At 67.9% G+C, this 57,671-nt stretch carries 37 protein-coding genes (2 of these 37 only partly in view); 20 read left to right on the top strand and 17 right to left on the bottom strand.

The genetic code is table 11. From position 1 onward, the window contains the following. Nucleotides 1-772, top strand: the 3' portion of a protein-coding gene (locus AC07YH_RS05565) for a GlxA family transcriptional regulator (protein ID WP_494746017.1). Its footprint begins 197 nt before the window's first position; only the last 772 of its 969 coding nucleotides appear in the window; its start codon lies beyond the left edge, outside the window; its stop codon occupies nt 770-772. 39 nt (nt 773-811) lie between these two features. Here AC07YH_RS05565 and AC07YH_RS05560 read toward each other — a convergent pair whose 3' ends face one another. Further along, the gene (locus AC07YH_RS05560; RefSeq protein ID WP_494746016.1) at nt 812-3,433 is read right to left on the bottom strand and encodes a M14 family zinc carboxypeptidase; all 2,622 of its coding nucleotides are present in this window, start codon (nt 3,431-3,433) and stop codon (nt 812-814) included. Nucleotides 3,434-3,459: 26 nt separating this feature from the next. After that, entirely contained in the window at nt 3,460-6,090 is a 2,631-nt protein-coding gene (locus AC07YH_RS05555; RefSeq protein ID WP_494746015.1) for a TonB-dependent receptor plug domain-containing protein, read from the bottom strand. A 522-nt stretch (nt 6,091-6,612) separates the two neighbouring features. Here AC07YH_RS05555 and AC07YH_RS05550 point away from each other — a divergent pair. Together AC07YH_RS05550 and AC07YH_RS05545 are read left to right on the top strand one after the other, a co-directional pair. After that, complete coding sequence (locus tag AC07YH_RS05550) at nt 6,613-7,518, top strand: ATP-grasp domain-containing protein (RefSeq protein ID WP_494746014.1); 906 nt, start codon at nt 6,613-6,615, stop codon at nt 7,516-7,518. Continuing rightward, nucleotides 7,518-8,534, top strand: a complete 1,017-nt coding sequence (locus tag AC07YH_RS05545; protein ID WP_494746013.1) for an LLM class flavin-dependent oxidoreductase — start codon at nt 7,518-7,520, stop codon at nt 8,532-8,534. The genes AC07YH_RS05550 and AC07YH_RS05545 overlap by 1 nt, the downstream gene beginning before the upstream one ends. 17 nt (nt 8,535-8,551) lie before the next feature. On the opposite strand, the gene AC07YH_RS05540 is transcribed toward AC07YH_RS05545, so the two are convergent. From AC07YH_RS05540 to AC07YH_RS05525, 4 genes are all read right to left on the bottom strand, one after another. Beyond that, nucleotides 8,552-9,811 (bottom strand): aminotransferase class V-fold PLP-dependent enzyme, encoded by a 1,260-nt coding sequence (locus AC07YH_RS05540; RefSeq protein ID WP_494746012.1) that lies wholly within the window; start codon nt 9,809-9,811, stop codon nt 8,552-8,554. Between the two features lie 9 nt (nt 9,812-9,820). Further along, complete coding sequence (locus AC07YH_RS05535) at nt 9,821-12,232, bottom strand: TonB-dependent receptor plug domain-containing protein (RefSeq protein ID WP_494746011.1); 2,412 nt, start codon at nt 12,230-12,232, stop codon at nt 9,821-9,823. Nucleotides 12,233-12,429: 197 nt separating this feature from the next. Next, a complete protein-coding gene (locus AC07YH_RS05530) occupies nt 12,430-13,971 on the bottom strand; it encodes a tryptophan halogenase family protein (protein ID WP_494746010.1) in 1,542 nt (513 codons plus the stop codon). A gap of 179 nt (nt 13,972-14,150) precedes the next feature. Then, the gene (locus tag AC07YH_RS05525; RefSeq protein ID WP_494746009.1) at nt 14,151-16,538 is read right to left on the bottom strand and encodes a TonB-dependent receptor; all 2,388 of its coding nucleotides are present in this window, start codon (nt 16,536-16,538) and stop codon (nt 14,151-14,153) included. 213 nt (nt 16,539-16,751) lie between these two features. Between AC07YH_RS05525 and AC07YH_RS05520 the strand changes: the two genes are divergently transcribed. Beyond that, nucleotides 16,752-19,001 (top strand): beta-glucosidase, encoded by a 2,250-nt coding sequence (locus tag AC07YH_RS05520; RefSeq protein WP_494746008.1) that lies wholly within the window; start codon nt 16,752-16,754, stop codon nt 18,999-19,001. A 36-nt stretch (nt 19,002-19,037) separates the two neighbouring features. Here AC07YH_RS05520 and AC07YH_RS05515 read toward each other — a convergent pair whose 3' ends face one another. Next, nucleotides 19,038-20,093 (bottom strand): LacI family DNA-binding transcriptional regulator, encoded by a 1,056-nt coding sequence (locus AC07YH_RS05515; RefSeq protein ID WP_494746007.1) that lies wholly within the window; start codon nt 20,091-20,093, stop codon nt 19,038-19,040. Between the two features lie 276 nt (nt 20,094-20,369). Between AC07YH_RS05515 and AC07YH_RS05510 the strand changes: the two genes are divergently transcribed. Further along, on the top strand, nt 20,370-21,548 hold the full coding sequence (locus AC07YH_RS05510) for an amidohydrolase family protein (protein WP_494746006.1): 1,179 nt from the start codon (nt 20,370-20,372) through the stop codon (nt 21,546-21,548). Between the two features lie 96 nt (nt 21,549-21,644). After that, a complete protein-coding gene (locus AC07YH_RS05505; RefSeq protein WP_494746005.1) occupies nt 21,645-22,523 on the top strand; it encodes a TetR/AcrR family transcriptional regulator in 879 nt (292 codons plus the stop codon). On the opposite strand, the gene AC07YH_RS05500 is transcribed toward AC07YH_RS05505, so the two are convergent. Beyond that, nucleotides 22,520-23,131 (bottom strand): TetR/AcrR family transcriptional regulator, encoded by a 612-nt coding sequence (locus AC07YH_RS05500; protein ID WP_494746004.1) that lies wholly within the window; start codon nt 23,129-23,131, stop codon nt 22,520-22,522. The genes AC07YH_RS05505 and AC07YH_RS05500 overlap by 4 nt on opposite strands. A 304-nt stretch (nt 23,132-23,435) precedes the next feature. On the opposite strand from AC07YH_RS05500, the gene AC07YH_RS05495 reads away from it, so the two are divergent. After that, entirely contained in the window at nt 23,436-25,925 is a 2,490-nt protein-coding gene (locus AC07YH_RS05495) for a TonB-dependent receptor (protein ID WP_494746003.1), read from the top strand. Nucleotides 25,926-25,994: 69 nt separating this feature from the next. On the opposite strand, the gene AC07YH_RS05490 is transcribed toward AC07YH_RS05495, so the two are convergent. After that, entirely contained in the window at nt 25,995-26,360 is a 366-nt protein-coding gene (locus AC07YH_RS05490; protein ID WP_494746002.1) for a VOC family protein, read from the bottom strand. Next, complete coding sequence (locus tag AC07YH_RS05485; RefSeq protein WP_494746001.1) at nt 26,357-27,811, bottom strand: MFS transporter; 1,455 nt, start codon at nt 27,809-27,811, stop codon at nt 26,357-26,359. The genes AC07YH_RS05490 and AC07YH_RS05485 overlap by 4 nt, the downstream gene beginning before the upstream one ends. A 309-nt stretch (nt 27,812-28,120) precedes the next feature. On the opposite strand from AC07YH_RS05485, the gene AC07YH_RS05480 reads away from it, so the two are divergent. From AC07YH_RS05480 to AC07YH_RS05465, 4 genes are all read left to right on the top strand, one after another. After that, a complete protein-coding gene (locus tag AC07YH_RS05480) occupies nt 28,121-28,603 on the top strand; it encodes an RNA polymerase sigma factor (protein ID WP_494746000.1) in 483 nt (160 codons plus the stop codon). Continuing rightward, on the top strand, nt 28,600-29,526 hold the full coding sequence (locus tag AC07YH_RS05475) for a FecR family protein (RefSeq protein ID WP_494745999.1): 927 nt from the start codon (nt 28,600-28,602) through the stop codon (nt 29,524-29,526). Before AC07YH_RS05480 ends, AC07YH_RS05475 begins: the two co-directional genes overlap by 4 nt. Before the next feature lie 91 nt (nt 29,527-29,617). Further along, nucleotides 29,618-32,509, top strand: coding sequence for a TonB-dependent receptor (locus AC07YH_RS05470; protein ID WP_494745998.1), 2,892 nt, complete (start codon nt 29,618-29,620; stop codon nt 32,507-32,509). Nucleotides 32,510-32,581: 72 nt separating this feature from the next. Beyond that, nucleotides 32,582-33,751, top strand: coding sequence for a CehA/McbA family metallohydrolase (locus tag AC07YH_RS05465; protein ID WP_494745997.1), 1,170 nt, complete (start codon nt 32,582-32,584; stop codon nt 33,749-33,751). A 20-nt stretch (nt 33,752-33,771) separates the two neighbouring features. On the opposite strand, the gene AC07YH_RS05460 is transcribed toward AC07YH_RS05465, so the two are convergent. From AC07YH_RS05460 to AC07YH_RS05445, 4 genes are all read right to left on the bottom strand, one after another. Then, entirely contained in the window at nt 33,772-36,081 is a 2,310-nt protein-coding gene (locus AC07YH_RS05460; protein WP_494745996.1) for a beta-N-acetylhexosaminidase, read from the bottom strand. A gap of 62 nt (nt 36,082-36,143) precedes the next feature. Beyond that, entirely contained in the window at nt 36,144-37,463 is a 1,320-nt protein-coding gene (locus tag AC07YH_RS05455) for a GntP family permease (protein WP_494745995.1), read from the bottom strand. A 246-nt stretch (nt 37,464-37,709) separates the two neighbouring features. Beyond that, nucleotides 37,710-40,568: a TonB-dependent receptor domain-containing protein gene (locus AC07YH_RS05450; RefSeq protein WP_494745994.1), complete on the bottom strand. Its 2,859-nt coding sequence runs from the start codon at nt 40,566-40,568 to the stop codon at nt 37,710-37,712. Nucleotides 40,569-41,161: 593 nt separating this feature from the next. Further along, the gene (locus tag AC07YH_RS05445) at nt 41,162-42,100 is read right to left on the bottom strand and encodes a MurR/RpiR family transcriptional regulator (protein WP_494745993.1); all 939 of its coding nucleotides are present in this window, start codon (nt 42,098-42,100) and stop codon (nt 41,162-41,164) included. Between the two features lie 180 nt (nt 42,101-42,280). On the opposite strand from AC07YH_RS05445, the gene AC07YH_RS05440 reads away from it, so the two are divergent. The 8 genes from AC07YH_RS05440 to AC07YH_RS05405 all read left to right on the top strand — a co-directional run bounded on the left by AC07YH_RS05440 (nt 42,281) and on the right by AC07YH_RS05405 (nt 53,095). Continuing rightward, nucleotides 42,281-42,673: a RidA family protein gene (locus AC07YH_RS05440; RefSeq protein WP_494745992.1), complete on the top strand. Its 393-nt coding sequence runs from the start codon at nt 42,281-42,283 to the stop codon at nt 42,671-42,673. A 2-nt stretch (nt 42,674-42,675) separates the two neighbouring features. After that, complete coding sequence (locus AC07YH_RS05435) at nt 42,676-43,965, top strand: type III PLP-dependent enzyme domain-containing protein (protein ID WP_494745991.1); 1,290 nt, start codon at nt 42,676-42,678, stop codon at nt 43,963-43,965. A gap of 11 nt (nt 43,966-43,976) precedes the next feature. Next, nucleotides 43,977-45,431, top strand: coding sequence for an N-acyl-D-amino-acid deacylase family protein (locus AC07YH_RS05430; protein WP_494745990.1), 1,455 nt, complete (start codon nt 43,977-43,979; stop codon nt 45,429-45,431). A gap of 150 nt (nt 45,432-45,581) precedes the next feature. Continuing rightward, a complete protein-coding gene (locus AC07YH_RS05425; RefSeq protein ID WP_494745989.1) occupies nt 45,582-46,592 on the top strand; it encodes an efflux RND transporter periplasmic adaptor subunit in 1,011 nt (336 codons plus the stop codon). 1 nt (nt 46,593) lies between these two features. Further along, the gene (locus AC07YH_RS05420; protein WP_494745988.1) at nt 46,594-49,677 is read left to right on the top strand and encodes an efflux RND transporter permease subunit; all 3,084 of its coding nucleotides are present in this window, start codon (nt 46,594-46,596) and stop codon (nt 49,675-49,677) included. Next, entirely contained in the window at nt 49,674-51,059 is a 1,386-nt protein-coding gene (locus AC07YH_RS05415; RefSeq protein ID WP_494745987.1) for an efflux transporter outer membrane subunit, read from the top strand. Before AC07YH_RS05420 ends, AC07YH_RS05415 begins: the two co-directional genes overlap by 4 nt. A gap of 9 nt (nt 51,060-51,068) precedes the next feature. Further along, nucleotides 51,069-51,743, top strand: a complete 675-nt coding sequence (locus AC07YH_RS05410; RefSeq protein WP_494745986.1) for a response regulator transcription factor — start codon at nt 51,069-51,071, stop codon at nt 51,741-51,743. After that, nucleotides 51,740-53,095 (top strand): sensor histidine kinase, encoded by a 1,356-nt coding sequence (locus tag AC07YH_RS05405; RefSeq protein ID WP_494745985.1) that lies wholly within the window; start codon nt 51,740-51,742, stop codon nt 53,093-53,095. Before AC07YH_RS05410 ends, AC07YH_RS05405 begins: the two co-directional genes overlap by 4 nt. Here AC07YH_RS05405 and AC07YH_RS05400 read toward each other — a convergent pair. The 3 genes from AC07YH_RS05400 to AC07YH_RS05390 all read right to left on the bottom strand — a co-directional run bounded on the left by AC07YH_RS05400 (nt 53,092) and on the right by AC07YH_RS05390 (nt 57,244). After that, nucleotides 53,092-53,802 (bottom strand): hypothetical protein, encoded by a 711-nt coding sequence (locus AC07YH_RS05400; RefSeq protein WP_494745984.1) that lies wholly within the window; start codon nt 53,800-53,802, stop codon nt 53,092-53,094. The genes AC07YH_RS05405 and AC07YH_RS05400 overlap by 4 nt on opposite strands. Nucleotides 53,803-53,813: 11 nt before the next feature. Then, nucleotides 53,814-55,997 carry a TonB-dependent siderophore receptor gene (locus AC07YH_RS05395; protein WP_494745983.1) on the bottom strand — a complete coding sequence of 728 codons (2,184 nt, stop codon included), beginning with the start codon at nt 55,995-55,997 and terminating at the stop codon, nt 53,814-53,816. 83 nt (nt 55,998-56,080) lie between these two features. Beyond that, nucleotides 56,081-57,244, bottom strand: coding sequence for a PepSY-associated TM helix domain-containing protein (locus AC07YH_RS05390; RefSeq protein ID WP_494745982.1), 1,164 nt, complete (start codon nt 57,242-57,244; stop codon nt 56,081-56,083). Nucleotides 57,245-57,616: 372 nt separating this feature from the next. Between AC07YH_RS05390 and AC07YH_RS05385 the strand changes: the two genes are divergently transcribed. Continuing rightward, a protein-coding gene (locus AC07YH_RS05385) for a GatB/YqeY domain-containing protein (protein WP_494745981.1) crosses the window boundary here: on the top strand, nt 57,617-57,671 show its 5' portion. The gene runs 419 nt beyond the window's last position; the window shows 55 of its 474 coding nt (coding positions 1-55); its start codon is at nt 57,617-57,619; its stop codon lies beyond the right edge, outside the window.

Below are 57,671 nucleotides of genomic sequence, written 5' to 3'. Positions count from 1 at the left end.
CGAGACGCGGGATCACGATCACGCCGTAGCGCTGGTTGCCGGCGGCCCCGGCCTACCCGCCTCTGAACCCGACGTTGAGCTGTCCGACTGGTTGAGGGCCCAGGCTGCCCGAGGCGGCGTCGTCGGCTCGGTCTGCAACGGGGCGTTCAGCCTGGGTCACGCGGGGTTGCTGGACGGACGCCAGGTCACCACCCACTGGCAGGACGCCGAGCGCCTGACGACGCTGTTCCCGGCCGCGCGGATCGAGCCGGACCGCATCTTCGTCTGGGATGGCGACCTGGTGACCTCGGCCGGCGTCACCGCGGGCATCGACCTGGCCCTGGCCATCGTCGCGCGCCGCCAAGGTCCGGACGTCGCCCTGGCCGTGGCCAAGCGGCTGGTCGTCGTGGCCCAGCGTCAAGGCGGCCAGTCGCAGTTCAGCCCGTTCCTGACCACGGTCGCCGAACCGTCGTCGCCCGTCGGCCGCGCCCAGGCCCATCTGATGGCCCATCTGACGACCCGACCGTCGGTCACGGCCCTGGCCCAGGCGGCGGGCGTCAGTCCGCGCAACCTCTCGCGCCTGTTCCTGGCCGAGACCGGGATCACGCCGGCGGAGTTCATCAACCGCGCCCGCATCGATCGGGCGCGCAACCTGCTGGAAGCCGGAGACCAGCCGTTAAAGGCCATCGCCTATGACTGCGGCTTCGGCACCGCCGATCGCATGCGCCTGGTGTTCGAGCGCCGACTCGGCCTGTCGCCGAGCCAGTATCGGCGGCAGTTCAGTCCAGCGTAACGGGCGCATCCGCCGTCAGTGCGGATGCGCCCCTCGTCGCTACCGAGCGCTGGGCGTCAGCTGGTTGGCGAAAAACAGGCTGTTGATCAGCAGCCGCTCAGTCCCCAGCCAGTACTTGCGGTGCGCCGGATCGTCGGCGAACAGCACGAGGTTACCCTCCCCGACCCGCGCCACCTGGGCCCAGACCGTGCCCGCCGCCTGCTTGCGCAGGGCCTCGGGCAGGTAGCCGTTGACCACCGGCTGGGCGTCGATGCGCACCACGTTCGAGAAGGCGTCGGCCACCGGCTTGAGGGTGACGTCCGTCTCCTTGTTCACGAACAGCGCCCGCTCGCTGAGGCCGAAGGCCAGCGGGTGGGTGATGTCGGCATCGGCCGACAAGGCGTTGCCGGAGCTGCGCTTTTCGGCCAGGGCGTCGCGTCGGGCGGCGAAGTCCTGACGCTCGTCGGGCTTGGGCGCATCGGCCTTGGCGGCGTCCGGCTCGGCCGCCTTGGGCGCGGGACCGGTCAGGTTCTTGGACACCGCCCACTTGGAGGCCGTCCCGAAGGTGACCAGCGAACCGCCGGCCTGGACCCAGCGGCGCAGCACCGCCACCGTCTCGTCGCTCCAGTCGTCGTAGCGGCCGCCGGCTAGCACGATACTGGTGTAGTCGCCGAGCGGAACGCGGCGCAGCTGGGCCGGGTCGAGCTTGGTCGCCGGCCAGCCCAGGCGTTCGCTGAGCGAGTACCAGGTCGAGCCGATCTCGGTGGCGTTGATCCCCTCGCCCATGACCAGGGCGATCTTGGGCTTGCGGATGGGCCGCACGCTCTCGCTGCCCAGATCGACGCCCGACAGGCTCTTGCCCGAGGTCAGGGCGTAGGCCGGCACGCCGGCCACTCGCGCGGCCTTGTCGACATCCGCCCGCAGGTCGGCGGCGGAGACGCTCTGACCAGCTGCGGTCACGATCAACGTACCGCGTGCGAACGTCGTCTGGCCGCCCTGCACGCCGGCCGAGAACGGATCGAACGCGACCCGGACCTTGACGTCGTCGCTCAGCAGCGCCGTCAGCGCCTTGGGCGCGTTCAGGTCGCGCCAGTCGATGGCGTAGGCATAGGCCGTCTCCGGGCCGACAACGCCGCCAGCGGCGACAGGCGGCGCCGTCATCACCGCGCCGAGCGCCGGCGCCTTGGCCAACCGCCCCACACTGAGATCATAGGCCGGCGCGATGGCGTAGGAGGTGCTGCCATAGACTCCGCCCTTGGTCGGCGGCGTCGGCTCGAAGATGGAGTGGACCAACCGGAATTGCGGCTGGGCAGACGGCACGATCCAGGCGCTGCCGGGCGAATAGGCTTTGCCGTCGATGGTCACCGGCGCGGCCAAGGCGCGGACCTCGATATGGTGCTGCAGCAGCAGATCCAGGGTCTGGCGCGACAGGCCGACATTGGCCGGATCGCCGAACACGAAGGCGCCGACCTTGTAGCGGCGACCGTCCTCGACGGCCGAGCGGAAGGTGTCGCGCTGGAGCTTGAACAGGCCCTCGCGCTCGGTCACCGCGCCGCGCACCGAAGCCAGGCCCGTGGCGACCTGATTGCGGATCGTGAAGCCGAAGGTGACCGGGCCGCTGGCCGTGTCCTGGACGAGACCCCGCGAGCTGGCCTGCTCGACCGTGACGCCGACGCCGCCATGGAAGTCGGGATAGGTCGAGCCGTAGACCGCCGAGAAGTTGTCGTAGTTCTCGCCCGTGTAGTAGAGCGAACCCAGGTCATCCAGGGCCTTGGCGTGATACTTGGCCAGCACCTTGTTGAACGCGTACGAGGCCTTGGGCAGCAACGGGCTTTCCATGCTCTCGGGCGAGGGCTCGAAATAGTAGGTGCTGCCCGATCCCATCTCGTGGAAGTCGATCTGAACGTTGGGCAGCCAGCGCTGGAACACCGCCAGCTTGGCGCGCGTCTCGTTCTGGGTGATCGCCAGCCAGTCGCGGTTCAGGTCAGTGAAGTAGTGGTTGGTGCGGCCCATCGGGAACGGCTCGACATGCTCCTTGTCGAGCGGATCGGCCACCGGCGGGTTGCTCTTCCACGCATTGTGCCAGTTGGCAGCGCGGTCACGGCCGTCCGGGTTCTGGGCCGGGTCGATCAGGATCACCGACTTGTCGAGCCAGTCCTGGACCTCCGGCGAACGATTGGCGACCAGGTAATAGGCCGTCAGCAGCGCGGCCTCGCCGCTGGACGTCTCGTTGCCGAGGACGCCGTAATAGAGGCCGACCACCACCGGCGTCTTGGCCGGATCGGGCGCGGCGGCGTTGGGATCGGCCAGGGCGGCGTGGGCCTTCTGAATGTCGTCGATCCGCGCCTGGTTGGCCGGCGAGGTCACCAGCACCGCCAGGAGCGCCCTGCCCTCGTAGGTCTTGCCGATCTCCTGGACAGTGATCCGGTCGGACAGCCGGTCCAGTTCCTTGAAGTAGGCCACGACCTGGTCGTGACGCGTGTACTGCGTGCCGATGGCGTAGCCGAGGAAAGCTTCCGGCGTCGGGATGGCCGGGTCGAAATCGGCCGCTGCCGCCTTGGGGAAGTAGTAGCTGACCGGCTCGGCCGACGCGGCGAGCGGCGCGGCCAGGACGCCGACGGACAGGCTCGCGGCGAGCAACGCCGCCGGTGCGGCGCTGCGGATCCAGGTTTTGATGGACATGATGCTTACTCTTTCAGGAACGGCGATCAGAGGCTGAAGTCGAAACCGACCTGGAAGTAGCGACCGCGCAGGTCGTACTGGCTGAAGTCGTAGGGCGCGCGGATGCCAGGGAAGTTGGCGTCATGCGGCGGGGCCTCGTTGAACAGGTTCTCGACCTTGGCGTAGATCGTGAACCGCTTGAAGCCGGAATAGCCAAGGTAGGCGTCGACCTGGTCATAGGCGTCGACGCGGCTCTGGTTGGCCACGGTCGGGATCAGGTCGTAGCCGCTGGTGTGATACCAGGTCAGGTTGGCGTCGAAGTCGGCGATGTTCCAGCCCAGGCGCGTGGTGGCCTTGTCGGCCGGCAGCACGGCGCCGCGGTTGTTGCCCGCATAGTTGACCAGCGCCCCGCCAGGCGTGACTGGCCGGCGATAGTCGTAGACGTGGGTGTAGGCGGTCGAGACGGTGAAGTCACCGAAGCGCTCGGTCGGCAGCTTCTGGCTTATCTCGATGTCCAGGCCCGAGGTCGAGAGCTCGGTCAGGTTCTGATAGCGGTTGTAGACCGCTACCAGCTTGCCGCGCGCGTCGCGGATCACGTCGGCCGGGTTGTTGCCCTGCACGATCGAGGTCGAGTTGCCCGTCCCGATCAGGTTGTCGAGCTTGATCTTGTACCAGTCGAAGCTGATCAGGCTGCCGCGACGCGGGGTCAGCACCAGGCCGACATTGAACGAGCGCGTGCGCTCCGGCTTCAGGGCGGTGTTGCCGACTGTGAAGAAGGTCGGGCTCTGGCGCGAGCCGGGCAGGTCCGGATCGAACGGATCGACGACCGTGCCGTACGAGATGTTGGTCGAGGCCGCGTTCTCCGACAGCGATGGGGCGCGGAAACCGCGCGAGGCCGAGGCCCGCAGGGTCACGATCTCGTTCGGACGCCAGCGCAGCCCGGCCTTGGGCGAGAAGGCGCTGCCGAAGTCGCTGTAGTGGTCGCCGCGACCGGCCAGTTGCAGATCCAGGGTCGAGAGCAGCGGAATGTTGGCCTCGACATAGCCGGCGGCCACCTCGCGCTCACCGTCGACGGCGGCGATGGCGGGACGGATCTGCAGGCCCTGGTCGATCTGCACGGGATTGCGCGAGACCAGCGACTCCTTGCGGTACTCGACGCCCGCCGCGTAGCCGATCGGGCCGGCCGGCAGGTCGAACAGCTCACCCGAGATCTTGAAGTCCGCGCCGTGCAGCTTGGACTCGGCGGGACGCACGGTGCTGAGGCGGATGGCGTCGAGCACGGCCTGCGGCGTGGCGCTGGGGTTGCGCAGGTTCAGGGAGCCGTCGGCTAGGGCCGTGGCCAGCGCCCAGCGGTTGGCGAAGCCGGCGGCCACGGTCTCTTTCTCATTGCTGGCCGAGGCATAGGCCGTGGCTTCCCAGTCGAAGTGCTCGGTCTTGCCGCGCACGCCGCCCAGCACGCGATAAGCCTTGGAGATGTTGGTCTTCAGCGACTGGCCCAGGTCGAAGAAGGTGTACTCGATCGGCGTGGCCACGCCGTACGGGTTGTAGGGGCTGTTGGCGGCCAGGACGTTGGAGACCGGCTCGGCCAGGCCCGTCGTGGCGTTGAGGGCGAAACGGCCGCCCTCCAGCGTGAAGTATGGGCTGGAGCCGAAGATCGAGACGCCCTTGATGTAGCTGTAGACCGCCTCGCCGAAGAGCTCGACATTGTCGCCGACCCGCGCCGTGCCGCTGACATAGCCTTGGTAGCGGTCGGTCGACGGGATCAGGGTGGTATAGGGCGCCAAGTTGATGGCGCAGGTCTCGCCCGACAGGCCGTCGATCGGCGCGCTGGCGGTGCGGACCATGCCTTTCGGGCAGTTGCCGGCCGAGTCGAGGATCGGGACCGAGACGCCGTTGACCAGGTAGCGCGCGCCCTTGGCGCTCCAGCCGTTCCAGCGCCCGCCCGGCAGGCCGCTATAGATGCCCGACTTGGTCAGGTCGCGCTGGTCCTGGTCGAGGCGGTCGCGCGTATAGATCTCAGCGCTGAAGAGGACGTTGTAACGGTCCTTGTCGATGTCGCCGAAGCCGCCGACCAGCTTGCCGCGCCAGGTGGTCAGGCCGCCCTCGTCCGACGTTCCGTAGCTGGCCCCGCCTTCCAGGCCCTGGAAGTTCTGGCGGGTGATGATGTTGACCACGCCGGCGACGGCGTCCGAGCCGTAGATGGCCGAGGCGCCGTCCTTCAGGACTTCCATGCGCTGCACGGCCACCAGCGGCAGAGCATTCAGGTTGACGAAGGTGTCCGACAGGCCGTTGGCTGGGAAGCCATAGTTGGCCACGCGGCGGCCGTTCAGCAGCACCAGGGTGTTCTTCTGCGACAGGCCCCGCAGGCCGATGCCGGCCGAGCCCGACGCCCAGCCGCTGTTGCTGGTCTCGTTGGCCGCGTTGCCGGTGTTGGCCGAGATCGAGCGCAGCAGGTCGGCGACCGTCACCTTGCCCGAGGTCTTGACCTCTTCCTGGCCGATCACCTGGACGGGGTTGAAGCCCTTGGCGGCGGCGGTGCGGATGTTGGTGCCCGTGACGACTAGGTCCTCGACGACCGTCTGGGCCGTGTCGGACGGCGCGGCGACCTGGGCCTGGACGATGGCCGGAACCGCCGTGGAAGCGAGCAGCGCCAGGAGCGCGAGTTTGGAATGCGACATGGACCAGAACCCCAGCTGAAAATCACTGGAGCTGCCTTAGGGGCTCATCCGCCGCATTCACGCCTTAGTTTTTCTGGGCGCGCTGAGAGGTGACGCCATCGGCGGATTTTCCCAAGAACACCCTTTTCCAACTGCGATTTTCCATATCGCCCGCGCCGAGACCGAGGCTCGCGTCGGATTAGTTTATATATTTCTAGTATTTCAGTAGACTTTAAGGCGCTCCGGGCCGCTGAGCGACCGGCGTTGACTCCGCGTTGATCGCATCGCGACCGACATCCGGCGCTCGATATCAAATCAGATAGATTTAGTAGGGATTGAGATTTTTTGACGCCTGATCTGGCCCGCAGGATTTCTGGCTTAGGCCGATCTGCCGGCGTCCGTAAGGTCAAGATGTGAAGCGACCCCGCTTCTGCCCCATCTGGGCGTTTCCTCCCTTCCTAGCCCGGCATCGCGCCGGGCTTTCTTTTGAGCGAAGGTGGAAACGCCGGGAACAAGGCCCAGTACACCAGACGCGAGCGTATCGTGACCGACCTAGCCGTCCTCTACGAACATCCCAAGTGGTTCGAGCCTCTGTTCAGCGTCTTGAGCGCCCGGGGAATCGACTTCCAGGCCCTGAAGCCGGATGGCGATTTCGACCCGCAGGTCCCCGCCCCGCCGGCCAAGCTGATCTTCAATCGCATCGCCATGTCGTCGTTCCTGCGCGACGCCGAGCATCCGATCTTCTGGGCCCAGTCGCTGTTCGCCCAGTGGGAGCAGGCCGGCGCGCGGGTGCTGAACGGCACGTCCGCCCTCGCCTACGACACCTCCAAGGCCCGGCAGCTGGCCCTGATCGCCTCGCTGGGCCTGGGCGCGCCCAAGACGCGTGTCGTGCGCCGGGCCGCCGACCTGGAAGCCGCCGCCGAGAGCATCGGTTATCCGCTGCTGGTCAAGGCCAATATCGGCGGGGCCGGCGCCGGCATCAGCCGGTTCGACAGCCGCGACGAGCTGCGCGCCGCCAAGGCCGACGGCCTGCTGCCGACCAGCGTCGACAGCGTTCTGCTGGTCCAGGAATACATCCCTGCCCGCGATGGCGCGATCACCCGGATCGAGACCCTGGACCGCGAGTATCTCTACGCGATCCGCGTCGAGGGAGCCGGCGCCTTCGACCTCTGCCCCGCCGACGCCTGCCAGATCCCCGGCCAGCCGATCCCGATGACCTCGGTCGACCTCGGCCCCGAACTGCGCGACGCCGCCGAGGCCATCGCCCGCGGCGCCAATCTCGACGTCGGCGGCGTCGAGGTGATGATCGACGATCGCGACGGCTCGGCGCGGTTCTACGACATCAACGGACTGTCCAACTTCGTCGCCAATCCGCTGGGGGTGCTGGGCTGGGACCCGCACGAGCGGCTGGTCGACAAGATCGTCACCTGGCTCGAGGAGGTGCGCTGATGCGCTATGGCTATTGGATGCCCGTCTTCGGCGGATGGCTGCGCAACGTCCCCGACGAGAACATGTCGGCGACCTGGGACTATGCCAAGCGCCTGACCCAGGACTCGGAGAAGTGGGGCTATGACCTCACCCTGATCGCCGAGCTCAATCTCAACGACATCAAGGGCGTCGAGCAACCGGCCCTGGACGCCTGGTCGACGGCGGCGGCCCTGGCGGCGGTCACCGAGAGCATCGAGTTCATGGTCGCTGTGCGGCCCAACTTCCATCAGCCGGCCCTGTTCGCCAAGGCCGCGGCCAATATCGACCAGATCTCGGGCGGGCGCCTGGCGCTGAACGTCGTCTCCAGCTGGTGGGCCGACGAGGCCAAGCAGTACGGCCTGCAGTTCGACCAGCACGACGACCGCTACGCCCGCACCAGCGAGTGGCTGAAGGTCGTCGATGGCCTGTGGACCGAGGAGCGCTTCAGCTTCGAGGGCAAGTTCTACAAGACTGAGGAGGCGATCTGCTCGCCCAAGCCCGTCAAGCACCCGACCATCTATGCCGGCGGCGAGAGCGAGGCGGCCAAGACCATGATCGCCACCCAGTGCGACGCCTATGTCATGCACGGCGACCCGGTCGAGGTCATCGCGCCCAAGATCGCCGACATGAAGGCCCGCCGCGAGGCCGTCGGCGGCTCGCCGATGCAGTTCGGCATGGCCGCCTACGCCATCGTGCGCGACAGCGAGGCCGAGGCCAAGCGCGAGCTGGAGCGGATCACCACGGTGAGCGAACTGCCGGCCGGCTATGCCAACTTCGACCAGTGGCTCTCGGGCACCCAGCTGGAGCGCGAGATGAAGCTCCAGGAATATTCGGTCTCCAACCGCGGCCTGCGCCCCAACCTGGTCGGTACGCCCGAACAGCTGAAGGAACGCATCGCCGAGTACGAGGCCGCGGGCCTGGACCTCCTCCTCCTGCAGATGAGCCCTCAGGCCGAGGAGATGGAGCGCTTCGCCAAGCAGGTGATGGGCACGGCCTAGGCCGAAGCCCCGCCGACCTAGACCGCCCTCGCCCGGATGGCGGCGGCCAGGCGGTCCATGTCGGCGGGGGTGTTCCAGAAGCTGGGGGTCACCCGCACGCAGGCGCCCTTGGCCGGACCGTCGCGCTCGATCGTGAAGATCTTGTCGCGCGCGAAGAGGTCCTTCCGCAGCTCGGCGTTGTCGGCGAAGCCGGTGCGCCCCGTCAGGCGGAAGGATGTCATGCCGGCGTGCAGGGAGGGATCGTCCGGGGTCAGCACCTGGACGCCGGGCAGCGCGCGGACCTGCCCCACCCAGCGGTCGCGCAGGTAGCGCAAACGAGCCGCCTTGGCCGTGACGCCGATCGCGTTGTGAACATCGATGGCCTCGGACGCCGCCAGGACGGCGGCGAAATTGACCGTCCCGGTGTGGACGCGGGAGTCGATGCGGTCGGACGGCTTTTCCAGAGGCGAAGGGTCGATGTCGGCGATCCGATCGCGACGAATATAGACGATCCCCACGCCCAGCGGCGCGCCAATCCACTTGTGCAGGGTCAGGCCGGCGAACTGGACGCCTAGCGTCGTCAGCGAGAAATCGAACTGGCCCAGGGCGTGGCCTGAATCGAGCAGGACGTCGACGCCGCGAGCTCGCGCCGCCGCCGTGATCTCGGCGACCGGAACCACCAAGCCCGTGCGGTGGCTGAGCTGGGTCAGCAGCAATAGTTTTACGTCCGACCGCTGGGCCAGCGCCTGGTCATAGGCCGCGACCAGGGCCTCGCGAGTGGCGGGCTCGGGCAAGTCGATACGGTGGACACGCACGCCGCGCAGCCGGGCCAGCGACTCCATCGACACCTGCATGCTGTCGTAGTCGAGGTCGGCATAGAGCACGCCGTCGCCGGGCTTCAGCCTGTTGTAGCCGCCGATCAGGGCCTGCATGGACTCGGTGCCGCCGCGCGTGAAGGCGATCTCGTCGACGCCCACGCCCAGCAGCGTGGCGACCTTGACCCGCACGGCCTTCAGGTCCTGACCGATGGTCCCGCGCGTATAGAGCGTGGTCTCGCGGTTGACCCGGTCGGTATGGACGCCATAGGCCGCCCGCACCGACCGCGCCATGGCGCCGAAGTTGCCGTTCTCCAGCTGGATCACGCCCGCCGGGGGCGGGTCGTACAGGGCCGCGACCTGGGCCCAGTAGGTTTCGTCCTGGGGCTGGCCGGCTCCCTGGCGCAGTCCAGGCGCCGCGAGGGCGACACCCGGACTGGCCGCCGCAGCGGTCAAAAGGCTACGGCGCGAGAGCTCGACCATGAAGACCCCCTAGAAACGCACGTCGATGCGCGCGTAGTACTGGCCGCCGTTGGTGTCGTACGGCGAGTTGCGAGAATAGACGAGACCACGGCTGGCCTGGAACACCGCCTCGTCCGGGTGGGTGTCGAAGACGTTCTCGGCGCCGACGCGGACGGTGACCTTGTCGTTGAACTTCCAGGCGGCGTTGACGTCCACGAAGGTGATCGCGCCGAACTGCTGGAAGATGTCGCCGGTCGCGTTGCCCGTCGAGTCCGTCCACTTGCCGTAGTAGCGCGCCCGGCCCACCAGCCTCAGCTTGCCGATCGTGTAGGTCGCCGAGCCGGTCAGGTTGTTCTTGGGGCGGGACTCCTCGAAGGTCCGGCGCGAAGTCTCGCTGGCGGTCAGCGAGCCCGAGGTCACCTTGGTCTCATTGTGGTTGTAGGCGGCCATCAGGCCCAAGCGGCCGGGACCAACCGTGCGGTCGTAGTTGACCACCACGTCCACGCCGCGCGTGCGGGTGTCGAAGTCGTTGGTGAACCAGCTGATCGAGGTGAAGGACGTCGCGCCGGGGATGCCTAAGGTGGCGAGCTGGGCGCGGATGGCTGGCGTCACGACGATCGTCGGCGAGCTCGAGAAGCGGTCGTTGACGTCGATGCTGTAGGCGTCCACCGAGCCCGACAGACCGATGTCGGTGCGCCACACTAGGCCGCCGGCGAAGGTCTTCGACTTCTCTGGCTTCAGCGGCTGGGCCTTCAGGAAGACCGCGACCGGGTTGGTCGGCGACAGACGGCCCGAGGTGAAGAGCTGCAGAGTGACGGTGTCCAGGCCCTGCGAGGTGCTGGTGCTGTTCAGCTGGCCCGGCGTCGGGGCGCGGAAGCCGGTGTTGTACGAGGCGCGGATCGCCACGTTCGGCGTGAACTCGTAGCGGCCCGCGATCTTGCCGTTCCAGGTCGCGCCGAAGTCGGAGAAGTGCTCGTAGCGGCCGGCCGCGTCCAGGCTCAGGCGGTCGGACAGCTCGGCGGCGACGTCGAGATAGCCGGCATAGCTGCGCTGGCTCCACGAGCCGGCCTGCTGGGGCGAGAAACCCGGAAAGCCGTTGGAGTTGGGGGCCAGGCCGAAGGCCGCGCCGGGGCCTACCGCATAGGACGCCGGGTCGCCGGCCTCGATGCGGTAGGTCTCCTTGCGGGTTTCGGCGCCGAACGCGACGTTCAGGGGCTTGGCCAGGCCCGACACAGGCAGACGCCACACCGCGTCGGCGTTCAGGTTCGCCTCGCGCTGCACCAGACGACCCAAGTTGAAGTCGAACGGGCTGTTCGGACCGAGCGAGGCGTTGATCGAATTGTCGAGGAAGAAGCGGCTGGCATTCTCGCCGTACGATGCGCTGAGGTCCCAGGTGAAGACGTCGCTGGCGCGGTTGCGCACGCCCGCCACGGCCTGGCCGTCACGCGCGTGGATGCCTTCGCGCGGCGTGAAGCCGGCGGGATAAATCTTGTTCAGGTCGAAACCCGGGAACGCCGCCGTCTGGCCGTAGACGCTGGCGTTGCCCGTGGGGATACGCCAGTTGATGTCGTTGACCCCATCGCTCTTGCCGTAGGTGCCGAAGGCGTAGGCTTCGGCGGCCTGGCCCAGCGGCAGCGCCGCGTCGACCGCGAAGTGCAGGGTCTTCAGGTCGGGGTCGCCCCAGCGCTGCACCGGGTTGTTCACCTTGATGCCCGTGGTCTGCTCGAACTTGATCGCGTCGGGCCGCTGGCGGCTGCGCGAGGTGGCGTCGGCCTTCGACCACTGGACCGTGGTCGTCAGGTGGCCGCCGTCGCCGATCGCCATGCCGGCATGCGCGCCCAGGCGGTAGGCCGTGCCGTCGCCCTCGTAGTACTGGCCAGCCTGGCCGAAGGTCGAGAAGCCGGTCTTGTCGTCCAGCATGATGTTGATGACGCCGGCGATGGCATCCGAGCCGTACTGGGCCGAGGCGCCGTCGCGCAGCACTTCGATGCGGCCCACCGCGTAGTCCGGGATCTGCGCCAGGTCAGGGCCTTGCGCCCCGCGCGAACCCAGGAACGCCGAGCGGTGGAAGCGCTTGCCGTTGATCAGCACCAGCGTCTGGTCGGGCGACAGGTTGCGCAGGGTCGCCGGACGGATGAACTGCAGGCCGTCCGAGGTCGGCAGGCGCTGGACGATGAAGGTCGGGATCTGCTGCGCCAGGTTGGCCGCCAGCGACGGCGAGGCCGAGGCCTCGATCGACTCGCGCGACAGGACATCGACCGGCGCCAGCGTCGTGAACTTGGTGCGCCCCGCCTCACGGGTGCCGGTGACGATGATCGCGTCGACTTCGGTCACGGCCGCGGGCTCAGCCGCCGGCGCCGTTTCGGCCGCCTTGGCCGATTGCGCGGTCATCACCAACAGGCTGGTCGCCGCCAGCAACCAGGATTTCGAATACAAAGCCATGAACTTTCCCCAGACCAATGGCTGGGCTAGCTGTCATGGTCGCATGACGGCTGTTTGGCTGTGCGGCTATGAATATGTGACGGCCGCTCGTCATGAAGCCGGACCGCCGACGCGCACGCGCACGCGGTCCGCGCATCACGTTTCCGACGCCTACCCTGCCTTGAAATCGAAACCTCTAAGTCGACGACCGACGGCCTTCATTGGCGTTGGTACAGAGCCTCCACCAACCGCCGGTGGGGCGGCAGGTGACGTTGCGCTTCGCGTCCGGCCTCGGCGATCTTGGCGAAGGTCGCGCGCGCTCCGACCTGCTCGGGATAGCGGCCTTCGACCGGCGTAAAGTCGGTTTCCGCGTTCATGCCATGCAGGATGTACTGGTAGCTGGACGGCAGGAAGGTCTCCAGGTCGACCACGAAGTCGAACCGCGACACCGGCCGGTGCTTCCATTGCGCCAGCTGGTCGCGGAGGCCTTCGGGCCAGCTGGTCGGATCGGCATTGTCGCGCCAATAGGGCTCGTCGCGCTTGCTGAGCGCGTAGTGCAGCTTCAGGAACGAGACGATCCGCTCGAACCGGCCGGTCATCAGGCGGTTGAAGTTACGGGTGGCGGCGTCGCGCGCGGCGTGGTCGCGCAGGGGGAAGACCTCGGCGATCATCACCGCGGCGGCCTCGATCAGCATGATGCCGGTCGACTCCAGCGGCTCGAAGAAGCCGGCCGAGAGACCTACCGACACGCAGTTGCCAATCCATTGGCGCTCACGGTAGCCGGTCTGGAACTTCAGCAAGCGGGGCGTCAGGCCCTCCGCCGCTGGGCCGATATAGCCGCGTAGGACCTCTTCGGCGCGGGCCTCGTCGGTGTGGCGGCTGGAGAAGACGTAGCCGACGCCGCGCCGGTTCTCGAGGCCGATGTCCCAGGTCCAGCCGGCCTCGTGGGCGGTGGCCAGGGTGTAGGGGTGGATCGGCGCGTCGGGCGTCTCGTAAGGGACCTGGATCGCCAGGGCCCGGTCGTTGAAGAGGACGTCGTCACAGCGCCGGAAAGGTGAGCCCATCGCCTCGCCGATCAGCAGGGCGCGGAAGCCCGAGCAGTCGATGAAGAGGTCGCCCTCTAGGCTGCCCAGGTCGCCGGCCTGGACCGAGACGATGTCGCCGGACATGTCGCGGACCACGCCATCGACCTTGCCCTGCAGATGGGTCACGCCCTTCTCGATCGCCACGCCGCGCAGGAAGTCGGCGAAGCGCGCCGCATCGAAATGGTAGGCGTAGTTCATAGGGCCGCCGAAGTCGGGGTCCTCGGGACGCTTGGGGCCCAGGCCCGCGCGGATCACCGCGCCCTGGTTGGTGACCGCGTCGGCGAAGGCCAAGGGCGAGCCGGCCTGATGATCCAGCATCCAGTAGGGCGACAGGTCGCGGCCTTCCGGGCGCAGCGGCAGATTGAACGGGTGGAAATATTCCGACGGCGCGCCTGGCTGAGACCGGCGCCCCCAGTCGACGAAGCGGACGCCCTGCTTGAAGGTCGCCGAGCTCTCACGCATGAACCGCGCTTCGCTGACGCCCAGAGCCGCCAAGGTGCTGCGGATGGTCGGAAACGTGCCCTCCCCGACCCCGATCGTCCCGATGTCGGGCGACTCGATCACCGTGATCCGCGCCCCGTCTGGCCGATCGCCGCCCAGCTGTTGTGCGAGATAGGCGGCCGTCAGCCAGCCCGCCGTGCCGCCGCCCACGATGATGATGCGGTTTCCCACCATGCGACCGGATCCTCGAAACCTTGAGTCGTCGAGCATCGCCACGCCCCCTCGGCGCTGTCGACAAAGAAATCCCGGATGATGGGCAGGAGCGCCATCACCCGGGCGAGCGCAGGTTTTAGGGGGGAGTCTCGTGCGCTCGGAGAAGAAAAGGCGGAGCGCTTGCGCGCCCCGCCCTTCGCCTAGAACTTCGCCTTGATGCGAGCGCCCCAGGTCCGTGGCGGCTGGTAGACCGCCGTCCAGACCGGTGCGTAGTTCGGCACGCCGGCAGCGCCCGCGCCCGTCTTGATGTTCTTGTCCTCGAGGTTCTGGACGAAGCCCTCGATCGACCACATCGCCTGCGAAGGCTCGTAGCGCACGGACAAGTCCGTTCGCGTGAAGCTCTTCTGCTGGTCCGGAGCGCCCTGGTTGAAGTAGGACAGCCAGCTCTTGCTTTCGAAGTGCGTGCTGATCCGCGGGACGATCCGGGCGCCGCTCGCCAGGTCGAAGGTGTGCTCGTACGCCACCGTGCCCGAGAAGTGCGGGGCGTGCGGCAGTTCCTTGCCCTTCAGCTGGACGGCGTGGGCGGCGTCGTTGGGTCCGACGCGGCCATCGGCGGCCAGCAGGAAGTCCATCTTCGTGTCCTGGGCGGTCGCCGAGATCTGCAGGCGATCGTTGGCCGTCAGGTTGGCGGTCAGCTCGGCCTCGATACCCTTGGCCTGGGCGCCCTTCGCGTTGGTCGTGACGACCTGCGACTTGTCGACCGTGCCGTCCGGCTTGAACGTCGTGACCACCTGGTTGACCTGGTAGCCCTTGAAGTCCTCGTAGTAGGCCGCGAGGTTCAGGGTCGCCCGGCCGTCCATGAAGCGAATCTTGGAACCGACTTCGTAGTTGGTCAGGGTTTCGGGGTTGGCCAGCAGGCCGCCATCCTCGATGTTGCCCGACTTGAAGCCGGTGCTGACGCTGCCATAGACGAGGATGTCGTCGGAAACGTCGGCGTCGGCGCGCGCCAGCCAGGTCACCTTGTCCCAGCTGCCCTTCACGTCGTTGTTGCTGATGCTGTAGCCGGGGCCCAGCAGAGCCAGCAGTTCGGCGGCCGTGGCGCCGCGGTCGCGACCGAAGATGCCGGTGCTGCAGCGGCCGGGTTGCGGCGTGGGCAGCTTGTTCTCGGCGGTCAGGCAGTCCGAGAGACCGTTGAACGTGACATTCCGGCCGCCTTGGTCCTGCTTGACGTCTTTGGTATAGCGCGCGCCGCCGGTCAGGCGGATGTGGTCGTTCAGGTGCCAGACGGCCTGACCGAACGCGGCCTTCGATTCGACCGTGCGCTTGGCCTGGATGAAGCTGCCCGACCAGCTCATCGGACCGTCGCGATAACCGTCGCGGCCGTCGATGTCGAAGCGGATCGAGTTGTCTTCGTGGCTGTAGAAGCCGCCGATGATCCAGTCGACCACCTGATCGCCTTGCGACTTCAGCTGGACTTCGTGGCTCCAGGCGTCGTTGCGCGACCAGACGGTGTGGTTCTCGCCAAAGCCGCCCTGGGTCAGGGCGCCGTTGCGGGTCACGCCCAGGATACCGCCGTCGGCGTCGCTGTTGGCGCTGCCGCCCACGCGCTGCCAGCCGGTGATGTAGGTCAGGCCGACATTGTCGTTGATCGAATAGTCGATGGTGCTGCGCACGCCGTACGAGAAGCGATCGCTCTCGGGCGCCGTGTCGATCAGGGCCGACCACTTCTTCTGGCCGGCGCGAGGCGTCTGGGCCAGGCCGATGATCGGGGCGCCGGTGTCCTGGTAGCCCTCGACATTGACGTTCCAGGTCAGCTTGTCGTTGGGCTGCCACAGGGCGCTGATGCGACCCGAGCGCTGGTCCTGGGCGTAGTACTTCTTGCCCTGGGTGACGAAGGCCGACGGATTGACGCCCGCGATGGTCGGCGGACGCTGGAAGTCGACATAGCCGTCGTGGCGCTCGGTGATCGCGGCCACGCGGATCGCGAAGGTGTCCGAGAGCGGCATGTTGACCGAGGCGCGAGCGCCGAAGCGGTTGTACGAGCCGCCGACGACCTCGACGCTGCCGTAGCTGTCGCCCAGGGTCGGACGGGCGGTGCGCAGGCTGAGCGCGCCGACCGTGGCGTTCCGGCCGAACAGCGTGCCTTGCGGACCACGCGCCACTTCGACGGCGTCCATGTCGTACATCAACACGGCCGCGCCTTGGGCGCGCGGCGAGTAGATGCCGTCGACATAGATGGCCACTTCGGGGTCGGCGACTTCGGTGAAGGCGGTGTCGTTACCGATGCCGCGCATCGTCAGCAGGATCGCGCCTTGGTCGCCCTGCTGGTTGATCTGCATGCTGGGCACGAACTTGGCCAGGTCGGTGACGTCCTTGACCTGTTGGCGGTCCAGCGCCGCCTGACCGAAGGCCGAGATGGCGATCGGGGTGTCTTGCAGCTTGGTCTCCCGCCGCGTGGCGGTGACCGTGATTTCCTCGATTTGCGTGGCGTCGGCCTGTGCCGGCGCGGTTTGAGCTCGCGCGATAGCGGCGACCGAGAAGGCCGTCACGATCGTAGTCCCTGCCAATAGGGCATTGCGAAGTTTCATCTTCATCCCTCCCTGCGTGCGATCCGTTTCTTGTCGCCGCTTGCATCCCGTGGATAGCTACAGTACGACAACGTTGTCAATCGGAGTCATTTCTTATTTTTGACTTTTGTCCTATCGGACAATTTGTCGAATAGTTGAGAAGCGCGCCGATTTCGCAATGAAGATTCAAACTACTGTCGAATTGACAGAGCTGTCACATGGGAGGAAATCGAGGTGAAGCATCGTCAGATCGGTGGGCTGACGCTGGCGCTATTGCTGGGCGTGACCCTGCCGAGCGCCGCGCTACACGCTGAGGTCGCAAGCTCGACCGTCGCGAAACCTTGGCTGAACGCCAAGCTTGCCGCCGACAAGCGTGCTGATCTCTTGCTCGGGGCCATGACCCAGGACGAGAAACTGACCCTGGTGTTCGGCTATTTCGGCTCGAACCAGGACAAACCGAAGTTCACCCCCTCCCCCGAAGCCCGCATGGGCTCGGCCGGCTACATCCCCGGCATCCCGCGCCTGTCGGTGCCGCCGCAGTGGGAAACCGACGCTGGCGTCGGCGTCGCCACCCAGCGTGAGTCGAGCGATCCATATCTGGAGCGCACCTCGCTGCCGTCGGGCATCGCCACGGCCGCCACCTGGAACCCGGAGCTGGCCTTCAAGGGCGGCGCGATGATCGGCTCGGAAGCCCGTTCGTCCGGCTTCAACGTCCAGCTGGCCGGCGGCGTCAACCTGGCCCGCGACCCGCGCAACGGCCGCAATTTCGAGTACGGCGGCGAGGACCCCCTGCTGGCCGGCAAGATGGTCGGCGCGCAGATTCGCGGCATCCAGTCCAACAGCATCATCTCGACGATCAAGCACTGGGCGCTGAACGGCCAGGAGACGAACCGCATGACGGTCAGCTCCAACATCAGCGACGCCGCGGCCCGGATGTCCGACTTCCTGGCGTTCGAATTCGCGATCGAGGACTCCAACCCCGGCTCGGTGATGTGCGCCTACAACCGCATCAACGCCGTCTATGCCTGCGAAAGCGACTGGCTGATGAACGAGGTCCTGAAGAAGGACTGGACCTACAAGGGCTACGTCATGTCCGACTGGGGCGCGACGCACTCGACCGCCAAGGCCGTCAACGCCGGCCTCGACCAAGAGTCGGCCTACACCTTCGACAAGGAGCCCTTCCTCGGCGCCCCCTTGAAGGCGGCCGTGGCCAGCGGCGAGGTGTCCCAGACGCGCCTGGACGACATGGCGCGCCGCATCGTGCGCTCGATGTTCGCCCACGGCCTGTTCGACCGGCCGATCGTCAAGGGCCCCATCGACTTCGCCGCCCACGCCAAGGTGACCCAGGCCGACGCCGAGGAATCGATCGTCCTGCTGAAGAACGACGGCGGCCTGCTGCCGGTCGCCGCCAGCGCGCGCAAGATCGCCGTGATCGGCTCGCACGCGGACGTCGGCGTGATGTCCGGCGGCGGCTCCTCGCAGGTGTTCCCGATCGGCGGCATGGCCGTGAAGGGCCTGGGCCCCAAGGGCTTTCCGGGCCCGATCGTCTACCACCCGTCCTCGCCGCTGAAGGCGCTGCAGGCCCGGGCCAAGGGCGCGACCATCACCTATGACGACGGGACCGATCCGGCCGCCGCCGCCAAGCTGGCCGCCACGAGCGACCTGGTCATCGTCTTCGCCCACCAGTGGGCGGCCGAGTCGGAGGACTATTCCCTGACCCTGGCCGACAACCAGGACGCCCTGATCGACGCCGTGGCTTCGGCCAACAAGAAGACGGTGGTGGTGCTGCAGACCGGCGGTCCGGTGCTGATGCCCTGGGCAGACAAGACCGGCGCGATCGTCGAGGCCTGGTTCTCGGGCACCAGTGGCGGCGAGGCCATCGCCCGCGTGCTGACCGGCGAGGTCAACCCGTCGGGCCGCCTGCCGATCACCTTCCCGGCTAGCGCCGACCAGCTGCCTCGCCCGGTCATCGACGGCGATCCCAAGCAGGCCGAGGCTTTCTTCGACGCCAATTACGACATCGAGGGCGCCGCCGTCGGCTACAAGTGGTTCGACAAGAAGGGCCACCAGCCGCTCTTCCCGTTCGGCCACGGCCTGTCCTACTCGACTTTCGGCTATAGCGACCTGAAGACGGCAATGGTCGGCGGCAAGCTGACCGTCAGCTTCACGGTTCGCAACACCGGCAAGGTCGCCGGCAAGGACGTGGCCCAGGTCTATGTCGGCCCCAAGGGCGGTCAGGGTTGGGAAGCCCCGCGCCGTCTGGCCGGCTTCAAGAAGGTCGAGCTGGCGCCCGGCGCCAGCGCCAAGGTTTCGGTGACGGTCGATCCGCGCCTGGTGTCGGTCTTCGACTCGAAGGCCAAGACCTGGAACGTCGCCGCCGGCGCCTATGAGGTCTCGGTGGGAGCGTCCTCGCGCGACCTGAAGACCAAGGCCGAGACCGCCCTCGCGGCGCGCAGCCTGCCGGTCTCGTACGACGGCCAGTGACAATGGACGGGGGCGGTTTCGACCGCTCCCGTTTCGTCAGGCGCCTGGCGCGGGCCCGGTCGAGGCTCGCACCATCAGCTCGAAGGGCACCAGCACGTTCGCGGCGGTCAGCCCCTCCCCCTTGGCGCTGGCGTTGATCAGCATGTCCGTGGCCGTCTCGGCCATCCGCGCGACGGGCTGGCGCACCGCCGTCAGGGCGGGAACCGACAGGCGCACGCCGATCGCATCGTCATAGGTGAGGATCGACAGGTCCTCGGGAATCCTCATGCCTCGCGCCTGGGCGACACTGACCGCGCCCAGAGCCATCTGGTCGTTCGAGGCCATGATCGCCGTCGGCGGCTCGGCCAGCGCCAGCAAGGCCTCGGCGCCCGCCACCCCGGAGTCGAAACTGAAGTCGCCGCTGTGGATCCAGGTTTCCGGGACCTCGATCCCCGCCGTCCGCATCGTCGCCTGGAAGCCCTCGACCCGGATGGCCGACGAGGCGAAGCGGTAGTCGCCGGCGATCATGCCTATGCGCCTGTGGCCCAGACCCAGCAGGTGCCGCGTGGCTTGCTTGGCCGCGGCGCGGTCGTCCATGTAGACCCGCGCGCCCTGGCCGCGCACCGGGGTGTTCAGGCGCACGAAGGGGATGTTGCGCTTCTTCAGCACGCCCAGGATCATCGGGTTCTCACAGTTGGGCGGCGTCAGGATCACGCCGTCCGGCTGTAGCGACGACAGGGTCGCGATGATCTGGCGCTCCAGGGTCTCGGACTCGCGCTCGATCAGCTCCAGCATCAGGTGGTAGCCCGACTGCTCGCAGCGCAGCATGGCGCCGTACAGCATCTGGTCGATCCACTCGTTGGCGCGCTCGCTGCGCCAGTTGTCCATGGTCAGCTTGCGGTCATTGAACGCCACCAGAAGGTAGGAGCGCGATCCGCCCATAGTCCGCGCGGCCTTGCTGGGGCTGTAGCCCAGCTTTTCCACCACCTGCAGCACGCGAGCCTTGAGGTCGGGCGTCACGTTCGGCTCGTCGTTCATCACCCGCGAGACGGTCTTGACCGAAACGCGCGCCAGTTCGGCGACATGGATGATCGTGACGGGACGCTTTGCCATCGATTCCCCAATCGGCGGATAACCCACCCTAACCCGAAATATCTTCGTGCGCGCCCGTCTGGAACGGCCATCAAGTCGCAGCCGCCCGCCCACTTCCACGACCTGGCGCTTCGATATTTCCCACGCACCATTTCGTTTTTCGCGTCGGTGAAAACCAGACGTCACGCCTTCGCGCCACGTCACAAAATAAATTGACTCACGCACCATAAGGAGTGAGCATAAGAACGAAACAAGAGACCGCTCCCCGGGCGGCCAAGTCAAAGCAGGGAGAAAACGATGACCTATTCGAAGGGGCGCGTGATCCACGACGCCGACAGCCACACCATGGAGACGGCCGACTGGCTGGAGCCCTATCTGGAGGGCGCGCATCGCGAGAAGCTGGGCTCGCTGTATTCGGAGCGCGAGACTGGCCGCCGGATCGTCAAGCTGATCGACCAGGCCAAGGCCCGGAAGGGCGACCCGGAAGCCGAGGCGGCCGCCGCCGAGAACCCGATCGCCGGGGCCAAGGGCTGGCTGGGCTACGGCGCCTTCGACACCGACGAGCGCATCAAGGCCCTGGACTGGCTGGGCTTCGGCAGCCAGCTGGTGTTCCCGACCTTCGGCCTCGGCGCGGTCACCAAGGCCGAGGACGAGGAGACCATGTATGTCGCGGCCCAGGCGCTGAACCGCGCGCAATGCGCCTTCTGCGCCGTCGATCCGCGCCTGGTCGCCGTCGCCTTCGTGCCGCTGGACAATCCGCTGCGCGCCATCGCCGAGCTGGACGCGGCCCTGGAGATGGGCGCGGGCGCGGTGATGTTCTCGGCCTCGCCGGCCGGCGACCGCTCGCCGGGCCACCCGGACCTCGACCCGTTCTGGCGTCGCCTGGAGGCGGCCAACGTGCCGTTCATGCTGCACATCGGCCCGGGCACCCGCACCCAGCCCAAGCCCTTCCACAACAACGGCCGCGAACGCGCTCCCGACCTGCACGGCGGCGGCGAGAACCTGCGCTTCGCCGACTACATGTGCCTGTGGTACGCGCCCCAGGAGTTCCTGACGGCGATGATCTATGACGGCGTCTTCAAGCGCTTCCCGGCCCTACGCGGCGGCGTGATCGAGTCGGGCGCCGGCTGGGTGCCGGACTTCCTGCGCCAACTGGACTACTCGTACGCCTCGTTCCGCAAGACCGACCCGTATCTGCAGGAACTGGACCTCAAACCATCGGAATATCTGCGCCGCGCGGTGAAGTTCACGCCCTTCCCCAGCGAGGATGTCGGCCGGATGATCCGCGACGCCGGTTCCGACCTCTTCCTGTTCTCCAGCGATTATCCGCACCCGGAAGGCACGCCCGATCCGATCGGCCGCTTCGAGCGTTCGCTGGGCGGACTGGAGGAGGCCGAGCTCGACGCCTTCTACCGTCGCAACTACGAACAGATGATGGGCATGCCAGGCAGCGCGGCCAGCATCGCCGCTGAGTAGCGCCTACCGGAGCCGCGACCCAGGTCGCGGCGTGTCGCCTTCGGGAGGGATAGTCGCGGGATTGCAATTGGCGGTCCCGCGGCCCAACCTTGGCCCATGCGCGAAAAGACCTCGGCCAAGTATTCCCGCCAGCAGCTCTACGACCTCGTCTGGTCAAAGCCGCTGGCCGGCGCGGCCACCGAGGTGGGCCTTAGCGCCAACGGCCTGGCCAAGCTGTGCGACCGCCTGCTGATCCCTCGCCCCGCGCGTACCCACTGGACCCGCCAGGGCGCGGCCGCCGAACCCGCGCGTCCGCCGCTGCCGCCGGCGCCCTCCAGGACCGCTTCCGAGATCATCGTCGGGGCCGAGCAGTTCACCGCCCGCCGCGCCCGCACCCGCCTGTCGCCCGAGGACCGCCGCGACCAGCTGATGGACACCGCCGTCGCCATCATCCTGGCCGAGGGCCTGACCGAGGTGACCCTCAAGCGCGTGGCCCGCGAGGCCGGCATCAGCGAGGCCCAGGCCCACAACTGCTTCGCCGGCCGCGCCGACCTGCTGACTTCCCTGGCTCGGCGCGAGCTGCACGCCCTGGAACAGCGCCGCCAGCTGCAGATCGCCCGGGGCGAGGACAACCTGACCCGGATCATCCTGTCGACCCTCGGCTATTTCCACGAGGCGATCGCGCGCGGGCCGACCTTGCAGATCCTGATGCGCGACGCCGAGGTGCGCGACAGCCTGCAGGACGAGCGCCAGAAGGCCGCCGAGATCGCCGTGGAGCCGATCCTGGAGTCGCTGGGCGCGCGCTACGGCATGAGCCGGCCGGTGGCCTATGGCTCGACCGCCGTATTGACCGCCGTCACCCGCCGCGCCGGAGGCCTGCTGGCTTCGGGCCGCACGACCTTCGAGGTGGCCGAGCGCCTGTGCCTGCCGATGATCATCGCCGGCGCCAACAGCAACGCGGCGGCGGCGCGGCAGGAAAAGAACCAGGAAGCCTAGGCGGTCTTCGCCGCGCGCGGCCGGACCGAATCGATCCCGCTGGTCAGCAGGCGCGCGCACAGCGCCTGGGCCTCGACGAGATCGAGCGCGCCCTCGAACACCAGCCGCCCGGCCTCCTCGGGGATCGCGACCAGCAGTTCGATCAGCACCAGAGTCTCGTGCGCCGACAGCCGCAGGTCCCGCCGCGCCGAACGCGCCAGGCGGGCGATGGCGGCCACATGCGGACGCGCCTTGCCGCCCCGTCCCCGCGCCCTCGGCAGATCGCGGACGGTCACGTGGACCACTGGCCCGTGGCGCGCGACGTGATCGAGATAGATCCGCGCCCCGGCCGCCGCCCGCGCGCCGAACTCGCCCGCCTCCAGCGCCGCGGCGAGGCCCGCCTCGCCCAGCCACTGCATGCGCCGCTCCAGCACGGCCTCGGCCAATTGGTCGGCGTCGGGGAAGTAGGCGTAGACCAGCGCCCGGCTGGCGCCCATGGCGTCGCCGACCCGCTTCATCGAGATCGGCAGGCCGCCGGTCTCGATCACCAGCCCGTCGGCGATGTCGAGAATCTGCGCGATACGCGCGGTCGCGCTCTTACGGCTGCGAAGGTCGTCCTGAGCGTCCATGGCCCGATGTTGGCCACCGCCGCGCGATTGTCAAACGCGCCGGGCGCACGCGGGCGTGGCGCTGTACCGCGATCACCAAATCGCACTCTATTGGTTTGCGAGTAAACTCTCTTGACTGAGACCCACCCCGTACTCTCTATTCGAAAATAAGGCCGCGCATATCGCGCAAGAAGGCCACGGGGAGGATCACATGACCTTATCTTCGCGCGCCCACCTGTGCTCAAGCGCAGCATTATTGGCGTTTGCGTCATTTTCAACAGCATACGCTCAATCCAAAACGCCTTCGCCCGAGCAGACGGCGCAGGTGGACGAGATCATCGTCACCGCCACACGCCGCGAGCAGGCGCTGTCCGACGTGCCTCTGGCCATCTCGGCGGTGGGCGCGCAGGCGTTGCGCAACTCCGGCGCCACCGACGTGCGGGCGCTGAACCAGCTGAACCCCTCGCTGCTGGTGTCCTCGACCGGCTCGGAATCCAACACTTCGGCCCGCATCCGCGGCATCGGCACAGTCGGCGACAACGCCGGCCTCGAAAGCTCGGTGGCCATCTTCATCGACGGCGTCTACCGCTCGCGGACCGGCGTGGGCCTGAACGAGCTGGGCGAGATCGAACGCGTCGAGGTGCTGCGCGGCCCGCAGGGCACGCTGTTTGGCCGCAACGCCTCGGCCGGCCTGCTGCACATCATCACCCGCAAGCCGCAATTCGACACCGAGGGCTACGCCTTCGCCAGCGTCGGCGACTTCCGCTACCGCCGCGTCGAGGGCGGCGTCACCGGGCCTATCACCCCCACCCTGGCCGGCAAGATCGAGGGCGTCTGGGAAAAGCGCGGCGGCTTCTACGAGGACGTCAACACGGGCGCTCAGATCAACACCCGCGACCGGTATTTCCTGCGCGGGCAACTGCTGTGGGAGCCGACCGACAGCTTCTCGGCGCGACTGATCGCCGACTATTCCAAGCGCAACGAGTCGTGCTGCGGCGCGGTCTTCGCCACCGACAAGATCGCGCCGGGCAACTCGGCGCTGCTCGATCCCAACGTCAATGCCGCCGTGCGCGTGCTGACCCTGGTCGCGCCGGCCACGGTCGACCAGCTCTATCCCTCGCGCAACGATCCCTATGACCGCAAGGTCGCCGTCTCGCCGGGCACGACCTTCGCCGGTACGACCAAGGATCGCGGCGCGTCGCTGGAGCTGAACTGGAAGCTGGCGGGCGCCGAGGCGACCTCGATCACCGCCTATCGCGACTACAACGGCGCCCAGGGCGCGGACGCCGAGTACAATCTCGTCGACATCCTGCACATCGACCGCGACGGCTCGGGCCGCAGCTTCAAGACCTTCTCGCAGGAGCTGCGCCTGCAGGGCGACGCCTTCAACGACCGCCTCGACTGGCTGGTCGGCGGGTTTTATTCGCATGAGAAGCTCGAGGTCGGCAGCACGCTGAAGTTCGGCACGGAGTACGGTCCGTTCTCCTCGTGCCTGATCGTCAACGGCATCAACCGGGCGCTGGTCGACGCCAACGCCGCCGGCTGCCTGACGCCCACCGGCCGCGCGGCCCTGGGCGGCTCGGCGTCGCCGACGGTTCAGGCGCTGGACCTGCTCTATTCGATCTCGAACATGGGCGACGACGGCACACGCTACAGCCAGACCAGCAAGAGCGCGGCGATCTTCACCCACAACATCTTCCACGTGACGCCGACCGTCGATCTGACCCTGGGCGCCCGCTACACGCACGAGAGCAAGGACTTCTCGGCGGCATTCCGCAACACCAACACCGTCTGCCCGCGCGTACGCGCGCTGCCGGGCGTCAGCGCCGGCATCGTCGGCCTGGCCTGCCAGGGCAACTCGACCTCGGAGCTGAACGGCCTGAACCTGGCCGACAGCCACAAGGAGAGCGAGGTCACCGGCACGGCGGTGCTGTCGTGGAAGCCGTCAGAACCGCTGATGGTCTATGGCAGCTACTCGAAGGGCTACAAGGCCGGCGGCTTCAACCTGGACCGCTCGGCCCTGGGCCCGGCCACCACCGTGCTGACCAACGCCTCGGTCGCCAAGCTGCGCTTCGATCCGGAAAAGGTCGACGCCTTCGAGCTAGGGGCCAAGTACAGCGCCGGCGGCCTGTCGCTGACGGCCTCGGCCTTCTACCAGCGGTTCGACAACTTCCAGCTCAACACCTTCGACGGCACGGTCTACATCGTGGCCACGATCAACGGCTGCGGCACGAACCTGAACGGCGGCGACCGCGACACCAGCGCCACGACCGGGGCCTGCGCGCCGGGTGACGTGAAAGCCGGCGTCATCGCCAAGGGCGTGGAGCTGGAAGCGGCCTGGCGGCCGATGCAGCATCTGAGCCTGACTTCGGCGGCGATCTATGCCGACACCAGCTATGCCGACCAGCTGGTCGGTGACGCGATCGGCTCGCCACTCAGCCCCTCGCTGTCGCGCCTGCCCGGCCAGCAGATGTCGAACGCTCCGCGCACGGTGTTCACCAATGCCGTGACCTGGACGCCGCCGATCGGCGCGTCGGGCTGGACGGGCCTGGCCTATGTCAACGCCCGCACCAGCAGCCACTACAACACCGGCTCGAACCTGGCGCCGAACAAGGTCCAGAAGGGCTTCACGGTGGTGAATGCGCGCCTAGGCCTGCGCGCGCCGGACGAGAAGCTGGCCATCGAGCTGTGGGCGCAGAACCTGCTGAACCAGGACTACGCCCAGGTGGTGTTCGACAGCGCGTTCCAGGGCTCGTACTCGGCCTATCTCGGCGATCCGCGCACCTGGGGGATGACGGTCCGGGCGCGCTTCTAGAACCCCTCGAAACCCTACCTCGGGGAGACTTGAAAGGCCTCGGCGTCCGCGCCGAGGCCTCTTTTGTTGTCAGGCGCCCAAGTCCAGCAGTTCCAGCTCGTGGCCGTCCAGGTCGGCGACGAAGGCCAGGCGCGCCGCGCCCAGGCTGCGCGGGGACAGGCGGCTGGTCCCGCCGGCCGCCAGGACACGATCGTGGACCGCGTCGACATCGGTGACCATGAAGCCGATCGGGCCGTTGGCGTTGCCCCGCTCCAGCGCCCGGCCGTCGCGCCAGCGGCACAACACGATGCTGCCACCGCTGCCACGCAGGATCAGCTCGTCGAACTCCGGCGCGGCCATCCGCCCGCCGGGCGCGAGGCCCAAGGCGGCGTAGAAGGCGGCCGATCGATCCAGGTCGGCGACGAAGATCTTCAGGAAGCTCTGGGCCGCGCTCATGCCCGCACCGCCGACACCAGGGCCTCACGCTCGGCCAGCAGACGCACGTTCTCGTCGTGACGCTCACGAGTGATGCGGTAGCCCAGCAGGCAAGCCATGCCGACGCCGTACAGCACCACTAGGGTCGGAGCGTAGACCATGACCAGCTTCGTGATGATCTGCGGATCCAGGGTCGCCGGATCGGCCCCCTTCGGAAAGCTGACGGCGCTGAGCAGCAGGCCGGAAACGAAGACACCCAGGCCCGAGACGCACTTCTGGACGATGCTGTTGGCGGCGAAGAACAGACCCTCGGCACGTCGACCCGTGCGGACCGCGCTGTCGTCGATCACGTCCGACAGCATGGCGGTGATCATGATCACCGACACCACCCCACAGGTCCAATAGAGCGTCTGGATCCCCAGCAGGGCCGGGACCAGCAGCTTGGAGCCCTCGGCCGGGAACCAGCCCAGAATGCGCAGACCGAAGGGCAAGAGGCCCAGCGCCACTGTCACGGCTAGCAGGCTGATCGCCGCGCGCTTCTTGCCCAGCAGGCGTGACAGGCGCGGAGCCAGCGGCAGGGCCAGCAGCGAGCCGATCAGCGCGTCCAGGGCCAGGAAGGCGATCTGACCCGAACTGAGCTTCCACCAGTAGGTGGCGAAGTAGAGCGCCAAGGCGCTGACCACGCCGGTGCCTGTGAACTTGATGACGCCATAGCCCATCAGGGCCAGGAACGAGCCGTGCCCCAGGCTCTGGCGCATCTCGCGCAGCACCGCCGGCAGCGAGCGGCGCGGCTGAACCGGCGGCTTGCGGAAGCTGGCGATCCGTCCGTGGGTGCCGGCGGCCGAGACCAGGATCGACAGGGCGATGACGATGGCGGCGGTAACGGCGTAGCGCCACCAGCCGTCCGGATTGAGCAGACCGACAGGATGGCCGGCGTCCGGCTTCAGGAACACCCGCAGGGTGACGATATAGAGCAGCGCGCCGCCGACGATCGCGAACATGTAGCGATAGGCCATGATCGCTGTGCGCTCGTCATAGTCGGCGCTGAGCTCCGGGCCGAGCGCCGAGCTGGGGATCTCGTAGAGCGCGATGAACGTCCGCACCAGGATCGAGGTCGCGACGATGTAGCCGAACAGCGCGCCTTGCGACCAGTCGGCCGGCGGCATGAACAGCAACAGGAAGCTCCCCGCCGTCGGCAGAGCCGAGGCGTACATGAACGGATGCCGCCGCCCCCAGCGCGAGCGCAGCCCGTCCGACAGCTGGCCGATGATCGGATCGAGCAGGGAATCGGCGACCAGGGCGAGCAGGATGGCGCTGGCCACCAGCCCGGCGGGCAGCCCGACGACCTGATTGTAGTAGATCAACAGGAACGACTTGAAGGCGCCGTCCTTGACCCCGTAGGCGACCGATCCGAAGCCGTACAGCAGCTTCGTCCCCACGGGCAGGCGCACGCCCTTCACATCACGTCCCATCGCAACCTCCCTGGCCCTGCTTAGTGAGAGCTCGGTCAAGACGATGGCATTTATGGTGCGCGAGTCAAATTATATTACCCCATATATGATTGGGATTTTTAGCCACCCAAACCAACCGATCCCAACCTTAATCTACCGATAGACAAGAAAGCTCGTGAGCGGCCCACCCCAGGGTGGAAAGGGCCATCAGCCGAGCCTGATCCGTGCGCAGATCGTGTAGATCAGGCGCACGCGGCAATACGCGGCGTCACGAAACCGTATCCGTTCTGACTTAGCGGAGCGGAATCTGACGCTACTTCGGACCCTTCGATGAGTCTGACTCACCTCCGCTCGCGCTGGAGCTATCTGCGCGCGCAAGTCTCCCGGGCGACCCGGCGCGATGACGCCGAAGACCTCCTGCACGACGCCTGGGTGCGGATGACCGAGCGCGCCGCGGCCGTGGACAACGCCGAGGCCTTCCTGGTCCGCAGCGCCTCGAACGGCGGCCGCGACGCCTATCGCCGCGAGCGGCTCCAGCCCCCCTCCTCCCAGGTCACCGAGCTGCAGATCGCGGGCGTGCGCGACGATCTTCCGCTGCAGGACGAGGCGCTGATCGCCCGCCACCGGCTGGAGCGTCTGCTGGCCGGCATCGATCAGCTGAGCCCCCGCACCCGCGAGGTGTTCTTGATGCACCGGCTGGACGGCCGTAAGCATCGCGAAATCGCCGCGCAACTGGGCATCACCCAAAGCGCCGTCGAGAAGCACGTGGCCAAGGCCGTCGAGGTCCTGACCGATTGGATGGAAAATTGGTGACGGCGCCCGCTCACGACGACGACCGCTCGACACCCGTCCGCGAAGCCGCGGCCTGGGTCGCGCGGCTGCACGCCGAGGATCGCTCCGCCGCCGACGAGGCCGCGTTCCGGACCTGGGTCGCCGCCGATCCAGCCAACGCCCAGGCGTTCGATCGCGCCTCGGCGGTCTGGGCCTCGGTCGGCGGCATCGCCGGTCGCATCCAGCGGACGCCCGAGCGCGCGCCGCCGCGTCGCGCGGTGCTGGCGGGCATGGCGGTGGCGGCATTCGGCGGCGGCCTGGCCAGCTGGCGGGTCGCGCGGGCCGGCGTCTACGAGACCGCCATCGGCGAGCAGCGCCGCGTCACCCTGGCCGATGGCTCTCGCCTCTTGCTGGACACCGCCACCAAGCTGCGGGTGCGGATGCAGGACGACAGCCGCGAGGTCCGCATCCACGCCGGCCGCGTCTGCCTGGAGCTGGCGGCCGATCCGCGTCCATTCCTGATCAAGACCGACACCCGTCAGATCACCGCCCACAACGGCCAACTGGACGTGCGCTGCGACAAGGGGACGGCCGCGATCGTCGTCTCCGCCGGCCGGGTCGACATCGATGGCGGCGGCGCGCCCCGCGCCCTGTCGGTGGGCGAGCGGTTGCGGGTCGGCCAGGACGGCGGCGCCGATGCGGTCGATCATCCCAACCTCGACGACCTGCTGGCCTGGCAGAGCGGCCGGGCCGTCTTCCGCGACGCCACCCTGGCCTCGGCCAGCGAGGAGATGAACCGCTACACCGAACGCAAGCTGGTCGTCGCCGATCCCACCGTGGCGGCGCTGCGGCTGAGCGGCGTCTATCGCGTGGGCGACACCGCCGCCTTCGCCAACGCCGTGGCCATGCTGCTGCCGGTCAAGGTGATCCAGACCCCCGACGCCATCCGCATCGACGCCGTCTAAAAAGTTTCACGATTTCGGAAGTGAGGAAGACGCCTCCGAGATCGTCGAGTGGGCGCTCCGGCTTTCGGAGCTGCGCCATTCGGGGATGATCATGAGCGTTGTAAAGCGGCGGGTGCGCCGTTCTTTGGCCGTGGGCGTCGCGCTCGCGGCTCTGTGGAGCGGCGTGGCCGTGGCGCAGTCGCGCCTGGTGCACGTGCAGCTGCCGGCCCAGCCGATGGACCGCGCGCTGGAACAGCTGGCCAAGCAGAGCGGCGCCGACATCCTGTTCACCCAGGACGCGGTGAAGGGCCTGCGCGCGCCCAGCCTGAGCGGCGACTACGACGCCGAGACCGCTGTGCGCCACCTGCTGCAGGGCACCTCCCTGGTCGTCACGCAAGACAGCGCCGGCGCGCTGATCGTGCGGCGCCGCCGCCCTAGCGATGCGCCGGAGACGACTTCGGCGCTGACCGAAGAGCCCGTCCAGGTCGAGGACATCGTCGTCACCGGCATCGCCAACAGCCTGGCCCAGGCCCTGGACCAGAAGCGCAAGGCGACCAACGTCATCGACGTGGTCAAGGCCGAAGACATCGGCAAGTTCCCCGCCCAGAACATCGCCGAGGCGCTGCAACGCGTGCCGGGCGTGTCGATCGTCCGCGACCGGGGCGAAGGCGTGTTCGTCCGAGTGCGCGGCCTGGGCCCCTCGTTCGACATCGTCACCCTGAACGGCCGCACCGCCGCGGTGAACGAAAACGTCCGCGACGGCGGCACCACCGGCCGCCAGTTCCGCTTCGACACCTTCGCCTCGGAACTGGTCTCGGCGGTCGAGGTGATCAAGAGCCCCAAGGCCTCGCTGGACGAAGGCGGCATCGCCGGCATCGTCAACATGCGCACCTTCCGGCCGCTGGACTTCAAGGCGCCGACCGTGACCATGTCGGCGACGGGCAGCTACTCGCAGCTGGCCGACAAGGGTATCGACCCGCGCCTGTCCGGCCTGGCGGCCTGGCAGAATGATGCGGGCACGCTGGGCCTTCTGGCCTCGGCCGTCTATGACGAGCGCACGGTGCGGCAGGACCGCATCATCCAGACCGGCTGGATCGATGGCCGGATCGACGCGGACGGCGACGGCGTCCTCGACCCCGGCACCATCCTGGTCCCCACCGCCAACCGTCCGACCCTGGAGCAGGAACACCGCCAGCGCGTCGGCCTGACCGGCGGCCTGCAGTGGAAGCCGAACGACAACCTGCAGGTCAATCTGGACGCGCTGTGGAGCCGCCTGCAGATCGACTACGATGAGATGACCTATTCGTCGGACTTCCAGACCGCCTCGCCGCGCGCCATCGTGCCGGGCAGCGCGGTGATCATCGACGGGGTCCTGACCCACGCCACGGTCCAGACCAACACCCAGATCGGCCGCGAGGTCTCCAAGCTCGACTACCAGAGCCTGATCCTGGGCGGCAACGTCGCCTGGACGAAGGACAGATGGACCGTCGACGCCGACCTGACCTATAGCCGCGCCTATTCCAACACGCCCAAGCCGATCACGCGCTCGCGTCTGATCGGCCCGGTCGGCCTGGTCACCTTCGACTACGCCCTGGCCGGCGAACGCCTGCCGAACTTGAATTTCGCGGCCAACCTCAACGATCCCAACCTGCTGCCCGGTCGCCGGATCGAATATCGCGTCAACGACTCCCTGGACCACGAAGCCGCGGCCAAGCTGGACGTGATGCGCGAGTTCGGCGACACCGGGATCACCGCGGTGCGCTTCGGCGCCAAGATCCAGGATCGCGGCCGCGACTATCACCGTCGCGACCTGACGCTGCTCAACGGCATCGTCGGCGTCAAATTCCCGATCGAGTTCTTCAACCCCTTCCCGGTGAAGGGCTTCCTCGGCTCGGTGGGCGGCGACCTGCCGCGTGAATGGCTGCAGCCGCGTCCGGACAAGTTCCTGGCCGCTTCGACCGATCTGCAGCAGCAACTGGCCGCCCCTCTGGCCCGGGGCGACCTGCGCAACTCCTACGAGGTCAAGGAACGGATCGCAGCCGGCTACGGCATGGCCGAGTTCAATATCCCGGTCGGCGGCGTGACCCTGCGCGGCGACCTGGGCCTGCGCTATGCCAACACCCGCCAGACCTCGAACGGCTATCTGGACAACGGCACGTTCGCGCGCCCGGTCAGCTTCGTGCGCAACTACGGCAACCTGCTGCCGTCGTTCAACCTGGCGGCGGAAATCACCAACGACTTCCAGATGCACCTTGCCGCGTCGAAGGTGATCACTCGCCCGGCCCTGGCCGATATCGCGCCGCGCCTCTCCACCGCCACCAGCACCCAGCTCACCGCGGCGGGCGGCAATCCGGACCTGAAGCCGTTCGAAGCCTGGCAATACGACGCCACCGCCGAATGGTACTTCGCGCCGTCCAGCGCGCTGATCGGCGGCGTGTTCTACAAAGACATCACGACCTTCGTCTTCGCCCAGACCAAGCCCTTCCTGATCGACGGCGTCAGCTACCAGCTGACCGCGCCGCAGAACGGCGGCGGGGCCTATGTCTACGGCGCCGAGCTGGCCTATCAGCAGACGTTCAAGTTCCTGCCCGCGCCGTTCGACGGTCTGGGCTTCCTGGCCAACTACACCCACACCGAAAGCCAGGGGACCTATTCGACCGCCGCCGGCGTCGTCACCAAGGACGACCTGGTCGATGTGGCCAAGGACAGCTTCAGCGCCACGGCGTTCTACGAGAAGGGCGGCGCGGCCATCCGCCTGACCTATTCGTGGCGCGGCAACGTGCTGCGCGACGTCGGCGGGGCGGGCCTGGCGGCGACCAACGACAAGGCGTTCGGTTCGCTCGACTACGACATCTCCTACGACCTGACGCCGAAGGTCTCGGTCTCGTTCCAGGGCATCAACCTGACGGACGCGGTGCAGTGGAACTACGTCCGCAAGAACCGCTTTGCTGGCTACACCAACTACGGCCGGACCTTCCTGTTCGGCGTGCGCGCCCGCTTCTAGCGCGCCGAAAATCCGGGCGGCGCTCCCCTTCGTCGCCCGGATCCCCCTTCCTTTCGAAGAAAGCCCACGGACATGCGCGTAAGATCGCTTCTGGCCGCCCTGATGCTGTCGGCCTCCCCCGCTCTCGCCCTCGCCGCTTCCAAGGAACCGGCGATCCCGCCGGTCGCCAGCCTGCAGGACGGGACCTGGCTGAAGGGCGACCTGCACCTGCACTCGCGGCACAGCCTGGAATCCACCAACAATCCGGTGAAGAAGATCATCGCCTTCGCCGAGAAGGTCGGCTTCGACTTCATCGCCATCACCGACCACGACAACCACGTGGGCGGCGACGTAGCCCACCACACCTGGGTCGATCCAGAGCTGAAGTCCGACAAGGTGGTGCTGCTCTATGGGGCCGAATGGACCACCCACCGTGGCCACGGCAACGTCTTCTCGGCCAAGCCCTATGAGCACCAACGCCTCTACGACGTGCGTGACGAGCGCGACGCCAAGATCCTGGCGGTCAAGAAGAGCCTGGGAGTCCACCTGTCGGCCAACCACCCGATCGGCAAGGACAATTTCGGCTTCTCCTACGACATCGCCGACTCGATCGAGGTCTGGAACTCGGCGCTGTGGCCCAAGAACGCCAACGCCATCATGATCTGGGACGACATGCTGAAGTCGGGCCGCAAGCTGACCGGACGCGGCGGCAGCGACGCCCACCACGGCGTTCCCGACGCCCCAGCCGACGCCAAGCCCAACAGCGTCCAGGCCACGGCCAACTATGTCGGCACCCCCACCACCTGGGTCTTCGCCAAGACGCGCACGCCGCAAGGCGTGGTCGACGCCCTGACAAATGGCCGGGTCGCGGTCAGCGCCAATCCCTACGCGCCGCGCGTCGAGCTCTATGCCGACCTCGACGCCGATGGGAAGATGGACATGATGATGGGCGACAACGCCAAGCCCACCGGCAAGCCTGTCCACTTCCGCGTCCAGCTGACCGGCAAGGCCATCCCGGCCGACGGCGCCTACACCGTCACGGTGATCAAGGACGGCGACACGTTCGGCAGCTTCCCCGCCAAGGGTCCCAGCCCCGTGGTCGAGTTCGACGACACCCCCGCCACGACGGGCCGCACCTACTACCGCGTCCAGGTCGAGGGCACGCCGACGGCCTATCCCGAGGTCCCCGGCTCCATGGCGCTGAGCGGCAACATGGTCGGCCTGTCGAACCCGATCTATTTCAACTTCGATCCGAACTTCTGAAAGCGCGATCGGGCCTGCCCCTAGAGGCCCTTATCTCCACCAACGAGTGTCGCGGACGGCGAAATCTTGACGCTGTACAGCGCCCACATCGGTTCGATCGCCCGGCTGGCGAAGGTGAAGCACAGGTCGCCGACGCCGCGCCCTGGAACATCGACCTGCAGCTCGGTCAGGGCGCTGTTGCGGGCGGCGTCGGTCAGCGGGACCGTGGCCAGACGTGGCCCCTTGCAGCCGAACCGCACCTCCAGCTCGCCCTCCGGCCGCGACGGCGGCCGCACCGGCAGCGGATCCAGCTTGTTGCCGAGCTGGAAGTTGAACGGCAGTTGGCCGACCGTGACGGTCAGCTTGGCGCCCTTGGTCAGGTCGGCGCTCTTCCAAATCCAGCAGGGATTGAGGATGTCGAGCATGAAGGTCGCGCGCTCGCCCTTCGCGTTCGCCCCGTCGTCCTCGAGGTTCAGGATCAGGTTGTCGGTGCAGCGCGCCAGCTCGTGCGAGCGGCGGGTCAGGGCGCGCTCCGGCGTCACCGCCCATTCGCGCGTCCGGCCCAGCGGATGCTGGTCCAGGAAGGTCCGCGCCTTGAGCTGTACGCCCGGCTTCAGCGCCAGGGCCGCCTTGTAGGGCGGCGACTTGGCGGTCGGCTCCTTGCCGTCGGTGGTGTAGCGCACCTGGCCGACCTGCAGGCCCGTATCGAGCTGGGTGACGATCGTCTCGCTCGGCGTGGCGAAGGACGCTTGCGGCTCGAACGGGACCGGGTCGTAGGCCAGGCCGAGGTCGCTGAGACGGCCCAGGGTGGCGGGCAAACGGTCGGCGAAGCTGTCCCAGTTCTGCTGCTGGCGCGGGGTCCAGGCGTTCTCGGCCAGGGCCGCCAGGCGCGGGAACAGCATGGTCACGGCGCGCTCGTCGGTGCGGATGTGCTCGCTGAACAGCGTGGCCTGCACGCCCAGCACATGCTTGTGCTGCTCGGGCGTCAGTTCCGATGGCTCGGCGTCGAAGGCGTAGACGGTCTTCAGCGTCGACATCTTGCCCCGGCCGGGCGGCTCATCAGGCGAGGTGCTCTGGCGATGGTCGAAATACAGCACCGGTCCCGGCGCCAGCACCGTGTCGTGGCCCTGCTTGGCGGCGGCGACCGCGCCCTCCAGCCCGCGCCAGGACATGACCGTGGCGTTGGGGGCCAAGCCGCCTTCCAGGATCTCGTCCCAGCCGACCAGGCGACGGCCCTTGGCGTTCAGGTGCTTTTCGATGCGCTGGATGAAGTAGCTTTGCAGCGCGTGCTCGTCGGGCAGGCCCAGCGCCTTGATCTTGGCCTGGATGGCGGGGCTGGCCTCCCACTGGGCCTTCAGCGCCTCGTCACCGCCGACATGGATATAGGTCGACGGGAAGATCGCCATCACCTCGTCCAGCACGTCGTCCAGGAAGGCGAAGGTGGCATCGTCGACATTGAAGATGTCGGGATAGACGCCCCAGTCGGCCATCACCTTCTCGGACGCCGGGCGCGTGCCCAGTTGCGGATAGCTGGAGATCGCCGCCTGGGCGTGGCCCGGCATCTCGATCTCGGGCACCACGGTGATGTTGCGGGCGGCGGCGTAGGCGACGATCTCGCGCGCCTGGTCCTGGGTGTAGAAGCCGCCATAGCGCACGGGCTCGCCCGCGGCGGTGAAGCCGGCCGCGCCGACGGGCTGACGCCACGCGCCGTGCTCGGTCAGCTTCGGGTACTTCCTGATCTCCAGCCGCCAGGCCTGGTCGTCGGTCAGGTGCCAGTGGAAGGTGTTGAGCTTCAGGCTGGCCATGCCGTCGAGGATCGTCTTGATCGTCTCGGGGCTACGGTAGTGGCGGGCGGTGTCCAGCATGAGGCCGCGCCAAGTAAAGCGTGGGGCGTCGTCGATCTGGACGGCCGAGACGTGCAGCGGCGCGCCGGCCTTGGGCTGGGCCGCCAGCTGCCACAGCGACACCGCGCCGTAGAACAGGCCGGCCTTGTCCGTGGCGCGGATCTCGGCGCGCTTGGACGAGACGTCCAACGCATAGCCCTCCCCGGCTGGCCCGCCGCGCACCAGCACGACGCCTCCGGTCGCGGGGGCCGCGCCTTCCTTGATGACCAGGCGCACGCCGCGCGTGGCGGCCAGGGTGTCGACCAGCCACTGGGCGGCGACCCGCGCTTCGGTGTCGCCCTGCGCGATCCAGACGGCGTCGCCTGCGCGCAGGGAGAGCTCGCCCTTCAGCGGCGTCAGCTGGGCCGGGGCCGGCGTCACCGCGAAAGCTTGGGCGGCCAGGGCTTGTGCCGGCAGGACGGCGGCGGCGACCACGATCGCGGCGACGGGACGAAGAAGGTTGGACATGATGGACTCCCGAGGTCGGCCGCTTGCCAGCGGCTCTTGATCGTTGGGTTCAAAAGGTTGGGTCAGACGACGAGGCTCAAGCCCAGGACGCAGATCAGGCCCACGACGCCGACCAGGCTCTCCATCACCGTCCAGGACAGCAGGGTCTCCTTCAGCGTCAGGCCGAAATACTCTTTGAACAGCCAGAAGCCCGGGTCGTTGACGTGCGAGAACATCAGGCTGCCCGCGCCGATGGCCAGGACCATCAGGTTGGGATCGACATGGGTCCCGGCCATCATCGGCTGGACCAGGCCCGCCGCCGTCAGGCCGGCGATCGTCGCCGAGCCCAGGGCCACGCGGATGACCATGGCGATCAGCCAGCCCAGCACCAGCGGATGCAGCGGCAAGGCGCCCAACCAGCCGCCCAGTTCGGCGCTGATGCCGCTGTCGACGAAGATCTGCTTCAGGGCCCCTGCCCCGGCCAGGATCAGCAGGATGCCGGCGACGTCCTTCAGGGCGTCGCTATAGCGGTTCATCTGGCCGGTGAACGACTGCCCCCGGAACACGCCCAGGCTGAAAGTCGCGTAGATCAGCGACAGGATCAGCACCACGGCCGGCTGGCCGACGAAGGTGACGATGGTCTTGGCCTCCGAGGGCGCCTTCATCGCGAAGACCAGCGCCGTGGTGGCGGCGATCATCACCACCGGCAGCAGCGCCGTCGTGAAACTGTTGAGCGCGCCGGGCGTAGCGGTCTCGTCCGGTTCGGGCGCGGCCTGCGGCGGCAGGTCGCCGACGGGCACGGCGTTGAAGCGCTTGAGGGTCAGGACCAGCAGCGGGCCGCCGACGGCCAGGGCCGAGATGCTGACGATCAGGCCGTAGCCCAGGGTCAGGCCGGTGTCGGCGCCGAACAGCGCCACCAGGGCGGTCGGCGACGGGTGCGGCGGCAGATAGCCATGGGCGACGGACAGGCCGCTCAGCAACGGCAGGCCGACATAGACCGGCGGCAGGTTGGCGCGCCGGGCGATGGTCAGGATCAGCGGCACCATGACCACGAAGCCGACGCTGTAGAACAGGGGGATGCCGACGATCAGGCCGGTCAGGGCCATGGCCAGCAGGATGAAGCGCAGGCCGACCGCGCCGATCAGGGTGCGGGCGATGCTCTGGGCCGCGCCGCTGTCGGCGATCGAGCGACCGAACATCGCGCCCAGGCAGATGATGGCGGTCAGGCCGCCCAGCATGTCGCCGACACCCTTCTCCATCGACTTGGCCACCTGATCCAGCGGCATGCCGAAGCAGAAGGCCGAGGCCAGAGCGGTCAGCAGGAAGGCGACGAAGGGCGGGATCTTGCCCCAGGCGATCATCACGACCAGCAGCGCGATCAGCGCGACGACTGCGAACACCATGACGATGCGGCCCCAGGATTGGCGGGGATGCTCCCGCTCGAAGGCAAAAAAAGAGTGATTCCCCGGCGCCATGGGGTTCGGAGTACGGCGCCGGGGAATCATAACCCATCACGGCGGGGAGAAACCGTCGGGAGGGCTCTGAACCGACCACGCCACCGGGGAGGCAGTGGTGGTCGGGTCGGACGCGCCGGGGGACAGCGCGCCCTGGGGCCTGTTTGGTCTGACAGGCCCCAGTCTCATGAAGGGTTAGAACTTCAGACGCACGCCGGCGCGGTACATCCGGCCGATAACGTCATAGATGAACGGATTGACGCCCGGGCTGACATTGGTGGTCGGCGAGGCGACCGGGTCCTTGTCGAACAGGTTGTCGATCTTGAAGTAGGCGGTCGTGTTGGCGGTGACCTCGTAAGAGCCGCCGACGTCGACATAGGTCGCGCCCTTCATCTTGTTGTTGTCGATCGTGTGGTGCGCCACCGTCGAGACCGGGCAGGCGCTCGTGCACTCGATGAACTCGTTGCTCAGCACGCCATCGCTGACCCATCGCTCGTAGACGGTCAGGCTCAGCTTGTCCTTGGTCCAGCTCTGGGTGAACGTCGCCTTCCAGTCCGGCGTGTTGCCGGTGTTAACGCCGGCGCTGTCGACCGGGATGGTGCCTAGCACGCCCGAGGTGGTCTCGAAGCTGATGGTGTGCGTGGCCAGCGCCCGCAACTGCACCTGGCCCGGCAGGCCCCAGTCCTCGAGGTTCTTGCGGTAGACCGCCTCGATGTCGAAGCCCTTGTTGTGCAGCGACGCGACATTGAAGGCCTGGACGCGGACGAAGTTGGTGTTCGGCGTGGTGCTGGTCAGCAGCATGGCCGAGCAGATTTCCTGGTTGCCGGCGACGCAGAGATCGACCAGGTCCTGGGCCGCCAGGGTGCTGATCGCGCCCTTCACCTTGATGTCGAAATAGTCGACCGACAGGCTGAAGCCCGGCAGGAACTTCGGCTCGGCCAGCACGACGCCGACCTCGGTGTTGCGGGCCGTTTCCGGACGCAGGTTGTTGTTGCCGACCGTCGACAGCAGGACGTTGGTCGCCGCGCCCTTGTAGAGGACGGTGGCGTTGGTCACGACCGGCGGGGCGAACAGCTCCGACAGGTTCGGGGCGCGGATGTCGCGCGAGGTCACGGCGCGGAAGCGCAAGCCCTCGATCGGGGTCTTCCAGGCGCCGCCGATCTTCCAGGCGGTGACGTTGCCCGAGGTGCTGTACTTGGTCTGGCGGACCGCGCCGTTGATGTTGGCCTCGCCCAGCGTGTCCGACTTCAGGACCGGCACGTTGGCTTCCACATAGCCTTCGACCACGTGATAGTAGCCGTGGCCGCTGTGGTAGTTGCCGGCGTACCAGTTGTTGCCGGCCGTGCGGACCAGAGGGTCGGCCGGATAGGCCCCGTCATACTGGGCGGTGGCGGTCAGGCCGTCGCCGTACGGGTCGGTGATCGTGCGGTAGTCTTCCTCACGCCACTCGCCGCCGAAGGCCAGAGCGACCGGGCCAGCCCAGGTCGAGAGCGGCTCGCCGGTGACGTTGAAGCTGGCGACGCTTTCGATCTGCTTGGAGCGCTGGAACGGACCGTTGGCCGGCAGGACATAGGCCAGGGCGGCCGGGTCCAGGGCCACTTGGCCAATGACGTTCAGCGGCACGCAGCCATTGGCGCGGGCGACCGGGTCGCGGCAGATCGCGATGCCGTTCGGACCCGCGATGGCGTCGATCGCGGCGTTGTAGCGCGAGGTGACCGAGATGTTGTCGACATCGAGTTTGATGCGGTTCGTGCCGAACGCGTAGTAGGCGTCGTACTTCCAGTCCGTGCCGAACAGGTTGTGCTCGCCGCTGGCGCCCAGGACGAAGCGGGCCTGTTCACGCTTGATGTTGACGTCGATCGGGCCAAAGCCGCCGTTGCTGGTGCCGAAGCCGAAGCTGGTGATGCCGGCGGTGGCGCACGAGGCCTTGATCGAGGCGGGAACGAACGGGTTCTCGCACTGGATGGTCAGACCCGTCTTCTCCTCGCCCGTGTTGGGCTGGTTCAGCGAGTAGGCGTCGGCCAGGTTGGCGGTGAAGTAGATCTCGTCGTTGGGCGTGGCCTGGAAGCTGACGCGGCCGTAGGCGACCTTGCGCTTGACGCGCGCGGCCAGGGTCGGCGAGGCGCCGATGATGCCCGACAGGTCGCCGCCCACGCAGAACGGGCTGAAGCAGTTGGTCACCGCGCCCGTGCCGGTGGCGACGCCGTTCGAGCCATACTGGAACTGACGCGGCGCGCCGTTGGCGCCGAAGGCGATGCCTTGTAGCGGGCCGTTCGTGATCAGGCCGTACTTGGCGTACTGGATCTGCTGCGCGCCCTGGATGACGCGGTACTGCGGCAGGCCGTCGGTGGTCGAGCCGATCGGGCGGACCTGGATGACGGGTGAGTTGAACCAGTCGCGGCCGCCAGCCTGTTTCAGGCCGAAGTCACCGGCCAGGACGCCGGCTTCGCGGTTGTACTCGACGCTGCCGATGACGCGCAGGCGACCGTCGAAGAACGACTTGCCGCCGGCGAACTGGGCCACGACCGTGTCGTTGTCGTGATACTTGCTCTCGCCGCCCTCTAGACGGGCCTTGAAGCCCTCGAAGGTCTTGTCGGTGACGAAGTTGACCACGCCGCCGACGGCGTCCGAACCGTACGAGGCCGAGGCGCCGCCCGTGACGACGTCGACGCGCTTGATCAGCAGTTGCGGGAACTGACTGACGTCGGTGACGCCGGTGATGTTGGCCGGCGTGACGCGCTGGCCGTCCAGCATCGTCAGGGTGCGGATGGCGCCGAGGCCGCGCAGGCTGAAGGCGCTGAGGCCCTGGGCGCCGGAGCTGGTGCCGTTGCTGCCCACCGTCTTGCCGGTGCTGCCCTGCAGGGCCGGCATCTGGGTGATGGCCTGGAAGATGTTGGGCTGCGAGGCCTTTTCCAGGTCCTCGGCCGTGACCGTGGTGGTCGGCGTCGGCTGGGTGAAGCCGCGCGAGTTGATGCGCGAGCCAGTGACGACGACTTCAGTGATGGTCGTGTCGTCATTGGCGGTTGGCGTGGCGGCCTGCTGTGCGTTGGCCATCGCCCCCCAGGACAACAGCGCCAGAGCCGATGCAGAACCGGCATAGATACGGCGATTTATCTTGAACAAAATTCCTGCCCCCGTGCTGAGAAGACTATTCCCCTGGCCCCCGGGTGGGAGCACCGACCGCATGCATTACTTTTCTTTTATTCAGCGCTTGAGCACTGATTTATTTATTCCGATCCGGTGAGTCGGGATTGATCTTCAGCGCATCTCTACGAGCACCGGGATCGACTGAACTGAGCACCACGACCAGAATGTGACGAGGTTAGTCACACGCCCTGAACATCGTCAATCGCAAAACATTCATTTATGTAGTGATTATAAAAAATGACATCAAGGCGACATGCACATTGCCATTTTTGCGATATTTTTCAGCCACATAACCGGAGCTCAAAAAATCGGCGCCGATGATATGTCCGCTATCATGAGCGGAAATTCGCCCAGATTTTCAAGGGCGCGAACGATGAGATCGCTACCAGTAAAGGCAAGTCGTGATGGCATTGGCCGCAGACATGCGACCCATTCTCAAATATCCAAACCAATCATGGTCAGAGGAGCGCTCTGCCCGTGAGGGCCGTACGGACAGAGAGCTAATCGCCGATCGGCTGCTGAGGCGCTATTCCGTGCAGCCAGGCGACGCTGCCACGCGCTCGGCGCAACATTTGATGCGCCCGCTCACCCAGGGACGAGGCCACGGCGTAGGCCAAGCGATCGATCACGAACAACTGGGCGAAGCGCATGGGGTTGGGCTGGAACTCCTCCACGCCCGAGGGCGACAGACCCACGTGCAGGCAGATGTCGGCGTCGCGCCCCAGCGGCGAGTCCGCGTCGGTGATGGCGATGCACGCAGCCTTGTAGTGCTTGGCCAACTCCATGCTCTCCTGCAGCTCGCGCGGGCGGCCCGTGGAGGACAGGAAGATCGCCACGTCGCCCGGCGACAGGATGGCGGCCGACATGCGCTGGGCATAGCCGTCGGTGAACACCATGGCCGGGATGTCCAGACGAAACAGCCGGTTGTGGATCTCGCCGGCCAGGGCCGCCGAGCTGCCGCCGATGCCGTAGATCACCACGCGCGCGGCCTTGGCCACGACCAGGGCCGCGGCCTGCAAATCCTTTTCGCTCAAGGTTTCGCGCGTGCGACTCAGAGCGTCGATGATGGTGTCGAACAGCCTGTCGGCCACCGCATCGTCAACGCCCGAGACTTGCACGCCCTCAGTCCTGGCCGGCGCCGGGCGCGTCGCCCGCTCACGCTGGTCGGTCATGGCCTGGGCGTGGGCCAGCTCCTGGATCAGCCGGAACTTCAGGTCCTTGAAGCCCTCGCACCCCACCGTGCGGCAGAACCGCAGGACCGTCGGTTCGCTGACGCCGAGGTCGGTCGCGACCGACCGAACGCTGGCGCGAACGAACTCGTGGGGCGACTTCAGGATCAGCTTGGCGATCTTCAAATCCGACCGCGTCATCGACTCCATCATCGCCTCAAGGCGCGGAAGGATGTCGCCGCCGTCGTCGGAATTTCCAGGTTGATTCACGGACAATTCCCCCACTTCGCGACGCGCGCCTGACGACTGATATCGACAACGATGTCACGCCGCAATCAGCGCCACCAAGCTTGCGATGATAGGAATGATAGTTTTGCTACATTTTCGTTGACACGATTACATTCGACGTGGCTCCTGAAGGCTAACTCGACCTTGAGTCAGGAGACCTTCTTGTCCATCCAACGCATCGGCGCGACGACCACCACCGGCACCGGCGGCCAGGCCCTGCCCTTCTGCCAGGCCACCGTCGCCAACGGCTTCGTCTTCGTGTCGGGCCAGGTGCCGATGGACGAGAACGGCGTCATGGTCGACGGCGGTGTCGTGCCCCAGACCCACAAGGTCATCGAGAACCTGATCGCCATCCTGGCCAAGGCCGGCTGCACGCTGGAAGACGTGGTCAAGGCCAATGTCTGGCTGGACGACGCCCGCGACTTCCACGCCTTCAACCGCGTCTACGCCACCTACTTCGGCGCCGCCCCGCCGGCCCGCGCCTGCGTGCAGTCGCCGATGATGATCGACTGCAAGGTCGAGATCGAGTGCATCGCCCTGATCCCGCAGGCCTGAGGATGACGGTGTCGCTCGCCGATCTCGACAGCCTGCCCCTGGCGCCCGGAACCAAGGCCGTTCCGCTGGACGGCTCGGTCCGCCAGTTGGGTGACCTGGCCAAGCAGGGCCTGAACCTGCTCGGCGGCGACATCCCCTTCCCGGCCGCGGTGCTGAAGCGCGCGGCGATCGACAACAACCTGTCGGTCATGCAGGCCTATGTCGACAGGGCCGGCGCCAAGCTGGCCCCGCACGCCAAGACGACCATGTGCCCGCAGCTGCTGACCCGGCAGATCGAAGGCGGCGCCTGGGGCCTGACGGCCGCGACCATGACCCAGCTGAAGCTGTGCCACGACCTGGGCGCGCCGAACCTGATCCTGGCCAACCAGCTGGTCGGCCGCGCCGAGATCGAAGCCTTGCGCGCCCTCACCACGGCCGCCCCCGATCGTCCCGTCTATGTGCTGGTCGACAGCGCGCCGGGCGTACAGGCGATCTCCGACATCTTCGCCCAGACGCCGGATGCGCCGGCCGCGCGCCTGCTGATCGAACTGGGCATGGCTGACGGCCGCTGCGGCGTCCGCTCGCTGGACGAAGGCCTGACCCTGGCGCGCCTGATCCATGATCTGCCGGGCGTCGAACTGCACGGCGTCGAAGGTTATGAGGGCCTGGTCTTCAGCGACCAAGCCAAGCAGGACGCCGTCGAGGTCGACGCCTATCTGGGCGGCCTGCTAGGCTTCCACCATCGCCTGCGCGCGGAAGGCCTGCTGGCCGATCCAGACAACGCCATCCTGACCGCCGGCGGCTCGGCCTATTACGACCTGGTCGCCCGCGCCCTGGCCGGCGAGACCCCTGGCGCGACGATCGTGCTGCGCAGCGGGTGCTACGTCACCCACGACAGCGGCTTCTACCGCGAACTCTTGAGCCGGATGGACGAGCGCAACGCCGTCGGCCAGCCGCCCCGCCTGAAACCCGCCCTGGAAGTGTGGGCCCGGGTGATCTCACGGCCGCAACCGGACATAGCCATCGTCATGATGGGCAAGCGCGACGTCTCGTTCGACATCCACCTGCCGATGGCCACGCGCTGGTTCCGTGAGGGCCTGCACGCCGCGCCCCAAATTATCGAAGGCGTCGTCACCGCCAAGCTGGCCGATCAGCACGGCTTCCTGACCCTCGCCCCCGACGCCGACCTCGCCGTGGGCGACCTGCTGGGCTTCGAGATCTCCCACCCCTGCACGACCTTCGACAAGTGGTCGGTGCTGCTGGAGATCGACGAGTCCTACGCCGTGCTCGGCGGCCTGAAGACCTTCTTTTGAGTGATCCGGCCTTGAGTGCTCAGTCCCCCCTTACCCGCGTCGCCGACATCGTCCTGAAGGGCGGGCTGGTCATCGACGGCGGCGGCGGCCCGGCGTTCGCGGCCGACGTCGTTCTGGCCGGCGACACCATCATCGCCGTCGGTCCGGACCTGGAGGCTGGCGATGCGCGGGTGATCGACGTCACGGGCCTGGTGGTCGCGCCCGGCTTCATCGACGTCCACACCCACGACGACCTGGTCTGTATCACCCAGCCCGACATGACGCCCAAGATCAGCCAGGGCGTCACCACCGTCATCGCCGGAAACTGCGGGATCTCGGCGGCGCTGCTGCGCTTCGACGAAGCGGTCGACGAGCCGTTCAACCTGCTGGGCGCGCGCGAGGATTTCGCCTACGCCACATTCGCCGACTATCGCCGCGCCATCGAAGCCGCCGCGCCGCGCGTCAACGTCGCCGCCCTGGTCGGCCACTCGGCCCTGCGCGTGCTGTGCATGGACGATCTGCAGCGCGCCGCCACACCGGCCGAGCGCGACCGCATGGACGTCCTGCTGCGCGACGCCTTGGCCGAGGGCGCGATCGGCCTCAGCTCCGGCGTGTTCTACGCGCCAGCCCAGGCGGCCGACCTCGAGGAACTTCAAGCTCTGGCCAAGACAGTGGCGGAGGTCGGCGGCGTCTACACCGCCCATATCCGCGACGAGCGCGAAGGCATCATCGAAGCGCTGAAGGAGGCCTTCGCGGTCACGGAAGCCAGCCGCGCGCCGCTGATCCTGTCGCACCACAAGTGCGCGGGCCTGCGCAACTGGGGCCGCGCGGCCGAGACCCTGGGCCTGATCGACGACGCCCGCACGCGCCAGCCGGTGCATCTGGACTGCTATCCCTACACCGCCGGCTCGACGATCATCCGGCCCGACCTGGCCGACGGCGAGGTCGAGATCCTGGTCAACTGGTCCGAGCCCCACCCCGAGATGGCCGGCCGCACCCTGGCGGCGATCGCCGAGGAATGGCGCGTGACCCAGCCGGAGGCCGCCGAGCGCCTGATGCCGGGCGGCGCCAGCTATTTCCAGATGGCCGAAGCCGACATGCGCGCCATTCTCAGCCATCCCTGCTGCATGGTCGGCTCCGATGGTCTGCCACACGACAAGCGTCCCCACCCGCGCCTCTGGGGCGCCTTCCCGCGCGTGCTGGGCCACTATGCTCGCGACCAGAAGCTGCTGAGCCTGGAGGCCGCCGTCCACAAGATGACGGGCCTGGCCGCGGACACCTTCGGCCTGACGGGACGCGGTCGCATCGCGGCGGGGTTCAAGGCCGACATCACCGTTTTCGACGCCGACACCATCATCGACGAAGCCACCTACGAGACCCCCACCCGTCAGGCCAAGGGCATCGAATACGTGATCGTCAACGGCGGCCTGAGCTGGAGCCACGGCGCGGCCCACGGCGCGCGAGCCGGACGCTTCCTGAGGTCGTAACGCGCGCGGTCCGCCCATCCGGGTCGCCATACTCTCAGACCCACCCGGAACACCCCGGGCAACCTTCGCGGATCGTATAGAAGCAGCCACCAAACGCTTAGGGCCGGCCAGCCATCAAGGTCGCGGATCATCCATCAAGGAGGCCGCGTCTTGGCGCCCCGACCGTCCCTCGTCCGGCTTCGTCCTCAGCAGGCCGTCGTCACCCTCTGCGCCAGCTTGATCCTGGCCGCCTGCGGTCAAGGCAAGCCGGCGACCTCCAGCGTCAAGCCGGCCAAGGTCGAAGCGATCGGCCACGAGACCGAGCTGATGCGCCTGACGCTGACGCCGCAAGCCGAGACCCGGTTGGGCCTGAAGTTCGCGCGGGTCGAAACGGGTTCGGCGCGCCAAACAAGCCTGACCCACGGCGAGATCATGGCCGCCCCGGTCGTGGGCAATCTTCCAATCACCACCAGCCAGGATCTGGGCGCCCTTGCCGCGGCCCAGGCCCGGGCCGACGGCGAGGTCGGACGCCTGACCGCCGAAGCCGAGGTCGCTCGCCGGGCCTTCGAACGCGCCCAGGCCCTGGTCCGCGAAGGCGCCGGCAGCCTGCGGGCTCAGGACGAGGCCGAGTCGGTCCTGGGCGCCGCGCGCGCCAACCTCGCCGCCGCCCGTCAGCAGCGGGCGCTCCTGGGCCCTCGGCTGACCGGTTCGGCTCAAGCCGCCAATGTTTGGGTGAAGGCCTCGGTTTTCGCCGGCGACCTGGCCCGCCTCGATCGCGCCGCCATCGCGGAGGTGCGGACATTGGGCAGCGGCCAGCCGGTGACCGCGCGTCCGGTCGCCGGACCGCCCTCCGCCAGCCCGACCGCCGGCGCGGTGGATCTCTACTACGCCATCGCCAATCCGGACGCTCGCCTGCGCCTGGGCGAGCGCGTGTCCGTCGCCCTGCCCGTGCGGGGTCAGGACACAGGCCTGGTTGCGCCCGCCTCGGCCCTGTTGACCGACATCCATGGCGGCGAGTGGGTCTATGTCCGGATCAAGCCCCTGACCTTCGAACGACGACGCGTCGAGACCGCCAGCCGGCACGGCGACCGCGTCGTGCTGGCGCGCGGCCTGAGCGTCGGCGCCGAGGTGGTCTCCGCCGGCGCCGCCGAGCTGTTCGGCACGGAATTCGGAGCCAAGTAGCATGCTGACCTGGCTTGTTCGAAGCGCGCTGCAGCAGCGCGTACTGGTCATCGCCATCGCCCTGGTTCTGGTCCTGCTGGGCCTGCGAGCGACGCGTGACGCGCCCCTGGACGTCTTCCCCGAATTCGCCCCGCCGATGGTCGAGGTCCAGACCGAGGGGCCGGGCCTGTCGACCGAGGAGATCGAGAACCTGGTGACCGTGCCGCTGGAAGCGGCCGTCAATGGCGTCTCGGGCCTGACGACCCTGCGGTCGAAATCGGTGCTGGGCCTCTCTTCGGTCGTGCTGATCTTCAAGGAAGGCACGGACGTCGCGCGCGCCCGTCAGCTGGTCCAGGAGCGGGTGTCCATGGTTGCGCCGCGCCTGCCGATCAGCGTGCGGCCGCCGGTCATGTTGCCCCCGCTGTCGGCCACCAGCCGCGCCATGAAGATCGGCATTTCCTCCAAGACCATGGACCAGATGGCCTTGTCGGAGCTGGTGCGCTGGACGATGAAGCCCCGCCTGATGGCCGTGCCCGGCGTCGCCAATGTCGCCGTCTGGGGTCAGCGCGATCCGCAGTTGCAGGTGCTGGTCGATCCGGCCCGCCTCAACGCCGCCGGCGTCACCCTGGCCGAAGTGCAGCGCGCCGCGGGCGACGCGGCGGTGATCGGCGGCGGCGGTTTCGTCGACACCCCCAACCAGCGCCTGGCCGTCCGTCACCTGGCGCCGGCCGTCACCGCCGAGGACCTGGCCCGCACGGTCATCAAGCTGTCCGGCGGCGCGCCCGTCCGGCTGGGCGACGTGGCCCAGGTCGTGCGCGGCCACGCCGCCCCGATCGGCAGCGCCATCATCAATGACGGCCCGGGCCTGCTGCTGATCGTCGAGAAGCAGCAGGGCGGCAACACGCTGGACGTCACGCGCGGGATCGAGGCGGCCCTGGCCGAACTGAAGCCCGGCCTGACCGGCGTCGAGATCGACTCGACCATCTTCCGCCCCGCCACCTTCATCGAGCGCTCGATCGGCAACCTGACCAACGCGCTCTGGTTGGGCTGCGCGCTGGTGGCCATCGTGCTGATCGCCTTCACCCGCGACTGGCGCTCGGCGACCATCAGCCTGGTGGCCATCCCGCTGTCACTGCTGGGCGCATCCCTGGTGCTGGCCTGGAGCGGCGCCAGCATCAACACCATGGTCATCGCCGGCCTGGTCATCGCCTTGGGCGAGATCGTCGATGACGCCATCATTGATGTTGAGAACATCGGCCGCCGCTTGCGCCTGAACAGCGCCGCTGACGCCCCTCTCCCGCCGCTGCAGGTGGTGTTGCAAGCCTCGCTGGAGGTGCGCAGCGCCGTGGTCTTCGCCAGCCTGATCGTCATGCTGGTCTTCCTGCCGATCTTCTTCCTGGATGGCGTCTCCGGCGCGTTCTTCCGCCCGCTGGCCACGGCCTATGTCCTGGCGATCGGCGCGTCACTGCTGGTGGCCCTGACGGTGACGCCGGCGCTGTGCCTGTTCCTGCTGCCCGGCGCCGCCGAGCGATCGCGCGAGCCGGGCTACGTGCGCCGAATGAAGGCTCGATACCGCGCCTTCCTGCCCGCCATCCTGCATCGCCCCGGCCTGGCGGTCGCGATCATCGCCGGCGGCCTGATGCTGGCCGGCGTCGGCTCTCTGTTCACCAAGGACCAGTTCCTGCCGAACTTTCGCGAGACCGACTTCCTGATGCACTTCGTCGAGAAGCCCGGGACCTCGATCGAGGCCATGGAACGGGTGACGATCCAGGCCTCGCGCGAACTGCGCTCCATCCCGGGCGTGCGCAACTTCGGATCCCACATCGGCCGCGCCGAAGGCGGCGACGAGGTCTATGGCCCCCACTTCACCGAGCTGTGGATCAGCCTGGATGAAAAGGCCGACTACGACGCCAGCGTCGCCAAGATCCAGGAGGCCATCGACGGCTATCCTGGCCTCTATCGCGACGTGCTGACCTATCTGCGCGAGCGCATCAAGGAGGTGCTGACCGGCGCCGGCGCCAGCATCGTGGTCCGCATCTACGGGCCCGAAGTCCAAGGTCTGCGCGACACCGCCCAGACCGTGCGCGCGGCCCTGGCCGACGTGCCGGGCGTCACCGAACTGAAGGTCGAGCAACAGACCTTGATCCCACAGATCCAGATCCAGCCGCGCGCCGAGGCCCTGGCCGCCTATGGCCTGACGCCCGGCGAGGTGCGCCGCGCCGTCAGCACGGTGATCGCCGGAACCAAGGTCGGCGAGGTCTATCGCGACCAGGTCAGCAACGATGTCACCGTCTGGGGCGTCCCGGCCGTGCGCGGCGACCTCCACGCGATCGGCGACCTGCTGATCACCACGCCGCAAGGCGCCCAGGTCCGGCTGTCGGAAGTGGCGCGGGTGCAGGTCGCCCCCGCTGCCAACGAAATCAAGCGCGAGAACGGCTCACGCCGCATCGACGTCACCCTGAACGTCGCCGGCGGCGATCTCGGCGCCGTCGCGCGGGCTGTCGAGGCCAAGGTCGGCGGCTTGCGCTTCGCCCAAGGCTACCATCCCGAGGTGCTGGGCGAGTATGCCGAGCGACAGGCCTCGTCACGTCGGTTGGCCATGCTGGGAGGTCTGTGCTTCCTGGGCGTGCTGCTGCTGGTCTGGCTGGAGTTCCGCTCCTTGCGGATCACCGCCCTCGTGGCCGTCAGCCTGCCGTTCGCCCTGCTGGGCGGGGTCGCGGCGGTTCTGCTATCGGGCGGGACCATGTCGCTGGGCTCTGTCGTCGGCTTCGTCACCGTGCTGGGCATCTCGGCGCGCAACGGCATCATGATGCTGAGCCACTTCCAGCACCTGGAGCGACATGAAGGCGAGACGTTCGGCCCGGGCCTGATCCTGCGCGGCGCCGAGGAGCGGCTGGCGCCGGTCCTGATGACCGCCGCCTGCGCCGCCTTGGCCCTGCTGCCGCTGGTCATCAACGGCGACAAGCCCGGCCACGAGATCGAGCACCCCATGGCGCTGGTGATCCTGGGCGGGCTGGTCAGCTCCACCCTGCTGAACCTGCTGCTGATGCCGACGCTGTACGGCCGCTTCGGCCGCGCTCCGGAACCGAAAGGCCTGGCCCGATGAGGCGCTCGCTCTCCATCCTGGCGATGTCGGCGGCGCTGACCGCCTGCGCGACCACGCCGCCCGCACCCTCTGCTCCTCCCGCTGCAGCGTTGGCGCCGTTCGTCGGGACCCAGACGGCGGACGTACTTCCTGGCGCGCCACCGGAGCGCTGGTGGCGGCTGTTCGATGATCCAGCGCTGGACGCCCACGTGCAGCGCGCTCTGGCCGCCAATCTCGACCTGCGGGTCGCCTTGGCCAATCTGGAGACCGCCCGCGCCGCCACGCGCCTGTCCAACGCCGCGCGCCTGCCCTCGACTGTGCTCGAGAGCGGCGCGGGTCCACAGCGCGCGGATCGCCAGCCCAGCACCACCGCCGTCCCCAAGACCAGCTATGAGCTGGGCGCGGCCGTGGCGTTCGAAATCGATCTGTTCGGACGCCTGCGCCAGGCCGCGCTTGCCGCCGAGGCCGACGCCGAAGCGGTGCGAGCGGCTCACGACGCGGCGGCGGTCACCGTCGCGGCCGACACGGTGGGCGCCTATCTCGACCTCTGCGTGGCCAATGCCAGCCTGACCCTGGCGCGAGACCTCGCGGCGAACCAGCAGAACGCCTTGGTCTTGGTCGAGGAACAGCTGAAAGCCGGCGAAGTGTCTCCCCTGGAACAGGCTCAGGCCGCAACCCTGCGCGACCAGGCCGTCGCGGCGATCCCCGACCTGGAAGCCGACCGCCGCCGCGCGCTGTTCCGCCTGGCGACGCTGGAAGGCCTGCCGCCCGCCTCGGCCACGAGCTTCGACGCCTCGTGCCCAGTGATCCCGCGTATCGCCTCTCCCTTCCCCGTGGGCGACGGCGCCGCCCTGCTGGCGCGGCGTCCAGACATCCGCGAGGCCGAGCACCGCCTGGCCGGCGCCACGGCCAGGCTTGGCGTCGCACGCGCCGATCTCTACCCCCGCGTCCAGCTGGGCGGGTCGGGCGGTCTGATCGGCGGCGGCAGCGACGCCTTCCTGACGCCGCTGGTCACCTGGGCCTTCCCCAATCAGGCGGCGATCCGCGCCAGGATCGGCGGGGCGGATGGCGCGCGGGCCGCCGCCCTGGCCAGCTGGGAGCGGGTCGTGTTGCGAGCGCTGGAAGAGGTCGAGACGGCGCTGTCGGACTACCAGGCGCGGTCGGCGCGGCGCGAGACCCTCGCGGCCGCCGCCAGATCCAGCGCCGAGGCCGCTCGGCGCGCCCAGGCCCGCCATCGCCTTGGCGCGGATACCTATCTGGTCGTCATCGACGCCGAGCGCACCCGCAACGCCGTCGCCTTGCAGTCCCTGACCGCCGAGGCCAGCGTCGCGCGCACCCAGGTGGCGGTTTTCCGCGCCCTGGGCGGCGGCTGGGAGGTCGCTCCCGATGGCTCCGGACGCTAGACTGCTCGCATGAAGATCCTGATCGCCGAAGACGACGAAGAGACCGCCGCCTTCCTGACCCAGAGCCTGCGCGAGGTCGGCCACGTCACCTCCCTGGCGACCTCGGGTAATGACGCATTGTTCCTGGCCACCAGCGAGACCTTCGACGTCATGGTCCTGGACCGCATGTTGCCGGGCCTGGACGGCCTGTCGGTGCTGAAGATGCTCCGCGCCGGCGGGGTGCGCACACCGGCCCTGATGCTGACCGCCGTCAGCCGCATCGTCGATCGGGTGGACGCCCTGGAGAACGGCGCCGACGACTATCTGATCAAGCCCTTCGCTTTCTCGGAGCTGCATGCGCGGCTGAACGTCATCGCCCGCCGCCCCGCGCCGCCGGAAGCCGAACGGGCGCTCACCGTGCTGGACCTCGAACTGGACCTGCAAAAGCGCATCGCGCGCCGAGGCGGCCGGCGCCTGGACCTGCAGCCGCGCGAGTTCACGATGCTGGAAGCGCTGATGCGCAACGCCCATCGCGTCATGACCCGCACCATGCTGCTGGAGCAGGTCTGGGACTTCGACTTCGATCCGCGCACCAACATCGTCGAGACCCACATCAGCCGGCTGCGCGCCAAGCTGAACGCCGGCTTCGCGGAGGACGCCATCATCACGGTGCGCGGCTCTGGCTACATGATCCGCAGCGAATGATCAGAAGCCTTCCGCGCTCGACCACAGGCCTGGTCGCCCTGGTGGCCGCCGTCCTCGCCATCACCACCATCCTGCTGGGTTTCGCGGTCTATACGGTGTCGCACGAGGCGCTCGAGCGGCAACTCGATCATCGGATCGCCGTGGAGACGCATGGCCTTCTGACGCTGCACCGCCATGGCGGAATCAAGGCCCTGGCGAGCGGGATCCATCAGCGCGAAGCGACCGAACGCAGCGACGGCATGGGCTACATCCTGGACGACGCCCGAGGCCAGCGCCTGGCCGGCGCGCTGCGGGCGGCGACGCCGGCGCCAGGCTGGCTGGAATTCCTGCATTCGGACGACGGGCGCACCTCGCAGGCCCTCACGACCCGCCTGCCCGACGGCGCTCGACTGACCGTGGCCGCGGACCGCACACCGATCGGCGAGATCGACCTGGCGATCCTCAAGGCCTTCGGCATCGCCTTTTCGCTGATGTTGGCCGCCGGAGTCGGGGGCGCATGGCTGCTGGGCTCGGTGATCCGACATCGCCTGGCCCGGATCACCACCGCCGCCGAGGCGATCATCGACGGAGATTTGGCCCGTCGCGTGCCCCGCGACCTGGCCGCCAACGAGTTCGACGACCTGGCCGCGACGCTCAATCGCATGCTCGACCGCAACGAGGCGCTCTTGGAGAACCTGCAGCAGGTCTCCAGCGACATCGCCCACGACATGCGCACGCCGCTGGCCCGCCTGCGCAACGTCCTGGACACCGCCCTGCGGCAGGACCTGAACGCCGACCAGGCGAAGGACGCCCTGGGAAACGCGTCGCGGCACGCCGAGGAGCTGCTCGACCTGTTCGCCGCGCTCCTGCGGATTTCGGAGATCGAGAGCCTCCAGGTCCGCGGCGCATTCCAGCCGACCAGGCTGTCGGACGTCGCCGAGCGCTGCATCGACGCCCTGCGTCCGGATGTCGAGGCCGACGGCTACGTCCTGGCGGCCGATCTGGCTCCGGACGTCGTGCTGGACGGCGACCGGCACCTGCTGTCCCAGCTGATCGTCAACCTGATCGAGAATGCCGCGCGCCATACGCCGCCAGGCAGTACGATCCTGGTCCGCCTGGAGCGCACCGAGGGCCATGCCGAACTGTCGATCAGCGACAATGGTCCGGGCATCCCGACCGACCTGCACGCTTTCGTGCTTCGCCGGTTCTCACGCCTCGAGCAGAGCCGAAACAAGCCGGGCAACGGTCTTGGCCTAAGCCTGGCCTCGGCCATCGCCAGGGCGCACTTCACCGAATTGCGCCTGAGCGACGCCGCCCCAGGCCTGAAGGTGTCACTGTCGCTTCCGCTGCAGGCGCCCAGTCGCGCCCGCTAGCCGACGGCCCAGTCGATCGCCGCGTCGAACAACGCCAGGCCCGCGGGCGAGAGATTGGTGAAGGTGTCGTTGTCGAGGAAGAACATCACCCGCCGCGCGGGAGCCAGGGCCTCGTAGTCCATGGTCGCGCCCTTCTCGTAGCCGAAGATCGCCGCCTTCTCCGGCTCGCCGTACAGCGTGGCGATGGTCGTGGCGCCCAGGCCCGGCTTGCCCCAGCTCATGCCGGCCTGCTTGACGTAGACATTGGCCACGCCGGCCGGCAGCCCCGCCGCCATCGGGTGCGGCGCGTTGACGGTCCAGACGTAGCGCTCCTTGGCCGCCGAGCCGAAGTCGGCATCGTGGCGCTTGCCCGTCATGGCCAGGTCGTCGAGGGCGTCGTTCTCCCACAGCAGCAGCGGGACCGGCGACTGACGCCAGCCCGCCGCCAGGTCCTTGGCCGAGACGGTCGAGGACATGACGACGAGGTCGAAACCCTTGGCCATCGCCGGGTCCGCGTCCTGGTTGGCCAAGGCGACCGTGAAGCCGCGGCCGACAAGATGCTCTCGCACCTTGTCGTCCACGGGTTGATTGGGCCCTCCGGATTGGACGACCAGCAGCACTTTGCGGCTCTTGGGCGCGGCGATCACCGGGCCAGCCAAAAGGCCCAGCGCCAACCCCGCCAGCACCCGGCGGCGGCGAACCGAACTCGACGTCGAGGACGGGGTCATACGCACAGCTCCTAGAACTCGACCGAGGCGGTCAGCGAGACGCGACGGGAGTCGCCCATCGAGACGCCATACTGGTTCACGGCCGACGGATAGTAGAGCTTGTCGAACAGGTTCTTGACGTTGAACTGCCACTTCATCTTCTGCCCGCCGACATGGGTGTCATAGGTCACGAAGAGGTCGGCCGTCGTATAGCTGGGCAGGAAGAAGGTGTTGGCCGAGTCCCCCGCCCGACGGCCGACATAGTGCGCACCGACGCCCGCGCGCAGACGATCCGAGCCCAGGGCCGGACCGAAGTCGTAGACCGCCGAAAGCGAGGCGGTGTTCTTGGCCACGTTCCACAGCTGGTTGCCCTTGTAGAGCGGGTCCTGCGTCGTCTCGGCGTCGGTATAGGCGTAAGCGCCGATCAGGCTGACGCGTTCGGTCACCTGGCCGGCGACGTCCAGCTCCACGCCGCGCGAGTGGGCCGCGCCGGCGGTGCGCCAATCGGTCAGCTTGGTCACGTCGTTGAACTGCGAGACCAGCACATTCTTCTTGTCGATGTCGAACAAAGCCAGGGTCGCGGTGACACTGCCTGGCAGGTCCAGCTTGGCGCCGACTTCCCAGGACTTGGACGTCTCGGGCGAGAAGCCGTTGTTGAGCACCACGCCGCTGGACAGCGGCGCGATGGTCGAGGCTGGCTTCAGCGACTGGGTGTAGCTGCCGTAGAACGAGACGGTGTCGCTCTGCTTGTAGACGAGGCCGAAGCGCGGCAGCCAGACCGAGTCCGAGGTGTTGGTGTTGATCACGAACGGGCGGCCACGGCCGGCCAGCTGGCGCCAGTGCAGATAGCGCACGCCGGCCACGGCGATCCACTTGTCGCTGAGGTGAACCGAGTCCTGGACGAACAGCGACTGGTTCAGCAGCTTGTCGGTCTGGGCGCTGTCGCTGGCCGAGACGGTGGCCGACGGGTTCTCGGTCCCATAGATCGGGTTCTTGTAGTTGAAGACCGTCTTGGTCGCCTGGCGCAGCAGGTCCTTGCGATAGATCTTGCGGCGCTCCATCTCGCCGCCGAACTGCAGGTCGTGCTGCAGACCGAACAGCGTCGCCTTGCCATCGACATACAGCGTGCCGTAGCCGTCGGTGCTGCGGGCGCCGTGGGTGGCGTCGTTGCTGCGCGAGACGACGCCCGTGGTGGTATTGATGCCGCTGATGCGCAGCTGGTTGGCGTCGTAGGCTTCCTCGTTGTAGCTGAGGCTGGAGTGGATCGCCCAGCCGCCAGCCAGCTGATGGTCGATCGAGAACTGGGCCAGGTAGGTCTTGCCGTCCATGTTGTTGAACGGCTCGTCCAGGCGGCGATCCTTGGGGATGTCCAGCGGCTTGAAGGTCTGCGGGTTCAGCGGCGTACCCCGGTCGAACGGGGTCAGGTAGTCGCGATACTCCAGCCACAGCACCGCCTGGGTGTCGCGGCCATAGTAGGCCACCGACGGCGCGACCAGGGTCTCCTGGTGGATGCCGGAATTGCGCCAATAGGCTTCGTCGACATGATCGACCACCAGCCGATAGGCCAGAGCGCCGGCGATCGGACCGGTGGTGTCCAGCGTCACGCCCGCGCCGTCGCGGCCATGGGCGTAGGTCGAGCCGGTCACCGACAAGGTGGTCTTGCGCTTCAGCTGGGGCTTCTTGCTGACGACGTTGACCACGCCGCCCGGGTCCATGATCCCGTACAGCAGCGACGATGGGCCCTTCAGCACCTCGACGCTCTCGGCCGCGGCGTTGAAGCCCCGCCCCTGCACCAGCGGCATGCCGTTGTGCTGGATCGAGCCGTCACGATTGCCGCCGAAGCCGCGCTTCATGATGGTGTCCTGGGTCGAGGCCAGGGTGTTGCCTTGGGTGATGCCGCTGACATTGCCCAGGGCGTCGTCCAGGTTCTTCGGACGCTGGTCGCGCAGCACCTGGGCCGAGACGACGTTGACCACCTGAGGCACGTCCAGCAGCGGCGTGCTGGAGCGTAGGGTCGAGGCGTCCGGCGTGGGCTTGTAGCGGTCGTCGGCTTCGGTCGGGACCGGCGCGGCGCGCGCCACCACTCGCACTTCCGACACCGAGGTGTCCGGCGCCGGCGCCGGCGCGGCGGCCTGGCCGGCGGCCTGGGCGACCATGGGGACCAGCGACGTAGAGGCCACGAGGCACAGGCGGAAAAGAGCGGTCGAGGGGGTCATGACGTACAGGTCCAGGTCTTGAAAGCGATAGGCAGTTGCAATGGAAAGGCGCGCATCGGCCCTGAGCCGCGCCTGGCGAATGATCAGGCTGGGAGCGCGGCTTGCTTGCGTGCGCGGGCTTGAGCGGCCCTGCGACGGCCGAAATAGAGGAGGTAGCCGGTGACCGGGAACAACGGCATCAACAGCGCCGCCAGCATGAAGAGGATCGCGCCCGGCAGGCCGAAGAACGAGCCCCGGTGCACCGACAGGCGGGCGGACGACATCCGCTCGCCCAGCGGCTTGTCGGCATAGCGCTCGTCGGACTTGATCGCGCCGGCGGCGGTGATCTTCAGCTCGTCCCACGCCCGCTCGTTGGCGGCGTCCTTGGGCAGCAGCCGCATGCGCACGGCGTCGCCGGCCGCCTTGGGCAGGGTGATGATGGTCTGGGTCGCGCCGGGTGCGGCGGCCAGGGCCGCGCGCCAGGCCGGATCCAGGCTGATCGGGCCGCTCTTCTTGGCCTTTTTGCCAGCGGCGTCGGCGGGCTTCTTGGCGGCGGCGGGCGCTTCGGCCTCGGCCTTGCCGGTCAGGACCCGCTCGAAGCCGGCCTTGTACCAGTCATAGGACCAGGTCAGCCCCGTCAGGGCGATCGTGAGATAGATCAGGAAGACCCAGGTCCCAGCCACCGAGTGCAGCGACCAGTACAGCCCCCGCTTCTTGAGTTTCAGGTTGGGCTTCAGCCAGATTTTCCAGTCCAGCGGCCGCTTGGGCCAGCGCAGATAGAGGCCCGAGATCGCGAAATAGATCAGGCTGAAGGCCGCCGCGCCGGTCAGCTGCCGGCCGATCCCCTCCCCGTCGCCGGGCAGCAGCATCCAGCGATGCAAGCGGCGCACCGTGGCGAAGAACGCTTCACCCGTCGCGCGGCCGAGGATCTGGCCGCTGTAGGGGTCGAGATAGAGCTTCTGAGCGCGCGGCGCGCCCTTGACCTGGAAGGTCACCTGGGCCGAGGCGCCGGGTTTGCCGCGCAGGGTCAGGCTGGTGGGCTTGGCGCCCGGTGTCTGGACCACGAAGCGCGCCAGCAATTCATCCGGCGTCAGCACCGGGGCCGAGCGCGGGGCGACATTGACGACGCCTGGGCTCAGCGCCTCCATGATCTGGTCTTCGAAGGCCATGGTCGCGCCCGTGACGCCCATCAGCGCCAGGACCACACCCAGGGTGATGCCGAGCAGCCAGTGGGCCTGGAAAACGAGCCAGCGAAACTTGGAAGCCATGGTGAACCTGCCGCCGCCGATCGCAGCGCGGGCTCCCTAGCGCCGTTTTCTCATGCGATCAATTCGCAATCGCACAATCCAACTCCTCCGACACCCGATCTGGGCGATGCGAGCGAACGATAGGCAGCGCCAGCCGCGCCAAGCGCCCGCTCGAACAACGCCAGGAGACGCCCTAGGCGCGCTTCCAGGATGCTGACGTCGGACGCCAGCCTTTCAGCTCGCCCATCGCGGAAGGGTCATGTACGGGACTTCCAACGCCCCTGCCTACCGGCGCGACCTCTTCGGAACTTACGCCCCGCCCGTGCTCTTGAAGCGCGGCGGTCACCCTCCCCTACAGCACGACCGAATAGAGTGAACTGAAAGGACGACGACATGGCTTTGCTCGACGAACTCAAGGCTGACCAACTCGCGGCGCGCAAGCTGAACG

Source organism: Caulobacter sp. GW456-12-1-14-TSB4, assembly GCF_059424195.1.
Note: the sequence above shows the minus strand (reverse complement) of the source record. Positions and strands in the feature narration are given on the sequence as shown.

Excerpts from the sequence above, each read along its gene's own strand:
- AC07YH_RS05400 (WP_494745984.1), bottom strand. The coding sequence starts at position 53,802 with ATGACCCCGTCCTCGACGTCGAGTTCGGTTCGCCGCCGCCGGGTGCTG.
- AC07YH_RS05560 (WP_494746016.1), bottom strand. The coding sequence starts at position 3,433 with ATGTCCATCAAAACCTGGATCCGCAGCGCCGCACCGGCGGCGTTGCTC.
- AC07YH_RS05535 (WP_494746011.1), bottom strand. The coding sequence starts at position 12,232 with ATGGCTTTGTATTCGAAATCCTGGTTGCTGGCGGCGACCAGCCTGTTG.
- AC07YH_RS05420 (WP_494745988.1), top strand. The coding sequence starts at position 46,594 with ATGCTGACCTGGCTTGTTCGAAGCGCGCTGCAGCAGCGCGTACTGGTC.
- AC07YH_RS05530 (WP_494746010.1), bottom strand. The coding sequence starts at position 13,971 with ATGGTGGGAAACCGCATCATCATCGTGGGCGGCGGCACGGCGGGCTGG.
- AC07YH_RS05545 (WP_494746013.1), top strand. The coding sequence starts at position 7,518 with ATGCGCTATGGCTATTGGATGCCCGTCTTCGGCGGATGGCTGCGCAAC.
- AC07YH_RS05555 (WP_494746015.1), bottom strand. The coding sequence starts at position 6,090 with ATGTCGCATTCCAAACTCGCGCTCCTGGCGCTGCTCGCTTCCACGGCG.
- AC07YH_RS05540 (WP_494746012.1), bottom strand. The coding sequence starts at position 9,811 with ATGGTCGAGCTCTCGCGCCGTAGCCTTTTGACCGCTGCGGCGGCCAGT.
- AC07YH_RS05405 (WP_494745985.1), top strand. The coding sequence starts at position 51,740 with ATGATCAGAAGCCTTCCGCGCTCGACCACAGGCCTGGTCGCCCTGGTG.
- AC07YH_RS05505 (WP_494746005.1), top strand. The coding sequence starts at position 21,645 with ATGCGCGAAAAGACCTCGGCCAAGTATTCCCGCCAGCAGCTCTACGAC.
- AC07YH_RS05410 (WP_494745986.1), top strand. The coding sequence starts at position 51,069 with ATGAAGATCCTGATCGCCGAAGACGACGAAGAGACCGCCGCCTTCCTG.
- AC07YH_RS05490 (WP_494746002.1), bottom strand. The coding sequence starts at position 26,360 with ATGAGCGCGGCCCAGAGCTTCCTGAAGATCTTCGTCGCCGACCTGGAT.
- AC07YH_RS05480 (WP_494746000.1), top strand. The coding sequence starts at position 28,121 with ATGAGTCTGACTCACCTCCGCTCGCGCTGGAGCTATCTGCGCGCGCAA.
- AC07YH_RS05415 (WP_494745987.1), top strand. The coding sequence starts at position 49,674 with ATGAGGCGCTCGCTCTCCATCCTGGCGATGTCGGCGGCGCTGACCGCC.
- AC07YH_RS05395 (WP_494745983.1), bottom strand. The coding sequence starts at position 55,997 with ATGACCCCCTCGACCGCTCTTTTCCGCCTGTGCCTCGTGGCCTCTACG.
- AC07YH_RS05500 (WP_494746004.1), bottom strand. The coding sequence starts at position 23,131 with ATGGACGCTCAGGACGACCTTCGCAGCCGTAAGAGCGCGACCGCGCGT.
- AC07YH_RS05485 (WP_494746001.1), bottom strand. The coding sequence starts at position 27,811 with ATGGGACGTGATGTGAAGGGCGTGCGCCTGCCCGTGGGGACGAAGCTG.
- AC07YH_RS05515 (WP_494746007.1), bottom strand. The coding sequence starts at position 20,093 with ATGGCAAAGCGTCCCGTCACGATCATCCATGTCGCCGAACTGGCGCGC.
- AC07YH_RS05390 (WP_494745982.1), bottom strand. The coding sequence starts at position 57,244 with ATGGCTTCCAAGTTTCGCTGGCTCGTTTTCCAGGCCCACTGGCTGCTC.
- AC07YH_RS05450 (WP_494745994.1), bottom strand. The coding sequence starts at position 40,568 with ATGGCCAACGCACAGCAGGCCGCCACGCCAACCGCCAATGACGACACG.
- AC07YH_RS05510 (WP_494746006.1), top strand. The coding sequence starts at position 20,370 with ATGACCTATTCGAAGGGGCGCGTGATCCACGACGCCGACAGCCACACC.
- AC07YH_RS05460 (WP_494745996.1), bottom strand. The coding sequence starts at position 36,081 with ATGTCCAACCTTCTTCGTCCCGTCGCCGCGATCGTGGTCGCCGCCGCC.
- AC07YH_RS05525 (WP_494746009.1), bottom strand. The coding sequence starts at position 16,538 with ATGAAACTTCGCAATGCCCTATTGGCAGGGACTACGATCGTGACGGCC.
- AC07YH_RS05455 (WP_494745995.1), bottom strand. The coding sequence starts at position 37,463 with ATGGTGTTCGCAGTCGTCGCGCTGATCGCGCTGCTGGTCGTGATGATC.
- AC07YH_RS05435 (WP_494745991.1), top strand. The coding sequence starts at position 42,676 with ATGACGGTGTCGCTCGCCGATCTCGACAGCCTGCCCCTGGCGCCCGGA.
- AC07YH_RS05470 (WP_494745998.1), top strand. The coding sequence starts at position 29,618 with ATGAGCGTTGTAAAGCGGCGGGTGCGCCGTTCTTTGGCCGTGGGCGTC.
- AC07YH_RS05465 (WP_494745997.1), top strand. The coding sequence starts at position 32,582 with ATGCGCGTAAGATCGCTTCTGGCCGCCCTGATGCTGTCGGCCTCCCCC.